We start from the raw sequence: 55,915 nt of genomic DNA on the forward strand, positions 1-55,915 counted from the left end.
GGAGCACGACGCGGGGAGCACGACGCGGGGAGCACGACGCGGGGAGCACGACGCGGGGAGCACGGCGCGCGGCGCGCGGGGCGGGAAGCACGGAGCTGCGCGGGGCGGGGAGCGCGGGCCAGGGAATATGGGGCGCGGAACTGCGCGGGGCGGGGAGCCGCATGGGGCAGGGAGCTGCGCGGGGTGCGTGTGCGGAAAGCGGTGGGGGGGTGCGGTGGGGAGGGGGCCGGGGGCCGGGGGTTAGGGATTGCTTTCGAAGCGGGAGAGGTAGCGTTCGACTACGGCGGTGGTTTCGGCGTGGCCGAGGGTTACGCCCAGGTTCTTTTCCAGGGCTGTCATGCGGGACAGGCTCGTCATGAGGACGCCCAGGAAAGCGGCGGGGAACTCCTCCAAGTCGATCCCGTAGCGTCCGGCGAGGCGCTCGAACGCCTCGTTCTGCATGGCCTGGAGCCGTTCGGCATAGCGGGCGATCTCGTCGCGCATCACCTTGCGGTGGTTGGCGAGAGCGCTGTACTCCATCGTGAGAGCGCCGATGGAGGGGTCGGTGCTGAACTCCCAGAGGGCCCGCAGCGGCTGCGGGGAGGCGAGCGCCTCGGCCTGGCGCTCGACGCCCTCCTCGGCGCGGCGCCGGAACGCGGCGAGGAACAGGTCGTCCATGGTGCGGAAGTAGTAGTGCACGAGCTGCGGTTTCAGGCCGGCACGGGCGGCGACCCGCCGGGACGTCACCGCGGCGTAGCCCTCTTCCAGCATGAGGGCCTCCGCCGCGTCCAGCAGGAGAGCCCGGTTCTTGGCGTCGGGTGCCCCCATCCTGCGCGGCGACGACATTCGGCCTTCCCTTCTGCGTCCGGGTTCGCGCGGGTTCGCCGCGCGCCTTCCGTGCGTTCGCCCGACATCGTAATCCCGGTCGTTCGTGGGGCGCGGGCGGCAAGGTTCCGTTCCGCTGGTTCAAGGGGTGGTCAAAACGGCGTACCGAAAGTGATCACGCCGCGTCGCCGCCGGGGGCACGGGTAGTTCACCGGCATACCGGGCGCGGGGGTCCGGATGTCTACCGTCGGGGGGCCAAGGTGAGATCAAGGGCATACCAGGGTGTCGCGGGCGCGCTGTCGCTCGCCGCCGTCCTCGCGCTCGGCGCGTGCGGGAGCGCCAAGGAGTCGGACAACGGCTCGGGGAGCGGGTCGAGCGGCGGGTCCGTCGATGAGGGCTTCAAGATCGGGCTGCTGCTGCCGGAGACCAAGACGACCCGGTACGAGAAGTTCGACCGGCCGTACATCACGCAGGAGATCGCCAAGCTCTGCCCGAAGTGCACGGTCGTGTACAACAACGCCAACCAGGACCCGAACCTGCAGCAGCAGCAGGTCGACTCGATGCTCACCAACGGCGTCAAGGTGCTGATCCTGGACGCGGTGGACGCCAAGGCGATCGCGGGGTCGGTGAGCAAGGCCAAGAACCAGGGCGTGAAGGTCCTCGCCTACGACCGGCTCGCGAGCGGCCCGATCGACGGCTACGTGTCGTTCGACAACCTCCAGGTCGGCAAGATGCAGGGGCAGGCGCTGCTGGACGCGATCAAGAAGGGCGGCGACCCCAAGCGCGGCCCGATCGTCATGATCAACGGTTCGCCGACCGACCCGAACGCCGCCGACTTCAAGAAGGGCGCGCACGAGGCCCTCGACGGCCAGGTCACCATCGGCAAGGAGTACGACACCCCGGACTGGTCGCCGGACCAGGCCAACACCGAGGCGGCCGGCGCGTTCACCGCGCTCGGCGCGAGCAAGGTCATCGGGGTGTACTCGGCCAACGACGGCATGGCGGCCGGTATCGCCAAGGCGATGCAGAACGCCGGCGTCAAGTCGGGCACGCCGCTGACCGGCCAGGACGCCGAGCTCACCGGCATCCAGCGGATCCTGCTGGGCACCCAGACGATGACCATCTACAAGCCGATCAAGCCGGAGGCGCAGAGCGCCGCGCAGATGGCGGTCGACCTCGGCACCGGCAAGACCCCGACCGGCAACCAGAAGGTCGGCGACAACGTCCCGGCGCAGATCATCACGCCGATCGTCGTCACCAAGGACAACATCAAGGACACCGTCGTCAAGGACGGCTTCTGGACCGTGCGGCAGATCTGCACCGGTTCGGCCGCCTCGGCGTGCGCGTCCGCGGGTCTGAGCTGAGGCCGCGGTGACCGGCGAACCCGTCCTGCGGCTGCGGGGCGTCTCCAAGCGGTTCGGCGCCGTCCAGGCGCTGAGCGACATCGACCTGGACGTGGCGGCCGGCGAGGTCGTCGCGCTCGTCGGCGACAACGGCGCCGGCAAGTCCACCCTGGTCAAGGTGATCGCGGGCGTGGGGCCGCCGGACACCGGCGAGATCCGCTGGGAGGGCCGGCCGGTCACCATCGGCAGCCCGGCCGCCGCGCAGTCGCTCGGCGTCGCGACCGTCTACCAGGACCTCGCGCTCTGCGACAACCTCGACGTCGTCGCCAACCTGTTCCTCGGCCGCGAGCTCCAGCGCGTCGGGGTGCTGGACGAGGTGGCGATGGAGCGCCGCTCGCGGGACCTGCTGGACACCCTGTCCATCAAGATCCCGAGCGTGCGGATCCCGGTCGCCTCGCTGTCGGGCGGCCAGCGGCAGACCGTCGCGATCTCCCGCTCGCTGCTCGGCGAACCCAAGATCGTCATTCTGGACGAGCCGACCGCCGCGCTCGGCGTCGAGCAGACCGCGCAGGTGCTCGACCTGGTCGAGCGGCTCCGGGACCGCAACCTAGGGGTGATCCTCATCAGCCACAACATGGTGGACGTCAAGGCCGTCGCCGACCGGGTGGCGGTGCTGCGGCTCGGCCGCAACAACGGGTTCTTCGACGCGCGGACGACCTCGCAGGAGCAGCTCGTCGCCGCGATCACCGGCGCGACCGACAACGCGGTGACCCGCCGCCAGGCCCGCGGCACCGGGGAGGCGGACCGATGAGCACGAGCGCGGGCGAGCCGCCCGAGCCGCAGGGCGCGAGCCCGGCCGGCTCGACGGGCCCGGCCGGTCCGACCGGTCCCGCCGGGCTCGCGAAGGAGGCGCAGGTCGACCCGCGCCTGCTGGTGCGCGAGCAGGGCCTGAAGGGCTACCTCACCCAGTTCAAGCAGCGGATCCGCGGCGGCGAGCTCGGCTCGCTGCCGGTGATCGTCGGTCTGATCGTCATCTGGCTGGTGTTCCAGAGCCTGAACAGCCAGTTCCTGTCGGCGCAGAACCTGTCCAACCTGAGCGTGGACATCGTCGCGACGGGCCTCATCTCCGTCGGCATCGTGTTCGTGCTGCTGCTCGGGGAGATCGACCTGGCGGCCGGCTCGGTCAGCGGGGTGAGCGCCGCCGTCGTCGCGGTGCTGAACGTCAACCACGGCTGGAACCCGGTCCTGGCGATCATCGTGGCGATCGCGGTCGGCGCGCTGCTCGGCCTGATCCACGGCCTGTTCTTCGCCAAGGTCGGCGTGCCGGCGTTCGTCGTCACGCTGGCCGGCCTGCTCGCCTGGAACGGCCTGCAGCTGCGCATCCTCGGCGCGAACGGCACGATCAACCTGGACAACAACGGGCTGGTCTCCAAGCTGACCAACACCTACTTCAGCCAGGTGATCGCCGCCTACGGGCTCGCGCTGATCGGCACCGTCGCGTTCTTCGCCATCTCCTACTTCGGCAACCAGCGCCGCAAGGCGGCGGGCGTCCCGTCGCGCACGATGGGCGACCTGCTGGTGCGGACGGCGGGCCTGGCGATCGTGGCGTTCGCCGTCGCCTACGTCCTCAACCAGTACAAGGGCCTGCCGCTGGCGCTGCTGATCTTCCTGATCGTGGTGGTGGCGACCGACTTCGTGCAGCGCCGCACCACCTACGGCCGCAAGGTGTTCGCGGTCGGCGGCAACATCGAGGCGGCCCGCCGCGCCGGCATCAACGTCGCGCTGATCCGCATCTCGGTCTTCGTGATCTCGGGCGCGTTCGCCGCGGCGGGCGGCCTGTTCGCCGCGTCCCGGATCTCCTCGGCCAGCCAGGCGACCGGCCAGAGCAACACCCTGCTGCTCGCCATCGCCGCCGCCGTCATCGGCGGCACCAGCCTGTTCGGCGGCCGCGGCAGCACCTACTCGGCGCTGCTCGGCATGCTGGTGATCCAGTCGATCACCTCGGGCATGGCGCTGCAGGGCGTCAGCAACTCCATCCAGTTCATGGTGACGGGCGCGGTGCTGCTCGCCGCCGTCGTCATCGACTCGCTGTCCCGCCGCACCCAGAAGGCCACCGGCCGCACCTAGCCCGGCGGCCGGTCCGGAGCCCCGCCCCTCACCGAGGGGCGGGGCTTCACTGCGTCAGGGCGGCCAGGGGGCCGGTGGGGAGGGCTATCCAGCCTTCGGTGAGGGCGGCGGGGTGCTGGGCGGAGGTGGGGGTGGTGGTCTGGTTCAGGGTGGCGGCGCGGGCGGTGAGGGCGGCGATGACGGCGTCGAAGGCGTCGTCGGAGGTGCGGCACAGGGGTTCGGCGGCGGCGAGGTCCAGCCAGGGGGCGGCGGCTTGCAGGGCGTCGACGAGGTCGGCGAGGCGCGCGGCGTTCGCGGCGCGTTTGTAGCCGCGGTGCGTCAGGTTCCAGCGGCGCAGGGACGCGGCCGGGTAGACCTCGACGACCGCGCCGGTGCCGTCGCGGCGCACGTCCGTGCCGCGACGGGACAGCTCGGCCAGCAGGGGGGCGCAGCGGAGCGCCGGGTGGGCGATGCGGTCGGCGGCGACGCTCAGCGGGACGAGCTTGGTCTGCTCGCGCACCACCAGGTCCGTCACGCGGTTCACCAGGGGACGCCGCCACTGCGGGTCGTCCTGTTGCGGGGGGACGTGGCCGGTGCGGTGGGCGGCGATGAAGTCGGCGAAGAGGTCCGGCCATCCGAAGGGGCAGTCGATGCCGGTCTTCGCCGCTTCCGGGACGGCGTCGAGGATGGCCGCGTCGTCCACCCCGACGACAACGCCCTCCACGCGGGCGCCGCCCGGCGTCCAGCGGACGCGGGCGAGCGCCGTCCGGGCCGCATCGGCGGCGAGGTCCACACCGACAGTCAGCATGCCACCACTCTAGGACGTCGCTAAGGGAGCGTTCTGAGCCGGAGGGCCGTTGCCGATGCGGCGTTGACCAGCAGGGCTGCGCGGACGGCCCAGGCGGCGGGGATCAGGTGCAGCAGCGCGGAAGAGGAGGTGCGCCCCCGAGTATGCGCCGCGTGGGTCAGGCGGCGGGCTTGCGGCCGACCGCGACGGCGCCGAGGCCGGCGATGTCGTCGCCCGGCTCCTCCTCGGCCGGCGCCTGGTCGGGGCGCCAGCGGAAGGGGTCGACGATGCCGGGGTCGAGGAGCTCGAAGTCGCCGAACAGGGCGCGGATCTCCTCCGGGCCGCGCAGCGTGCCGAGGCCCATCGCGCCCTGGTAGGCGGCGGCGACGTCCCGCAGCGCGGGCAGCACGTGGCTGATCGTCAGGAAGCTGCCGGGGGCGAGCCGCTCGCGGAGGCGGGCGAGGAGGTCGCCGGGCACCGGGTCGGGCAGGAAGTGGAACAGGGCGAGCGCGCTGACGGCGACGGGCCGGTCGAAGTCCAGCGTCCCGGCGGCCCTGTCCAGGATGCGGTCGATGTCGGCGACGTCGGAGTCGATGTAGGCGGTCGCGCCCTCCGGGCGGCTGGTCAGCAGCGCGCGGGCGTGGGTGAGGACGATCGGGTCGTTGTCGACGTACACCGCGCGCGACTCCGGTGCGATCCCCTGGGCGACCTCGTGCAGGTTCGGCGACGTCGGCAGGCCGGTGCCGAGGTCGAGGAACTGCCGGACGCCGTGCTCGCCCGCGAGGACGGCGACGGACCGGGCCAGGAACCGGCGGTTGGCGAGCGCCAGCGGCCGGAGCTGCGGGCAGATGGTGAGGATCCGCTTCCCGAACTCGCGGTCGGCGCGGTAATGGTCCTTGCCGCCGAGGTAGAAGTCGTACACCCGCGCGGGGTGCGGCTCGTCGGTGCGCAGGTTGACCGAGGGCGGGGTGTCGCTCATGGGGGCACGTCCTGGGGGAAGAACAAGGGCGGCGGGGTGACAGCAGCGTAACGGCGGCCGGACGCCCCGGACGGCGCCGCGGCTCGCCCCGCCCCGGCGGGAAGAGGCCCAGGGCCGTCCGAACCATGCAATCGGTCTCTGGGTGCTTTACGGAGAGCGGATTCATCGTTTGGAACGCACCCGAAACACCGCAACGAAAATGATCACCTGGGGGCGGGGTGCTCAGCGGCATCTGAGTATCCGCGCCCATCCCCGGGCGCGGCCGGGCCGCCACGCTGGAGGCATGCACATGACGATCTGGCGGGCGACGGCGCTCTCGTCCAAGGCGGCGCTCGCCGCGCTCCTCGCGCTCGCCCTGCTGTTCCCGCACTGGGACCGGTTCGCCGACAAGGCCATGGGCACCCGCGCGGTCGCCTACCCCGCGGCCGCCCTGCTGGTCGCGCTCGTCTGGGCGCTGCGCGGCCGCCGCGGCGCCTACCCGTGGGACGTCGACGCGCTGCTGACGGCGCCGTTCCTGATCGACGTCGCGGGCAACGCCGCCGACCTGTACGACGCGGTCGGCTGGTTCGACGACGCCTGCCACTTCGGCAACTGGGCGCTGCTGACGGCCGCCGCCGGCGTCGCGCTGCGCCGCTGGAGCGCGCTGCCGCCCTGGGCGCTCGCGCTGGCCTGCGCGGGCATCGGCGCGATCACCGCGATCCTGTGGGAGTTCGCGGAGTTCGCCCTGTTCATCCTGGACACTCCCGAAACCACGACGATCTACCGGGACACCGTCGGCGACCTGATGCTCGGCCTCACCGGCTCGACCGCCGCCGGTCTCGTCGTCGCTCTCCGTAACCGGACGCGCGGGAAGATCGAAAAATGCCGCCACCCGTCGCGGGATGTCGCTATCGTCCGTACCGCTCGGGTTTTTGACACCACCGGGGCGCCGTTTGTTAAGGGCCGGTAAAGCCGCAGGCCACGGTGAGCCGCCCCCCTCTTTGCTACGCAGAGTGACCACCGTCCGGCCGCGCGGTGCACGGAGAGGCGTCCGCGCCGATCGCAGGGGATGACATGGTGAGGAGCACGGTCAGCGCGTTGCACGAGACCGACGTCCGGCGGGTCGCCACGATGGCGCGGGTCGCGGCGGACGGCGAGCAGCGCCTCTACGGGCTGCGGTTCGACCACGTGGGCCTGCTGGTGTTCCCCGAGTCGGTGGACGCCGCGCTCGCCGGGCTCGCGGACGCGGGGCTGCGGGCCGTGCGGACGCTGCCGAGCGTGGTGGTCCGCGACCGGCTCGCCGAGCGGTACGGGCTGGACCGGCCCGCGGTGACGATCGCCCACCTGGACGCCGGGGAGGGCCGGACGCTGGAGCTGTTCCTCGCGACCGGCTGCCCCGAGGAGGTCGCCGAGGACGAGCGGGCCGCCGAGCGCGAGCGGCACCTGGCGTTCGAGGCGGCGCCCGGGTCGCTCGGCGTGCTGGCCGCGCTGCGGGCCGACGGCCTGGCCCCCGACGGCGGCGGGTTCAACCCGTCCGAGAGCGACGGGGGCCGCAGCGTCTTCTACTTCCGCCGCCCCGACGGCGGTCTCGCCGACCGCGTCGAGGTCGTCGTGCCGGGGCACCGGCGGGACGAGCTGGCCGGCCACCTGCACGCCGCCGACCCCCGCCGGGAGATGCTGGAGATGCTCACCGGCGCGTGGCGGACGCAGGCGCTGCGCGCCGCCGCCGAACTCGGCGTCGCCGACCGCCTCTTCGCCCGCGACCGCACGGTCGGCGAGCTCGCCGCCGCCACCGGATGCCCCGCCGACCGGCTGGAGCGGCTGCTCGGCTACCTGGCCCGGCTCGGCGTCGTGGCGCTGCAGGGCGCCGGGCGGGACGGGAAGGTCGCGCTGACGCCGCTCGGGACGACGCTGGCCGGGGAGTCGCCGCTCTCCCTCGCGGGCCTCGCCCGCCTGTACGGGGGGCTGTTCTACCGCAGCTTCGGCGAGCTGCCCGCGACGGTCGCGGGCGACGCCAGCGGGTTCGAGCTCGCCTACGGCCGGACGCCGTTCGCGCACCTGGAGGACCATCCGGCCGACGCGGCGGTCTTCCAGCAGGCGATGGCCGACCAGTGCCGGGAGGTGTTCGACGCGGCGGCGGACCGGCTCGACCTCGCCGGTGTCGGCACCGTCACCGACATCGGCGGCGGGACCGGCGCGCTGCTGTCGTGCGTGCTGGCCGCCGCGCCGCACGCGTCCGGCGTCCTGTTCGACACGCCCGCGACCGTCCGCGCCGCCCGCCCCCGCCTGGACGCCGAGCGGATCACCGCGGTCGGCGGCGACATGTTCGCCGCGGTGCCGGGCGGCGACCTGCTGGTGCTGTCGCGGATCCTGCACGACTGGGACGACGCGGCGTGCGCGCGCATCCTGGCGCGCTGCCGCGCCGCCGTCCGCCCCGGCGCGCGGCTGGTGCTGCTGGAGCGGGTGCTGCCCGACCCGCTCGCGGTCGCCTGGGACGTCCACATGATGGTCAACAACGACGGCGGCCGGGAGCGCACCCTGGAGGAGTACCGGGAGCTGCTGGCGGCGGCCGGGTTCGAGCTGCGCGGCTGGACGGGCCTGCCGCTGGAGGTGCGGATGCTGGAGGCGGTGGCGGTCCCGTGCGGAACGTGACCGCCGCCGGTCACGCGTCGCCGGTGCCGGGCCGGTGCCCGGACTTGGCCTGCTGGACGAGCTTGTAGACGCGGGCGCGCAGCTCGGCGAAGCGCGGGTCGGAGCGGGTGGCGAGCTGGTCGCGCTCGGCCGGCAGGTCCACCGCGACCTCCTCCAGCACGACCGTCGGGGAGTTCGACAGCACGATGACGCGCTGGCCGAGGTACACCGACTCGTCGATGTCGTGGGTGACGAACAGGACGGTCACGCCGAGCCGCTTCCAGAGGTCGCGGACGAGGTCCTCCAGGTCGGCGCGGGTCTGCGCGTCGACCGCGGCGAACGGCTCGTCCATCAGCAGCACGTGCGGCTCGTAGGCGACGGCGCGGGCGATCGCGACGCGCTGCTGCATGCCGCCCGACAGCTGCCAGGGGTGGGCGTGCCGCGCCTCGCCGAGCCCGACGGCGTCCAGCGCCTCGTCCACGAGCTCGCGGCGCCGCGCCTTCGGGACGCGGCGCTCCTTCAGCGGCAGCTCGACGTTCTGCCGCACCGTCATCCACGGGAACAGGCTGCGCCCGTACTCCTGGAACACCACGGCCATGCCGGGCGGCGGCCCGGTCACCCGGGCGCCCTCCAGGACGACCTCGCCGCCGGTGCAGCCGAGCAGCCCGGCCACGCACTTCAGCAGCGTCGTCTTGCCCGCGCCCGACGGGCCGACGATGCAGGCGAACTCGCCCGCCGCGACGCCGAAGGTGAGGTCGCGGACGGCCTCGACGCTGCGGCCCGCGCCCTCGTAGACCTTGCGCACGTGCCGGACGTCCAGCAGCGCGGTGCCGGCGGTGCCGGCCGGTGCAGCGGTCATCTCAACCCTCTCGCTCGGACCCGCGCAGGCCGGTGTACCAGCGCAGCGCCCAGGACTCGACCAGCTGGAACAGCAGCGACAGCACGACGCCGATGAGGCCGAGCAGGATGATGCCGGTCCACATCTGCGGGATCGCGAAGCCGCGCTGGAACTGCACGATGGTGAACCCGACGCCGTCGCCGGCGGCGAACATCTCGCTGATCACCATCAGGATGATCCCGATGGACAGCGCCTGCCGGGCGCCCGCGGCGATCTGCGGGCTCGCACCGCGCAGCACCAGGTGGACGTAGCGCGAGTGCGGCCGCATCCGGTAGCAGCGCGCGGTGTCGCCGAGCACCTCGTCGAGCGCCCGCACGCCCTCCACGGTGTTCAGCAGCACCGGCCAGACGCAGCCGGAGACGATCACCAGGATCTTCATGCCGGTGCCGATGCCGGCGAACAGCATGAGGATCGGGACGAGCACCGGCGGCGGGATCGCCCGGAAGAACTCCAGCACCGGTTCCAGCAGCGCGCGGAGCGTCCGCACCGACCCGATCGCGGTGCCGAGCCCGACGCCGATCACCAGCGCCAGCAGGTAGCCCGCCAGCAGGCGGCCGACGCTCGGCAGCACGTCGCGGGTGAACCGGCCGTGGAACCAGGTGTCGTCGAAGGCGCCGAGGATCTGGCTGAGCGGCGGCCAGAAGAAGTCGGTGCTGCCCGCGGTGAGCAGCCACCAGGCCGCGACGAGCAGCGCCGGCACCGCCAGCAGCAGCGCGGCGCGGCGGAGCAGGCCGAGGGCGCTCACGCGACCGCCTCCCGGCGGACCGACGGGTGCCAGCGCAGCACGCGCCGCTCTGTGGCGCGGGCCAGCAGGTTCACCGCCACGCCGATCAGGCCGACCACGATGACCAGGGCGTACATGGCGTCGACCGCGCCGGACGTCTGCGCCACCGCGATCCGCTCGCCGAGCCCCGGCGACCCGATCACCAGCTCGCCGGTGATCTCCAGGATGAGCGCGACGGCCGCGCCGAGGCGGAAGCCCGTCATGACGTAGGGCAGCGCGGTCGGCCAGATCACCGTGCGGACCCGCGTCAGCGTCCGGAACCGGTAGGAGCGCGCCGTCTCGCGGGCGACGGGGTCGACGTCGCGCACCCCGTACAGCACCTGCACGAGCACCTGCCAGAACGAGGCGTACACGACGAGCAGCAGCGTGGAGCGCGCCCCCGTCCCGTACAGCAGCACCGCCAGCGGGATCAGCGCGACCGACGGGATCGGCCGCAGGAACTCGATCGTGGACGCGAGCGCGGCGCGCAGCAGCGGGACGCCGCCGATCGCGATGCCGAGCACCACGCCCGCCGCCAGCGCGATCGCGAGGCCGGTCGCCCAGCCGCGCAGCGTGTCCAGCAGCGCCCGCCAGAACGCGCCGGTGCCCGCCTGGTCGGCCAGGGACGACACCATGGTGCTGAACGGCGGCAGGTAGCGCCGCTGCACCAGGCCGGCGCGCGGCGCGAGCTCGACGGCCGCCATCAGGCCGGCGAGGCCGAGCAGGCCGAGGCCCCAGGCGGACGAGGGGCGGTGGCGGCGCCGCCCCGCGCCGCGTCCGGAGGCGCCCGCCGCCGTCACGGCAGCAGCCCGCCGGTGTCGGGCACCGTCTTGATCAGCCCGTCCTGCTGGGCGAGCCTGGCGAGCGTGTCGACCGACGCGCGGTCCACGCTCGCCGGCCACTTCGGCAGGATCAGCGCGCTCGCCACCGCCGGGCTGATCTTGGTGTAGGCGGCCAGCACCTTGCGCGCCGCGTCGGGGTGGGCCGCGGCGTACCGCAGCGACTCCTGCAGCGCGGCGCTGAACTTCTTCACCAGCTCGGGCTTGGACGAGGCGGTCTTCTGCGAGGTGAAGTAGCCCGCGATGGTGAGGTTCGGCGCGGTGTCGACGTAGTTGGAGGCGACGAGGCGGTCGCCCGCCTTCAGCCCGGTGGTGAGGAACGGCTCCACCACCTGCACGGCGTCCACGTTGCCCTTGTCGAGGGCGGCGAGCATGTCGGGGAAGGCCAGCTCGGTGAACCTGACGTTCGCGGGGTCGCCGCCGGCCTTGCGGATGGACGCGCGGACCGTCGTGTCGTTGATGTTGTTGAGCGTGTTGACCGCGACGCGCTTGCCGGCCAGGTCCTTCGGCGTCCTGATCGGGCTGCCGGCCTTCACCAGCACGCCGCCGAAGTCCTTGCCGGCCTGCCCGGTGGAGGCGTTGCCCGGCCCGACCACCTTCAGCGGCAGGCCCTTGGACCTGGCGAGGATCAGCGAGGTGTAGTTGCTGAACCCGAAGTCGACCTGGCCGCTGACGACGGCGGGGACGATCGCCGCGCCGCCCTGCGCGGTCACGATCTGCAGCTTCAGGCCCTGCTCGGCGAAGAAGCCCTGCTGCTGCCCCAGGTAGATCGGCGCCACGTCCACGATCGGGATGACGCTGAGCTTCAGCGTGGCGGGTCCGCCGCCGGAGTCGGAGTCGTTCCCGCTCCCGCACGCGGAGAGCAGGAGAAGGCCGGCGGCGGCGAGGGCCGCCCGGAATCTGGTCACGGTGCTACTCCAGGACGTCGGTCGGAGGGGGTGAGAGGTTGACGTCGGCCTGTCCGCACTTCCACCGGCGCGGGACGTGCCGCTCGTCCGCGCCGGGTCCCCGGCGGCGGGCCGACCGTCCGGTGTCCCCCCGATGGCACCGCTGGCAGTGGGTTCGATGCTAGGAACGGCCCCATCGATTGTCAACAATTTGGTCGCCAAATTGGTCGGGCGGTTCCGCTCCCGCGCCGGCCTCGGCGAGCCGGGCGATGACGTCGTCCAGGTGCGCGCGCACCGCGGCCCGCGCGGCGGCCGGGTCGCGGGCGACGATCGCGTCAGCGCCAGTCCGGAACTGGTGGCGAACGAGCCGGGCGCGCAGCCGGGCGAGGACCGCGCGGACCGTGCGCCGCCCGGCAATCTCCTCGACGAGCGCGTGCAGCGCGGCGTTCAGCTCCGAGTAGGCGAGCCGCTCCCACGCCCCTCCCCTCCGCCCGCGCCGCGAGGGACTTCTACGGACGATTTTGTTGACAATGTGGTCGACCAAATGGCCGCCGGCAAGCCCGGCTCCGGGCATTGATCGCCCCACTGTGGGTAATCGATCTGTCACAGTCGTGAAGGGGGGCGCGATGCAGACGTTCCTGCCGTGCAAGGACTTCGCCGAGAGCGCGCGGGTGCTGGACCGGCTGCGGCTCGGCAAGCAGCGCGTGGAGACGCTCCAGGTGCTCCGGGGGCTGACCGTGCCCGGCTACGGATGGCGGCACCACCCCGCCGTCAGGATGTGGAAGGGCCACGAGGAGGCGCTCGTGCGCTACGGACTGGAGATCTGCCGCCAGTGGTGCGAACGCGGCCACACCGACACCTGCGCCGCGTCCCTGGAGTCACAAGCGGGCTTCCTGCGCGTCCGGACCCAGCACGAACTCGCCGCCGCAGGCGCCCTCCCGCCCTGGCTGGGAGACCCGGCGTTCCACCGGAGCCACCAGTCCTCGCTCGTCCGCAAGGACCCCGAGCACTACCGCCCGTTCTTCCCCGACGTCCCGGACGACCTCCCCTACGTCTGGCCCCTGCCCTGACCGCCGGGGGGACGCCTCAGAAGGTGCAGGCGGGGATGTCGGGGACCGTGCCGTCCTGCCAGGTGGAGGAGACCGACGCGGCGGGGAACCAGCCCCAGCCCTGGTTCTCGTAGCGCTCGTCGCCCTGCGTGTAGAGCCAGGTCGTGCCCCGCCCCTGCGGAGCGGGGTCGCCCTCCTCCTGGCACGCGAACCAGTTCCGCGACGACGTGATGTAGCCGGTGGTGGCACCGTCCGTGCGCTGCTCGTAGAGCGGGCCGCGCCGCTCGGTGTCGCACGTCCAGGTCGGGAACACGCGGCCTTCGGGGTCGGTCACCGTCCGGCCGCCTGGGGTGCAGCGCGCCACCGGGGTGCTCGCGGCCGTCGAGACGGTCACCGTGGGCGTCGCGACCGCCTGCCTCGGCGGCGTGCTCTGCAGGGACCACGCGACCAGCCCGCCGACGACCACCGCCGCGGCCATCGCACCGCCCGCCGCCGCCCAGACCGGCCACCTGCGGCGGCCGCCCGCCGGCGCCGTGGCCGCAGGCGCCGGGCCGGCGGGCGACTCCCAGCCGTCGGCGACGGCGGTCGGGGCGAGGGTCGGCGCCCGCTCGTCCTGGACGAGGCGGGTGACGGGCTCGGGCAGCCAGTCGCCGACGGCCCCGGCCATGCCTGCGAGGCCCAGGCGGTCCAGGATCGCCGGCGGCTCGGGCCGCGCGCCCGGGTCCTTGGCGAGGCAGTCCGCGACCAGCCCGCGCAGCCCGGCGGGCAGCCCCGCGAGGTCCGGTTCGGCGTGCACGACCCGGTAGAGCAGCGTCGCCGCGTTGCCCTCGCCGAAGGGGCGGACGCCGGCGGCGTGGCACAGCACCGCGCCGAGCGCGAACACGTCCGCGGGCGGCCCGGCAGCCTCCCCCGCCAGGTACTCGGGGGCCATGAAGCCGGGCGTGCCGATCGAGGACCCGTCGGCGGTGAGCGCGGTGCCCTCGGCGGCCCGCGCGATGCCGAAGTCGATGACGCGGGGCCCGTCGGCGGCCAGCAGGATGTTGGACGGCTTCAGGTCGCGGTGCACCAGCCCGGCCGCGTGGATCGCCTCCAGCGCCTCGGCGAGGCCGCCGCCGAGCACCCGCAGCGACCGTTCGGGCAGCGGGCCGAACGCGACGAGCACCGCCTCCAGCGACGGCCCCGGCACGTACGCGGTGACCAGCCAGGGCGGATCGGCGTCCACATCGGCGTCCACGACTTGCGCGGTGTGGAACCCGCCGACGCGGCGCGCGGCCTCCACCTCGTGCGCGAACCGCCGCCGGAACCCCGCGTCGGACGCCAGCCCGGCGCGGACGACCTTCACCGCGACGGGGCGGCCGCCCGGCGAGTACCCGAGGAACACCTCGCCCATCCCGCCGCCGCCGAGCCGGCCTGCCAGGCGGTAGCGGCCCGCCGACGGCGGGTCGCCCGGCCTCAACGGTTCCATGCGTTCCCCCGAACTCCGCCGTCACGGGCACCGGTGCACCGATCTTCCATGACTACCACGCGCGACCGGACGATCTCCATCCGGATGCGCGCGGCGGACCGTCCGCAACCGGACCGTCCGGGTTCAGCCGGCGGGGAGGACGCGGACGGGGCCGCGGGGGGCGTCGCCGCGGCGGCGCCACTCGCGGGGGTAGCCGACCGAGACCTCCTCGAAGCGCACCCCGTCCTTCCACATCGTGCGCGGGATGTGCAGGTGCCCGTAGACGACGGCGGCGGCGTTGTAGCGGGTGTGCCAGTCGGCGGTGCGCTCGCTGCCGCACCACTGCGCGAACTCGGGGTACCAGAGGACGCGCGTCGGGTCGCGGGTCAGCGGGAAGTGGTTGACCAGCACCGTGGCCGTGCCCGGGGCCAGCTCGCCGAGCCGCCGCTCCGTGTAGGAGATGCGCGCGTCGCACCAGGCGTCGCGCGTCGGGTAGGGGTCGGGGTGCAGCAGCGCCTCGTCGGTGCACACCACCCCCGCGGCGTATGCGATCTTGAGGGCTTCCTCCTTCGTGGCGGCGCCCTCGGGGCGGAAGGTGTAGTCGTACAGCACGAACAGCGGCGCGACCGTCACCGGCCCGGCCGTGCCGCCGCCGTCCCAGACGGGGTAGGGGTCCTCGGGGGTCAGGACGCCGAGCCCGCGGCACATCTCGACGAGCCGCCGGTAGCGCGCCTCGCCGCGCAGCTGGACGGGGTCGCTCTTCGGCGTCCACAGCTCGTGGTTGCCCGGCACCCACACCACCGTCGCGAACCGGCGGGCGAGCGCCGCGAGGGTCCGCTCGACGTCCTCGAAGCGCTCGGCCACGTCCCCGGCGACGATCAGCCAGTCGTCGTCCGCGCCGGGCCGGAGGCCCTCGGCGAACGCGCGGTTCTCCTTGTGCCCGACGTGCAGGTCGCTGATCGCGTAAAGGCCGCCCATGCCCCGATCTTAAAGAGCGGCCCAGGGCCCCGGTCAGCGCCCGGCGCGCGCCACCCGGCCCGTCACCACGTCGGCGAGGCGGCCGAGCGACTCCTCCAGCATCGCCTGCACCGCGTTGCGCTCCTTCCCCGACGGGTGCGCCTGCGGGTGGTCGCCGAGGAACGACAGGTGGACGGTGACGCTGCTGGCGCCGTCCGCGCGGTCGGCGACCTGGAGCCAGCCGGTGTAGTCGGGCGTGCGGCGCGTCCCCCACTCCAGGCGGAGCTGGTCCGGGACGACGCGCATCAGCACGCCCTCGGCGACGCCCGCCTCCTCTCCCTCGACCAGGTCCGAGGCGATCGCGTGAACGTGGATATCGGCCGGCAGCCAGCGGCCGAGCGCCGACGCGTCGGACGCGACGTCGAAGACGGTGCGGCTGTCGGCGGGCATGGCCCGCTCGCTCTCGTACTCCATGGCTCTCCCCCCGGGGCCGCCCCCGCGGCCCCCTCCGCCGGTATACCCGCAGGCCGGACGGGGTAGGCGTCCGGGGAGAGGAGACACCGGACAGCAGCGAGGAGACCGCCATGACCGACCGCAACGACCCCGAGACCGAGGCCCTGTGGGCCGAGTTCCACGAAGCGGTCAACATGAACTCCCAGGAGCTGCGGACCTGGCTGCTGACCGAGGCCGCCGGCCCGGACGGCATGCCCGCCGACCCCGACATGGGCCTGGACGAGCGCGGCCGCCGCATCGTCCGCCTGCTCCGCAAGCGCAAGGTCGACCTGACCGGCGACGACGTCGAGGTCATGCGCGAGGTCCGCGACGAGATCCGGGACCTGCTGTCCCGCCGCCCGGAGAACGGCGCGGCCGACGAGGAATGGCGCCACGCCCTCATGGACCTCGGCCACACCCCCTCCAGCCCGCCTAGACCCGCACGGGCAGGGCGGTGAGGCCGCGGACGATGGAGCCGGTCCGCTGGTAGTGGAGCTGCTCGGCCGGGACCGCCAGGGCCAGGTCCGGGAAGCGGTCCAGCAGGCCCCCGATCGCGATCTGCCCTTCCAGGCGGGCGAGCGGGGCGCCGAGGCAGAAGTGGATGCCGTGACCGAACCCCAGGTGCCGCCCGGAGGAGCGTGCGACGTCCAGGACGTCCGGTTCCGGATGGGCGGCCGGGTCGCGGCCGGCGGCGCCGAGCGAGACGTGCACCCAGGCGCCCTTGGGGACGGGCACGCCAGCGATCTCCATGTCCTCCAGCGCGATGCGCTGGGTGGCGCGCTCGACCGGCCCGTCGAACCGGATCAGCTCCTCGACCGCCGCGGGCAGCAGCTCGGGCCGCTCGCGCAGGGCGCGGAGCTGGTCCGGCGCGCCGAGCAGCGCCAGCACGCCGTTGCCGATGAGGTTCACGGTGGTGTCGTGGCCTGCGACGATCAGCAGCACGATGCCCGACAGGAGCTCGTCCCCGCTGAGCGCGTCGCCGTCGTCGTGCGCGGCGATCAGGGCGCTGACCAGGTCGTCGCGCGGCGCGGCCCGGCGCTCGGCCACGATCCCGGTCAGGTAGCCGAAGAACGCGCGGGCGACGTCCCGCCGGCGCGCGAGCGCGTCCGCGTCCAGGGGCGGCGCGGTGATGACGGCCGTCCAGGCGCGGAACCGGTCGCGGTCCTCGGCCGGCACGCCGAGCAGCTCGCAGATGACCTGCACGGGCAGCGGGACCGCGAACTCCTCGATGAGGTCGCCGCCGCCGCGCTCGGCGAGCCCGTCCAGCAGCCCGTCCGCGATCTCCTGGACGCGCGGCCGCAGCCCCTCGACCCGCCGCGGCGTGAACGCCCTGGCCATGAGGCGCCGCAGCCGGGTGTGGTCGGGCGGATCGGCGCCGAGCACGGTGCCGCCGAAGAACACCTCGGCGTCCACCGGCAGCGCGCTGTGCGCGGTGTCCTTGCTGAGCCGCGGATCGGTCAGCGCCGCCCGCCCGTGCTCGTGGTCCACGACCAGGAACCCGGCCGCGCCGGGCGGGAAGTCGACCGCGTGCACCGGCCCGAGCGCCCGCAACCGCGCGTACTCGCGGTAGGGATCCCGGTTGAACTGACGCGCCAAGAAGAACCCCGCCGGCAGCTGCTCCACGCCCCAGAGCCTAGAAAGCCCCCCACCACCCCGTCCAGATCGGGCGGTCAGTCGCCGTCGGGGCGGGCGGGGGTGGTGCCGGGGTCGAGTTCGACGCCGGCGATGGGGTTGCCGCTGCGGGTGCCGTCGCTGGGCTCGGCGTTGTCGTAGCCCTCGGCGGCGCTGCCCATGCCCGGGATGACGCGCTCGTGCGGCAGGTCCTCGTGGCCGGACTGCGCGCCGGGGCCGCGGTCGGCGGGCTCGTCGCCGGTGGGCTTCAGGTCGTCCTTCATGCTTCCTCCCGTGTCGGTGCTCTCGCCCGCCCCTGCCCGGCGCGGCCGGTCCCTAACGTCGCGGGGCGGGCGCGGCGGCGTCCGGCTCGACCAGGGCGCCGAGGCCGCCGGTGCGCTGGAGCTTGTGCCAGCGCAGCCGCATGCCGCCCACCGCGGTGATCATCGACTGGATGAGCACCGCGTACATGAGCTGCCGGTAGACGAACTGCTGCACCGGCAGGGCCCACAGGGCGCGGAGCGGCTCGCGGTCGAGGCGGAAGGCGTAGGCGGCGCCCGCGAGCTGCACGCCGAGGACGCCGAGCCAGACGCCCGCCGTCGTCACCGGGTCCAGGAACAGCAGGCCGTAGAGGAGCAGCACGTCCACCAGCGGCGCGAGCAGCGGCAGCAGCACCTGGAACAGCGCCAGGTGGGCGAGGCCGAGGCGGCCGAAACGCCCGGACGGGCCGCGCTCGACGACGGCGCGCCGGTGCTTCCACATCGACTGCATCGTCCCGTACGACCAGCGGTAGCGCTGCCGCCAGAGCTGCCCGAGGGTCGCGGGCGCCTCGGTCCAGGCGACCGCGTCGGGGCGGCAGACGACCCACCAGCCCGCGCGGACGAGCGCCATGGTGAGGTCGGTGTCCTCGGCGAGGGTGTCGTCGCTGACGCCGCCGACCTCGTGCAGGGCGCTCCGCCGGAACGCGCCGACGGCGCCCGGGACCGTCGGCATGCAGCGGGCCAGGTCGTAGACGCGCCGGTCGATGCTGAACCCGATGACGTACTCGATGTGCTGGAAGCGCGCCACGAGCCCCCTGCGGTTGGCGACCTTGGCGTTGCCGGCGACCGCCCCGACGTCGGGGTCGGCGAACGGCTGGACGAGGTCGCCGACGGTGTCGGGGGTGAAGACGGTGTCGCCGTCCATCATGACGACCAGCTCGGTGCGGGCGGCGGCGATGCCGGCGTTCAGCGCCGACGGCTTGCCGCCGTTCGACCTGCGGAGGACGCGGACCCCGGGCAGCCCGAGGCCCTCGGCGATGTCGGCGGTGCCGTCGGTGGACCCGTCGTCCACCACGATGATCTCGATGGGGTGGCGGCTGCGCTTCAGCGACCGGACGGTGTCGGCGATGCAGGCGCTCTCGTTGTAGGCGGGCACGATGACGGTCGCGGGCCCGGTGACCGGCGGCCCCCAAGAATGGCCGCGCCGGGACCGGACGTGGCGGCGCGCGACGGCGAGCATCAGCAGCAGCCGGGCGACCATGAGCGCGCCGACGACCAGGAGCAGCAGGGCGAGGCCGTCGGTGACGCCGGCCGCGACCGACACGGTGGTGAGCAGCAGCCCGCCGCGCCGCCGCTCGTCCGGCGCGGCCGCCGGGTTCACCGTCGGCTGCCGCATGGCCCCGGCGACGGTGCTGAACCGGTAGCCGCGCGCCTGCAAGCGCGGGATGAGCCGGTCCAGCGCCTCGACGGTCTGGGCGCGGTCACCGCCCGCGTCGTGGAACAGCAGCACCTGGCCCCGGCCGTCGCGCGGGGTGGCGTTCGCGACGATGCGGTCGACGCCGGGCCGCCGCCAGTCCTCGGAGTCGAGGGTGGTGAGCACCGTCGTGTAGCCGCCGGCGCCGAGGTCGCCGAGGACCCGCCACTCGCCGTCGTCGATGCCGGCGGTGGTGGAGGAGTAGGGCGGGCGGACGAGCGAGCTCGTCACGCCGAGGGCTCCCGCGACCGCGAGCTGGCTCTGCGACAGTTCGGCCCGCACCCGCCAGTCCGGCACGGCGGACAGGTCGGCGTGGGTGAAGGTGTGCAGGCCGATCTCGCCGCCCGCGGCGCGGATCTGCCGGGCGACGCCGGGGTGGCGGGCCACCGCGGACCCGACGACGAAGAACGTGGCGGGCACCCGGTGGCGGCGCAGCACCTCCAGGATCCGCGGCGTCCAGCGCGGATCGGGGCCGTCGTCGAACGTCAGCACGAGCGTGCGGTCGGGCACGCGGTACAGCTTCGGCGGGCCGTGCGCGGTGTCGACGATCGGGCCGCCGCCCGCGACGCCGGCGGGCACCGCGCGGTTGCCGCCGGGCGCCCCGGCCTTGCCGTCCGCGCCGAACCCGGCGGTCACGATCCCGTTGACCGCCAGCACGCAGCCGAACGCCAGCGCGACCAGCGCCATGATCACCCAGCGGACGCCGGGGGCGCCCGGACGCCGCCGCGCCATCAGCCGGCCGTTCCGGCGGCCGGTGCGGCCGGCGTCGCTGTCCCGCTGGCGGCGGGCGACGGGGCGGGCGTCGCGGTGCCCTGCCCGCCGCGCCCGTAGCGGCGGCGGACGGTCGGGGACGCCGAGGGCGACGCGGACGGCGCGGCGGGCGGCGGCGGGGTCGCCGCCGGGGGCGGCTTCGGCGCGGCCGAGGACGACGGCGCCGCGCGCCGCGCCGCCGGGGCGGCGGACGCGGTGGACGGCGCGGGCGCCCGCCCGGCCGGGGCGGGCGGCACGGCCCCGGCCGGCCGCGCGGGCGGCGGCGCGGCGGGACGCGACGGCGCGACCCGGTGGCCCTTCGGCCCCGCCTCGCCGACGGCGGCCTTCTCGGGGACGCCCGGCAGGGGCAGCAGCACGCGCGGCGAGACCGGCCCGCCCGCCAGGCTGACGCCGAGCATGGCGGCGTAGCCGCAGCACGCCAGGCCGAGGACCGCGCCCGCGAGGCGCAGGCGGCGCCGGCGCCGCCCGGTCGCGTCCACGAAGACCGGCGCCGGATCCGCCGTCGACGAGTCCAGCACCTCTGGCGAGTGGGTCACCGCACCGTCCCCCGTATTCCTGGAAATGCCATCGATCGGCGAAGTTAGCAATGAAGGGGGACGTTTCACAGGCGAAGGAGAAATTTACAGCGACCTTTCAGGAAGAGTCGCCCGGACATCATTGACCAGCGCCGTCGAATCGAAAGACCGGCCGGTATAAACGCAGGCCACGACCGCACGCGCAACCTTTCCCGCTGATCATTTTCGAGGATCGACCATCGCGGCCTTCATTCGCTTTTCCGAATTTTCCGGCAAGCCGCTCAATGGCCCCAAAAGGGGCGGACAGCTCGGCCCGGCCGCCCCTCAGCCCCTGTCCGGCAAGGGATCGCGCCCTCATCGCCCCCCGATCGTGATGTGGCCCACATCACGATCGGGCGGCCCGGCGGCGCGCGTCCCGGTCCCGCTCTCGAACTCCCTGGTCATCACCATCGGGCTAGATATTTCCGCCGGTTCGAGCGGTCTCCTGTAGCACCCGCTTGACAAGGTCGGGCGTGTTAAGAATCTTCTGAGCGCCGCGGTGCGGACGGCGTCCGGACCGTCCCCGGCGGCCGGATCGCGTGGAGAGGACCTCCCATGAGCACGTCGGAGAGCAGGACGGTCGAGCAGGTGGTCGACACCGCCCGCCACCCCCTTTCCGAGCCCGGCGGCCCTGCCTGGAACGACCTGGTCGCGCGGGTCCGCGGCGAGCTGGACGCGAGCGGCTGCTCGGTGCTCGCCGACTTCGTCCGGCCGGAGCTGCGCGAGGTGCTGCGCCGCGAGGGCGCGTCCGTCGAGCCGTCGGCGCACTTCGACGTGGAGACGGTGAACGCCTACAACACCGACGTGACGGCGCCGCTGCCCGCCGGGCACCCCGGCCGCATCACCTACGAGCGCGGCAACGCGTTCGTGCCCCGCGACCGGCTGCCCGCCGGCCTGATCGTCCAGCGGCTCTACGCCGACCCGCTGTTCCAGCGGTTCGTCGCCGCCTGCTTCGGGCTGCCGCGCGTGCACGAGCTCGCCGACCCGCTGGCCGGGCTCTGCCTGAACGTCGTCGCGCCCGGCATGGAGCACCCCTGGCACTTCGACACCAACGAGTTCACGGTGAGCATGCTGACGCAGCTCCCCGACGACGGCGGCGTCTTCGAGTACTGCCCGCAGATCCGCTCGGCGGAGTCGGAGAACTTCGACGACGTGCGCGCCGTCCTGGAGGGCCGCGGCGAGCACCTCGTCCGGCGGCTCACCCTGCGCCCCGGCGACCTCCAGCTGTTCAAGGGCCGCTACGCGCTGCACCGCGTCAGCGCCGTGCGCGGCGCGACCGCCCGGCACACCGCGATCTTCGCCTACAGCGAGCGGCCCGGCGTGGTCGGCAGCGTGCCGCGCACCCGCCAGCTGTTCGGCCGGGTGCTGCCCGAGCACCTGGCCGCCGCGGGCAACGCCGTGCGCGGCGACCTGCTCCTCGACTGACCGCCCGGCCCGCCCGGCCCGACCGAACGCCCACCCCCATGGTTCCCGGACCGCCGACGTTCCTGGACCGGCTCCCCCGCCCGGACGCCCGCGAGAGGAACCCGCCCGTGCCCTCGAAGACCCCCGGAAAGATCAGCCTCGACCACATCTACACGCAGCCCGACCCGCGCCCCTACTTCAGCACCCTGCGCGAGCTGGACTACCGCATCCCCCAGCTCGCCAAGCCGTACTTCACCCGGCTGATCCAGGAGCACCGCGACGCGACCCGCTCCGCCACCACCACCGTCCTGGACGTCGGCTGCTCCTACGGCATCAACGCGGCGCTGCTGAAATGCGACGCCACCATGGACGACCTGTACGAGCGCTACAGCGGGCCGGTCGCCGACGCGCAGAGCCGCGCCGAACTGCTCGCGGGCGACCGCGAACGCGTCCGCGCGGACGGGCGGCTGCGCGGTGTCCGCTTCATCGGGCTGGACAGCTCCTTCCAGGCGCTCTCCTATGGGCTCATGGCCGGTTACCTGGACGCGGGCGTGCACGCCGACCTGGAGCGCCGCGACCCGACCGAGCGCGAGCGCGCGCTGCTCGCCGAGGCCGACCTCGTCGTGTCCACCGGCTGCCTCGGCTACGTGACCGAGCGGACGGTGCAGCGCGTCGTGGACGCCCACGGCGGCGGCGCGGACCGGCCCTGGATGGCGCACTTCGTGCTGCGCATGTTCCCCTTCGACCCCGTCGCGGACGTCCTCGCCGCCGCCGGCTACGAGACCGTCCTGCTGGAGCGGGTCTTCCGGCAGCGGATGTTCGCCGGCGCCGAGGAGCAGGCGCAGGTGATCGAGACGCTGTCGGGCCTCGGCGTCGACCCGCGCGGCCTGGAGACCGACGGGTGGCTCTATGCCCGCCTCTACGTCTCGCGGCCGGGCGGCGCCGGGAAGCGTACGATCCTGGACCTCGCGGCGAACGCCCTCTCCCCCTCACCTTCACCCATCCGGAACGAGGACCGACCATGACCGACCCCGACGCGCCCGCCCCGACCTTCGGGAACGAGGGGCTGCTGCCCCGCGTGCCGCTGCCGGCGCTGGAGGACACCTGCGACCGGTTCCTCGCCTGGTGCGCGCCGCTGCTGACTCCCGAGGAGCTCGCCGCGACCGAGGCGGAGGTGAGCGCGTTCCGCGCGCCCGGCGGCCCCGGCCCGAAGCTGCACGCCGAGCTCGCCGCCTACGACGCCGCCGAGGGCGTGCACAGCTGGCTGGACACCTTCTGGCCCTACCGCTACCTCGGCCGCCGCGACCGCATCGCGCTGAACGCCAACTTCTTCTTCCTGTTCCAGGACGAGGGCCTCGGCCAGATCGAGCGGGCCGCGTCGCTCGTCGTGCGCGCCGTCGACTACAAGCTGCGCCTGGACGGCGAGCGGATCCCGCCGGTGGTGCTGCGCGGGCAGCCGCTCACGATGGAGCAGAACAAGTACCTGTTCTCGGCGACGCGCATTCCCGGCGCCGTCCAGGACACCGTCCGCGTCCCCTACACCGACGCCTGGCCGGGCCCGTCCACCGCGCGCCACATCATCGTGTTCTGGAAGGGCGCGCCCTACCGCGTCGAGGTGCTGGACGAGGCGCAGCGCCCTTACGGCGCGCGCGCGATCGCGACCGCGCTGGACGCCGTCGTCAAGAACGGGCCCGCCGAGCCCGACACCTCCGTCGGGCACCTGACGACCAAGGCCCGCGCCGAGTGGGCGGCGTCCCGCGCGACGCTGCGCGCCCTCGATCCGGCCAACGCCGCGGCGCTGGAGGAGATCGAGACGGCGCTGTTCTGCGTCTGCCTGGAGGACGCGGCGCCCGCCGGCGACCTGGACGCCGCCGACCGGCTGCTGCACGGCGACAGCGCGAACCGCTGGTTCGACAAGGCCGTCTCGCTGATCGTGTTCGCCGACGGGCAGGCCGGCATCAACGTCGAGCACTGCGGCCTGGACGGCACCACCATCCTCGCCTTCGTCGACGACCTGTTCGCGCAGGGCCCCCAGGGGGCCGCGGCGGGCGGCGCGGACGGGACGCCCGCCGTCGCGCCCGTGGCGTTCGTCCTGGACGGCGCGCTGCGCGTCGACGTCCGCGACGCCGGGCGCGCGTTCGCCGGCTACGCGGCGGCGACCGCGACGCGGACGGTGTCGTTCGAGGACTTCGGGACGGCCCGCGCCAAGGCCCTGAAGATCTCCCCGGACGCGTTCGTGCAGATGGCGTACCAGCTCGCGCACCAGCGGTCCAAGGGCCTGATCGGCGCCACCTACGAGTCGATCGCGACGCGCCAGTACCGGCACGGCCGCACCGAGGCGATGCGGGTCGTGACGCCCGAGGTGCTCGACTTCGTCACGGCGATGGAGTCGCCGTCGGCGGGCACGGCGGGCCGCCGCGCGGCGTTCCGCGCGGCCGCCGCCGCGCACGTCGCGCGCGCCAAGGACTGCCAGTCGGGGCGGGCGCCCGAGCAGCACCTCTGGGAGCTCCAGCTCATTGCCAGGCGGCGCGGCGACGACGACCCGGCGCTGTTCTCCTCCCCCGGCTGGCGGGTCATGCGCGACGACTACCTGAGCACCAGCTCGGCGCCGTCGGTCAACATCCGCTACTTCGGGTTCGGGTCGACGAGCGAGCAGTGCATCGGCGTCGCCTACGTGCTGCTGCCCGACCGCTTCAACCTCTACCTCAGCACGCCGCGCCCGGTCGCGGCCGCGATGGAGGACTTCGCGGCGCGGCTGCGGGAGGCGGTGACCGAGCTGCAGGACCTCCTCGCCTCCGAGTAGGCCCGAGGGGCCGCGGGCGCCGCCCGGCCCGTCAGCGCGTGTCGTTGCGCAGGTCCAGCCTGCGCATGACGCGGTCGACGAGGTCGGGCGGCATGCCCGGCTCCAGGCGGGCGTCCAGGGCCTCGCGGCGGCCGGCCGCGAGCACGTCCTGCTGGATCTCGCGGACCTGCTTCACCCGCTTCAGGGCGAGCCTGGCGTTGGCGACGGCGTCCTCGTCGGCGGCCTCGGGGTCGGCGGTGGCGAGCCGGTGCAGGAACCCGGCGCGGAGCCGCTCGTACAGGTCGTCGGGCAGGTCCCGCTCGCGCGCGATCTCCTTCAGGCGGGCGAGCTCGGCGCCCAGCACCCGCGCCCAGAGGCGCCGCTCCATCGCGCGCTCCTCGGCGGTGTCGGCGCTCACGCCCGTCCACCGGACGACGAGCGGCAGCGTCGGCCCCTGCACGAGCAGGGTGAACAGCACGACGCCGAACGCGGAGAACAGGATCTCCCCCCGGTAGGGGAACGCCTCCCCGGCGTCGGTGGTGAGCGGGATGGCGAGCGCCAGCGCGACCGTCGCGACCCCGCGCATCCCCGCCCACCAGGTGACCAGGGCCTCCCGCCAGTTGCGGGGCTCGTCGAGCGCGCCGCCCCGGTGCAGGACGTTGACGACCGCGCCGACGCCGAGCAGCCAGACCAGCCGGAGCAGCACCACCACCGCGATGATGACCGCCGCGTGCGGCACCAGGTGCGTCCAGCCCTGCCCGCTGGCGGCCGGGTCGGTGGTGCGCAGGACGGTGGCGAGCTCCAGCCCGATCAGCCCGAACGCGAAGCCGCCCACGAGCAGCTCGGTGATCTCCCAGAAGGACTCGCCGACCAGCCGGTAGGAGCTGTCGTCGGTCTTCGCCGCCGCGTCGGTCAGGTAGAGGGCGCAGACGAGGACGGCGAGGACGGCCGAGCCGCTCCACTCCTCGGCGACGCCGTAGGCGGCGAACGGCACGAGCAGGCTGAGCGCGACCTTCCAGACCGCCTCCTCCAGCCGCTCCATGATGCGGCTGGTCACCCAGCCGAGGACGGCGCCGACGGCGACCGCGACGACCGCCGACAGCACGAACTCCCCGAGCGCCTCCCACGCCGAGAAAGCGCCGGTCAGCACCGCGTGCGCGCCGACGCCGTACACCACGATCGCGGTGACGTCGTTGAACAGGCCCTCGCCCTCCAGCAGCGACACGAGGCGCCGCGGCAGGCCGAGCCTGCTCGCGATCGCCGTCGCCGCGATCGGGTCGGGCGGCGCGACCATCGCGCCGAGCACGACGGCGGCGCCGATCGGCGCGGCCGGGTGCTGCCAGTGGAACACCGCGGCGACGGCGGCGATGGTGAGCAGCACGAGCACGACGGCGCGCGCCGTGATCGCGACCCAGTCCGCGCGGAACGCCCGCCAGGACGTGCGCCGCGCCGCCGCGTACAGCAGCGGCGGCAGCACCAGCGGCAGGATCAGGTGCGGCTCGATCCGCACGTCCGGGATCGCCGGGATCAGCGCCAGCACGCACCCGAACACCGTCATCAGGACCGGCGACGACACCCCGATCCGGCGGCCGGCCGGCTCGGCGAGGACGGCGGCGAGCAGGACGACGAACACCAGCCCCAACTGATCCACGATGACCATGCTAGGTGCCGCCGATCAGCCTCTCACCTGCGGGTTCACCCTGCGGCGGCCGCCAGCGCGGCCGCGCGGCCCTCGAGGTGGCGGCGCTCGGGCAGGCTCGTGGTGAGGCGCGCGGCCGTCCGGTAGTCCGCCAGGGCGGCGGCGGTGTCGCCCGCCCGCTCGTGCAGGTGGGCGCGGACGGCGGCGAGCCGGTGGTGGCCGGCCGTCCGGTCGTCGGCGGCCAGCGGCTCCAGGTGGGCGAGGCCGGCGCGCGGGCCGTGCACCATCGCGACGGCGACGGCCTCGTTGAGCGTCACCATCGGGTTCGGCGCGAGCCGCGACAGCAGCCGGTAGAGGGCGAGGATCTGCGGCCAGTCGGTGCCGGCGGCGCTCGGCGCCTCGGCGTGCACGGCGGCGATCGCGGCCTGGAGCTGGTACGGGCCGGGCGGCGACCAGGTGAGGGCGTCGCTGATGAGCGCGGCGCCCTCGGCGATCGCGGCGGCGTCCCAGCGGGACCGGTCCTGGTCCTCCAGCGGGACGAGCGCCCCGCCGGGCCCGGTGCGGGCGGCGCGGCGGGCGTCGGTCAGCAGCATCAGCGCGAGCAGCCCGGCGGCCTCGCCGTCGCCGGGCAGCAGCGCATGCAGGGCGCGGGCCAGGCGGATCGCCTCGGCGGCGAGGTCGGCGCGCTGCAGGTCGGCGCCGCCGGACGCGGTGTAGCCCTCGTTGAAGACCAGGTAGAGGGCGTGCAGGACGGCGCCGAGGCGGCCGGCGCGCTCGCCGGGCGGCGGCAGCTCGAACCGCGCCCCCGCCGCCTTGATCTTGGCTTTGGCGCGGCTGATGCGCTGGCCCATCGTCGTCTCGGGCACCAGGAACGCCCGCGCGATCTCGCCGGTGGTGAGGCCGCCGACCGCCCGCAGCGTCAGCGCGACCTGCGAGGACGGCGTCAGCGCCGGATGGCAGCAGAGGAACAGCAGCGCCAGCGTGTCGTCCCGGCCCGCGACCTCGCCCGGCTCCACCCGTTCCTTGAGCGCCACGGCGGCCTCCCGGCCGCGGCGGGCGCTCTCGCTGCGCCACAGGTCGGTGAGGCGGCGTGCCGCGACGGTGGTGAGCCACGCCTGCGGGTCGTCCGGGACGCCCTCGTGCGGCCACTGCACGGCGGCGGCGAGCAGCGCCTCCTGGACGGCGTCCTCGCAGGCGTCGAACTGCCCGTGCCGCCGCACCAGGGTGCCGAGCACCCGCGGCGCGAGGTCGCGCAGCAGGTGCTCGGCGGGCCCGGCGGTGCTCACATGTCCGCCGCGGCGTCGTGCATGACGGCGCGCACCTCCATGGCGCCGCCGTACTTCACGTCCGGCCAGCGCGAGGCGATCTCCACGGCGCGCTCCTCGGTCTCGCAGTCGACCATGACGGTGCCGGCGAACACCTCGCGCGACTCCAGGAACGGCCCGTCGGTGACGGCCGGGACGCCGTCGCGCGCCCGGATCGTCCGGGTGGCGTCCGGCCCGGCGAGCGCCTGGCCGCCGACGAGCTCGCCGCGCTCGGTGAGCTCCTTCATGATGGCGTCGACCTCGCCGAACAGGCCGGTGCGCTCGTCCTCGGTCAGCTCCTCCAGGAAACCGGGCCGGTTGTAGATCAGCAGCATGTACTTCATCGTCGGTGCTCCTTCGTCGGCGGGCGTCCGGTGACGCTCTCACACGTTGGTCGGAGCCCTCGACGCCGCCTCGACATCCGGCACCGGATTTCTTTCGCCTAGAACGGCCGCGGGCCGTCCTCGCAGGTCGTGCCCTTCGGCAGGTGCCCGGTGAGCAGGTAGTGGTCGACCTTGCCGCGGCCGCACGGCGTCTGGATGCCGTGCCCGAAGCCCTCGATGGTGATCAGGCGGGTCTCGCCGAGGCGGCGCGCCATGGTCCGCGCCCACGCCAGCGGCGTCGCGTGGTCCCAGCGCTCGTTCAGCAGCAGGATCGGGCGGCGGCCGGCGCCCCAGCCGCCGGCGTGGCGGGCGCCGTAGGCGGTCCAGGACGCGCACATCGACCGGTCCAGCACCGAGCCCGTCCCGAACGTCGTCGCCTGCCGGTCGGCGGCGCGGGCGGCGCGCACCCAGGCGGACCGGTCGTGCGTCATGCGCCCGGCGTCCGAGCAGAGCGTGGCGTCGCGGACGTTGCCGGAGTTGGTCTCCTCGCCCGTCCCCCGGACGATCGGCCGCTGGGGCTTGGCGGCCTGCTCCAGCAGCGTCGGCGACTCGGCCGAACGGCGCCGGAGCAGCTCGTTGTAGGCGGCCTGGAGCTGCTCGGCGGCCGGCCGGGACGCCTGCGGCACCCCCACCGCCATCTGGTGGGCGAGGCGGTTCAGGCCGGTGAACATCCGCGAGTCGTGCGCGGCGAGGCTGCGCTTCCGCACCACCGCCAGCAGCTCGGCGTACTTGGCGGTCGCGCGCGGTGCGAACGCGCAGTTCTTCGGCGCGGCGTCGCAGGCGCGCAGCGTCGCGGCGAACGTCCGTTCCAGCTCGCGGGCGTCGTCCTTGGTGAACACGAAGGTCGGCTTGGACCACGTCACCGAGTCCACGACGCCGTGCAGCACGAGCGCCCGGTAGCGGCCGGGGTACAGGTTGGCGTAGACGGCGCCGATCACCGTCCCGTAGGAGATCCCCACGTAGCCGAGCCGCTTGTCGCGGACCGCCTGCCGCAGCCGGTCGAGGTCGCGCACGTTGTCGACGGTCGTCACATACGGCGTGAGCGGCCGCTTCGCGCAGCGCCGGGCGATGTCGGCGGAGGCGTTCAGCCGGTGCCGCATCTCGCGCTCGGTGAGGACGGCGTCGGGCGGCGACGCCTTCTCGTACTGCGCGTCCGTCGTGCAGCGCAGCGCCTTCCGGCTCGGGATCACCCCGCGCGGCGCCCAGGTGACGAGGTCGTAGGAGCGGCGGACGGACGCCCCGACGTACTCCTTCCAGAGCGACGCGGCGTCCAGCCCGCTGCCGCCCGGTCCGCCGGGGTTGAAGAACACCGACCCCTTGGACCTCCCCTTGGCGGGCAGCCGCGCCAGCGCCAGGCTGAGCGTCCCACCGCCCGGCCGCGCGTAGTCGCGCGGCACCGGGTACATCGCGCACTGCCACCCGGCCGGCATGCCCCACGTCGCCGGGCAGTCGTGCCACGCGGGCCGCGGCACCTCCCCGTCCCCGCCGGCGGGCGCCCGCACGGGCGACGCGGCGGCTGGCACGGCCGCGAGCGGCACGGCGGCCGCCACCAGGACCGCGAGCACCCGCGGCCGACTCTTGATCATCACCCTCGGTGTATGGCCCTCCGGCGCCCCTCCCCAACGACCCTTTCCGGACCTTTACCACCCTCTGCCCACTTCCAGGACGAAAGCCCGGACGGGGGGTCAGGGGACCGTCCAGGACAGGGCGGGCGTGGACTGGAGCCAGGAGAGGAGGCACATGCCGGCCAGGAAGAGCAGGCTCCAGGCGATGACGCGTCTGCAGGGCGCCGAACAGCGAGTTCGACGAGGTGTCCGAGCCGGTGACGGCGGTGCCGAGCCAGCCGAGGACCGGCGAGAGCAGCGCGAACGCGGCGCCCGCGCCGGCCGTCCAGGTGCCGAGAGTGATCGTCTGCCCGGAGGCGTTCATCACGAAGGCCAGGGCGAGGACGGCCATGACGGTGAGGATCGCCCACTTGAGCTGGGCGAGGGTGGTGCCGTAGGCGCGCAGCGCGCGGCCCGCGCCGATGCGGAGGGCGAGCAGGGTGAGCAGGCCCGCGACGAGCATCTGCGTGCCGGGGGTGGTCAGGTAGTTGAAGGTGAAGGTGACGAGGCCGAGCTTCTTGCCCGACGGCCCCTCCAGGTGCAGGCCGGGCCAGTCGAAGGTGCGGATGGCCTCGTTCAGCCACGCCTTGACGCGGTCGATCTGGCAGACCACGAACACCGCGATGATGATCGCGTAGGGGGTGTAGGCGCGGGCGGTCTCACCGCGGGAGTCGGGCCGGCGGACGCGCTCGGCGAAGCCGGGGCCGGCTCGCCGGCGGCGCCGCCCGCGACGGGGCCCGCCCCTACGGCCGCCGCCCCCCGTTCTGGCGCCACCTGCCCGCCCCCGGCGGCGGTCAGAGGTTGGTGAGGACGGCGGCCGGGGTGAGGGGGAGGTCCCTCAGGCGGAGGCCGGTGGCGTGGTGCAGGGCGTTGGCGACGGCGGCCGCCGCGCCGACGATGCCGATCTCGCCGATGCCCTTGGTGCCCATGGGGTTCAGGTGCGGGTCGCTCTCCTCGATCCAGACGGCGTCGATGTCGCGGACGTCGGCGCAGGCCGGCACGTGGTACTGGGCGAGGTCGTGGTTGACGTAGTCGCCGAACCGCTCGTCCATCGTGCTCTCCTCCATGAGCGCCATGCCGAGCCCCATCGTCATGCCTCCGATGAACTGCGAGCGGGCCCGCTGCGGGTCGACGATGCGGCCGGCGGCGAACACCCCGAGCATGCGCGGGACGCGGATCTCGCCGGTGTCCACGTCGACCTCGACCTCGGCGAACTGGGCGCCGAAGGCGTGCCGGGCGTAGTCGCCGCGCGCCTTCACCTCCTCGGTGGTGTCGGCGGACGCCTCGACGGGCGGGGACGCGCCGCCGTCCAGGTCCGCGCGCAGCGCCTCGCAGGCCCGCGTCACCGCGAAGCCCCAGCTCGCGGTGCCCATCGAGCCGCCCGCCAGGGGCGCCTTCGGCAGCGCGCTGTCGCCGATTTCGACGGTGACGCGCGACGCGTCGGTCTTGAGCGCTTCCGCGGCGATGGCGGTGAGCGCGGTGCGGGCGCCGGTGCCGATATCGGCGGCGGCGATCCGCACGGTGAAAGTGCCGTCGGGTGCGGCGGCGGCGGTCGCCTTGCTCGGCGACAGGTTGGCGGGGTAGGTCGCGGACGCGACGCCCGTCCCGTACATCTTGCGGCCGCGGCGGCGCACGGACGGCGCGGGGTCGCGGTCGTCCCAGCCGAACAGTTCGGCGCCGCGCCGCAGGCACGCCACCAGGTTGCGGGAGCTGAACGGCAGGCCGCTCTCGGGCTCGGTGTCGGGCTCGTTGCGGACGCGCAGCTCGATCGGGTCGACGCCGGCGGCGAAGGCCAGCTCGTCCATCGCGCACTCCAGCGCGAACATGCCGGGCGTCTCGCCGGGCGCCCGCATCCACGACGGCGTCGGCACGTCCAGGCGGGCCAGCCGGTGCGCGGTGCGGCGGTGCGGCGCCCGGTACATCATCCGGGTCGGGGTGGCGGCCTGCTCGGCGAACTCGCGGACGGTCGAGGTCTGCTCCACGACCTCGTGGACGATCGTGGTGAGCGTCCCGTCGGCGTCGGCGCCGAGCCGGACGCGCTGGATCGTGGGCGTCCGGTAGCCGGTGGTGGCGAACATCTGCTGGCGGGTGAAGGCGAACTTCACCGGCCGCCCGGTGACGCGCGCCGCCATCGCCGCGAGCACCACGTTCGGGCGCGGCGTGCCCTTGGACCCGAAGCCGCCGCCGACGTGCGGCGCCACCACGCGCACCTGCGCGGGCTCCAGGTCGAACAGCTCGGCGAGCGTGGCGGCGACGGTGGACGCGCCCTGGTTGGAGTCGTGGAGGGTGAGGCCGCCGTCGCGCCACTCGGCGATCGTCGCGTGCGGCTCCATCGGGTTGTTGTGCTCGGCGGGCGTCGTGTAGGTGGCGTCGATCCGCACGGCGGACGCGCCGAACGCCTCGTCCGGGTCCCCCTGCCCGGTGTCGGCGGGGAAGGACGGGTTGACCTCCTCGGGCTTGTAGAGCCCGGGGTCGCCGGGGCTGAGGCGGACCTTCGGCGGCCGGTCGTCGTAGTCGACGCGCAGCAGCCGGGCGGCCTCGCGGGCGGTGTCGAGGGTCTCGGCGACGACGGCCGCGACGACCTGCCCCCGGTAGGCGACCTCGTCGGACTGGAACAGCGCCAGCTCGCCGTCCTCGACGGGCTTGAGCGCGGGCGCGTTGCGGTGCGACAGCACCGCGATCACGCCGGGCAGCGCGAGGACCTCCTCGTCGTGCACGGCGGTGACGCGGCCCGGCCCGGCCGCGGCCTGCACCGCGAAGGCGTACGCGGCGCCCGCCACGGGGTACTCGTAGGCGTACCGGGCGGTACCGGTGACCTTCTCGCGTCCCTCGACCCTCACGGCCGTCCCCCTTCGCCCGATGCCAGATCCGACAGCGTCCGGCAGACCAGGTTCGCCGTCAGCGGCACCTTGTAGCCGTTGTCGCGGAGCGGTTCGGCGTTCTCCATCTCGGCGAGCGCGGCCCGCCGGAAGCTCTCCTCGGTCGCCGGCATCCCGGTCAGCAGCCGCTCGGCGCGGTAGGCGCGCCACGGGCGGTGCGCGACGCCGCCGAGCGCGATCCGGCAGCCGCGGACGGCGCCGTCCGCGACGTCCAGCGCGACCGCCGCCGACACCAGCGCGAACGCGTACGACGCGCGCTCGCGGACCTTGCGGTAGGCCGACGGCATGCCGGGCGGCGGCACCTCCACGGCGGTGATCAGGTCGCCGGGCGCGAGGGTGGTGTCGCGGGAGGCGTCGTCGTGCGGCAGCCGGTACAGCTCGGCGAGCGGCAGCGGATCCCTGCCGTGCAGGTGCACGCTCGCGTCCAGCGCGGTGAGCGCGACGGCCATGTCGGACGGGTGCGTCGCCACGCAGGTGAGCGTGTGCCCGAGGATCGCGTGGTTGTGGTTCTCGCCGTCGCGGGCCGCGCAGCCGCTGCCCGGCTCGCGCTTGTTGCAGGGCTTGGTGACGTCCTGGAAGTAAGGGCAGCGGGTGCGCTGCAGCAGGTTCCCGCCGGTCGTCGCCTGGTTGCGGATCTGCCCGGACGCCCCGGCGAGCACGGCCTGCGAGAGGACGGGCAGCTCGGCGCGGACGGTCCGGTCGGCGGCCAGGTCGCTGTTGCGGACGCCCGCGCCGATCACGATCGCGCCGTCGTCGCGGCGCTCGATCCGGTCGTGCGCGAGGCCCGACACGTCGATCAGCCGGTCCGGGACGGCGACGCCGAGGCGCATGAGGTCGACGAGGTTGGTGCCGCCGCCGAGGTAGGCGGCGTCACCGGTGTGGGCGGCGCGGGCGGCGCCCGCGGTCGTGGCCCGCTCGTAGGCGAAGGGCCTCACCGGGCCGCCTCCCCCGCCGCGGCCCGCACCGCGGCGACGATGTTGACGTAGGCGCCGCAGCGGCACAGGTTGCCGCTCATCCGCTCGCGGATCTCGGCGTCGTCGAGCTCGGGCGGGCCGTCGCCCGGCGGGGTGACGGCGGACGGCCGGCCGCGGGCGGCCTCGTCGAGCATCCCGGTCGCCGAGCAGAGCTGGCCGGGCGTGCAGTAGCCGCACTGGAAGGCGTCCTCGTCCAGGAACGCCTGCTGGAGGGGGCTCAGCCGGTCGCCGCCCGCGAGGCCCTCGACGGTGACGACCTCGGCGCCGTCCTGCGCGACGGCGAGGGCGAGGCAGGCGTTGGCGCGGCGGCCGTCCAGCAGGACGGTGCAGGCGCCGCACTGCCCGTGGTCGCAGCCCTTCTTCGCGCCGGTGAGGCCGAGTTCCTCGCGGAGCAGGTCGAGCAGGGAGACGCGCGTGTCCACGCGCAGCCGCCGCGCCGCCCCGTTCACCGTCACCGTGATCTCGGCGTGCACCACGCCGTCCCCGCTGTCCATGATCGGGGTACTACCCCGGTTTCGGCGGCTGAGACCGCCGGGTCCGGCCGGGCCGCTATGCGGCCGGACCCGGCGGTCCCTCAAGGGGGCTCCCGGCGCGTCCCCCGCCGGGCGTCCGGGAGCGCCTCCAGGATGCGGCCCGCGCGCCCCGCCCCGGATACCCGAATCCGGGTAATCCGCGGGCGGTTCAGGGCTCCCCGCCCGCGCAGAGCCCGAGCCGCCGCGCCCAGAGGCGCGCCGCCGTCTGCGGCTTCAGCTCCATGCCGTCGAGCGGGTCGCCGGGCAGCCGCAGCAGCCACCGGCCGACGTCGCGGAGCGCGTCGGGCGGATGCTCGCCGACCTTGTCGGCGGGAACGGCGGCGCCGCTCGTCCGGCGGCGGCAGCCGCCGCCCGCGGCGAGCGCCTCCAGCACCTGCCGGTGCGGCGCGGCGTGCGAGAACAGCAGCACCCGCCAGCCGAGGTCGAGCGGGCGGCGGACGGCGGGCGGCCCCATCAGGCCGCCGTGTTCGAGGCGGATGTCGCAGATGGCGACGCAGCCCTCCGCCGGGGCGGCCGGGACGTCCTCCACGGCCCGGCGCGGCGGCAGCACCTCCCAGCCGCGCGGGCCGAGCAGGCCCGCCGGGCGATGCGTCCACCTCGCAGGCGCCCCCGGCCGGGCCGGGCTCAGCGGGGGACGACGATCCGGCCGTCGCGGGCGAGGTCGGCGAGGTCGGCCAGCACCGCGTACAGGCCGCGGCCGAGGGTGAAGGCGATGTCGCGGGCGTTGCGGCGGCCGTCCACCCGGTCGAGGATCTGCCGCCGGACGGGCCCGACCGGCCCCGGCGGCGCGTCGTCGGCGCGGCGCGGCCGGGTGGTGAGGCCGAGCCCCGCGCCCGCCCAGCGCTCGGCCGTGGCCAGCCGCCGCGCGACGTCGCGGAGCAGCGGGCCGGCCTCGACGCCCGGCTCGGCGGGCAGCAGCGGCGGGGTCCGGGCGCCCGCGGGCTCGGCGGCGCACGAGCGCACCCCGCAGAGCGCGATCGCGAAGACCGCGTCGGCGAGGGCGGTGCGGGTCAGCACCTCGACGCCGGTCGCGCCGAGCAGGCCGCGCCGCACGAGCTCGGCGGCGAGCCGCCCGTCCGGGGCGGCCGCGGCGTACGCCTCGCTCCACTCCTGCTCGGGGATGCGGCCCGAGCGCAGGATCAGCGACTCGGGGCCGGGCGCGGCGGGCGAGGACGCGGCGACCACCCGGCCCTCCGCCAGCGTGATCGTCCCGCTCTGCGGACCCTCCAGCACCAGGGTGCCGGTGAAGCCCTCGGCGGCGCGGCGCGCGAGGGCGCGGGTCAGCAGGTCGGGGCGGTCCGGGCCGGCGTCCGGGTCCGGGGCCGGGGGCGCCGGGTCCAGCGGGCCGTCCGGCGCGACCTCGGCGCGGCGCCGGGGCAGCAGGCCGCGGAAGGAGCCGTCCAGGGGGTGCGGTGCGGTCACGTCGTCCACGTCATCGTCCAGCGGGTGCCATCGATCATCGGAGGGAGCGCCATCATGCCAGGTCGTACGGACGTAAAGGGACGTCGCGGGCGGCCGCGGCGCCTTGACCGGCGGCCCGGACACCGGGCGGCATCCGAGTCAGTCGTTAGCGACGTTACACTTTGTGGGAAAAGGATCCATAATGTGCGGTCCGCACACTCGTGTCGGAGGTCACTCCAGGGGCCGGGGCGCCGCGCCGCCCGCCCCCTCCCGCGCCTGCCCGGCCCCTCGCACCCCCTAGGAGCACGCATGGACATCGAGACCGCGCTCAAAGAGGCCATGGCCATCGACGGCGCCGTCGGCGTCGCGCTCGTCGACTACGAGAGCGGCATGTGCCTCGGGACCTCGGGCGGCGGCCACGGTCTCGACCTGGAGGTCGCCGCGGCCGGCAACACCGAGGTCGTGCGGGCCAAGATGCGCACCCTGGAGTCGCTGGCGATCGACGACGAGATCGAGGACATCCTCATCACGCTGAACCGCCAGTACCACATCATCCGGCTGCTCACCCGCGGCGGCAGCCAGCTGTTCCTCTACCTCGCCCTGGACCGGGAGCGCTCGAACCTCGCCCTCGCCCGGCACACGCTGCGGCGCATCGACGGCGAACTCGGCATCTGAACGGCCGGCGCCGCGCCGCGGCGCCGACATCGGGGAGGGGAACGGCAGTGGTGGACGACGGGGTCAAGGGGTCGGTGCTCGGCGAGCTGCACGCCCTGCGCGACCAGGTCACCGGGGTGACCGACTCGGCGGTGGCCTCCGCCGACGGCCTGCTCATCGCGGCCGACACCGGCGACGTCCGGCCGGACGTGCTGGCGGCGATGGCGGCCGCCGCGCTCGGGCTCGGCAAGAGCACCGCCGACGAGGTCGGCATGGGCGAGCTGCGCGAGGTGGTGACCCGCTGCCAGAGCGGCCACATCGCCATCTACGCGATCGACCGCACCTGCCTGCTCGTCGTGCTCGGCGACGAGGGGCTCGACATCGCCCGGCTGCACCTGCAGTCGCGGCCCGCGGTGACGCGGCTCGCCGGCCTGCTGGCGGCCTGACGCCGGGACCGCCGCACGCGAGCGGCGGCCCGGCGGCCCGTCAGCGGCGGCGCGGGCGGAGGCGCTCCAGGCGCCACCAGGTGAGGATCACGAACAGCAGGCCGAGGCCGCACTCGATGCCGATGTTCATCAGCCAGTTGGCCTGGGTGTGCTTCCACAGCGGGTCGGGCGGCCCGGCGCCCTGCTGGATGACGCCGAGGTCGATGGTGGACGCGGCCGCGCCGAGCCCCCACCGCGACGGGGAGATCCAGGCGAGCTGCTCCAGCCCGGCCTTGCCGTTCAGCGCGATCAGCGCGCCGCAGAGCACCAGCTGCCCCATGCTCGACACGATCAGCAGCGGCAGCGTCTTCTCCGAGCTGTTCACCGACGCCGACATGAGCAGGCCGAGCGCCAGCGACACCCAGCCGAGCACCGCCATCGCGATCATGATCTCCGGCAGCACCGGCAGGAACAGCCCGCTGTCGGGGGTCTTGGCGCCGATGAGGCCGATGCCGACCAGCACGACCGCCTGGATGCCGGTGATGACCCCGAGCACGATCAGCTTCGACATCAGGTAGACGGCGGCGGACAGGCCCGCCGCCCGTTCTCGCTGGTAGATCGTGCGTTCCTTGACCAGCTCGCGGATCGCGTTGCCGGCCCCGACGAAACAGGCCGCGAACACCAGCACCATCATCTTGGACGGCGCGTCGACGTTCGTGCCCGGCGGCCCGACCAGCCCCTTGCCCGCCGGGATCGCCAGGATCAGCCCGCCGAGGAGCAGCGGCATGATGCCGATCAGCGCCAGGTAGGAGCGGTCCGAGGCGATGACCGCCAGGTAGCGGCGGCAGAGCGTCGACAGCTGGCCGAACTTGGACTGCTGCGGCGGCGGCGGCGACGGGCGCGCGGCGTCGTTCTGGCCGCCGCCGCCGCCGGTGAGGCCCGACGCGACGTAGCGCTGGTAGCGCGCCGAGGCGCGGAACTCGCCCGACCAGTCGCGGGCGGGCTCGCGCTCGAACGCTTGGAACACCTCGGCCCAGGTGCGCTTGCCGAAGTGCTCCAGCCCCTCGGCGGGCGGGCCGTAGTAGGCCAGCTTGCCGCCCGGGACGAGCACCAGCAGCCGGTCGCAGGTGTCGAGGTTGGCGACGCTGTGAGTCACGACGATGACGGTGCGGCCGTCGTGCGCGAGGCCCGACAGCATCTCCATGACGGTCTTGTCCAGGCCCGGGTCCAGGCCGGACGTCGGCTCGTCCAGGAACAGCAGCGACGGCTTGGTGAGCAGCTCCAGCGCCACGCTGACGCGCTTGCGCTGCCCGCCCGACAGCTTGTCGATGCGGGTCTTGGCGTGCGCGGTGAGGCCGAGCTCGCCGATCACCTCGTCCACCCGCCGCTCGCGCTCCTCGCGCTTGGTGTCGCCGGGGAACCGCAGCTCGGCGGCGAACGCCAGCGCCTGCCGGGTGGCGAGCTGGGTGTGCAGGATGTCGTCCTGCGGGACCAGGCCGATGCGGTGCCGCAGCTCGTCGTAGTCGCGGTACAGGTCGCGGCCGTCGTAGTGGACGCTGCCCTCGGTCGCCGGGCGCATGCCGGTGACCGCGCCGAGCAGCGTGGACTTGCCGGCGCCGGACGGGCCGATCACCGCGACCAGCGACCGCTCGGGGATCGGGAACCCGACCCCGTCCATGATCACCTTGCCGTCGCCGGTGCGCACCACCAGGTCCTGCACCTGCACCGACACGTCGCCGGTGTCGATGAACTCGCGCAGCTCCGAGCCGACGAGCTGGAACGTGGCGTGCCCGACGCCGAGCAGGTCGTTCTCGGTGAACGGCGAGGACTGCACCCGCACGCCGTTGACGTAGGTGCCGTTGTGGCTGCCGAGGTCGCGGATCTCGTGCCGGCCCGGGCCGAGCGTGCGCAGCTCGGCGTGGTGCCGCGACACGACCAGGTCGGCGACCACGACGTCGTTGTCGGCGCCGCGGCCGATGCGCAGGGTGCGCGGCGCGACCCGGATGATCTGGCTCGGCCGCCGGTCCACCCACTGCCGCGGCGGGCCCTGCTGGGGCGGCGGCGGGCCGTAGGACGGCGGCGGCTGCTGTTGCCGGGGCTGCGGACGCTGCGGCTGCTGCTGCGGGCGCGGCGGCTGCCCGACGATGCACCGCAGCTCGGTGCCGTCGGTGGCGTTGCCGAGCCGGAACGTCTGCTCGCCGCTGATGGCGAGCCGGGTGATCCGCCGGCCGTCGAGGAAGGTGCCGTTGCTGCTGGCGTCCTCGATCGTCCAGTGGTCGCGCTCCGCGCGGATGAGGGCGTGCCGCCAGGACACGCGCGCCTCGTTGATCACGATGTCGGAACCGGGATCCCGGCCGACCTGGTAGACGCCGCCCGGCCGCAGGCGGTGCTCGCCCGCCCGCGTGCGGACGACGAGCACCGGAGCGGCGAGGGGTTCGGCGGAAGGACCGGCCGTCATGCCCCGGAGTTTAAGTCTTTCCCGTCCATTCGTGGGAGGTCATTGACATATCGACTTTCACGGATTTGAGTGTTTCCATGCCGACGCGACCGGTCCGGTGACCGCCACGCGCGAGGAGCGGCTGCCCGCCCGCCGGGCGCGCCGGTGGCCGTACATCCTCGTCATCGTCCTCGCCGTCCTGCTCGGCCTCCTCGTGGTGGGCGACCGCGGCGCGAAAGCGTACGCCGAGAGCACCATGGCGGACGAGATCCAGAAGGAGGGATTTCCGGCCAAGCCGGAAGTCCAGATCAAGGGCTTCCCTTTCCTGACGCAGGCGCTCTCCCGGCACTTCGGCGACGTGCGGTTGAAGGCCAAGGACATCAAGACCGGTCCGCTGTCCATCACCAGCCTCGACGTGCGCGCGCGCGACGTGCGGGTGAACTCCGACTTCGCCAGCGGCACCCTCGGCTCGGTGGACGGCACCGCCTTCGTCAGCTTCGGCGCGCTCGCCGGCGCGAGCGACACCCCGGGCCTGCAGCTCACCGCCGACGGCCCGACCAAGGTCCGCGCCAAGATGAACCTCGGCATCACCGACGCCACGGCGGTCGCCTCGGTGACCAAGGAGGGGAACAACATCCACGTCAAGGCCGAGTCGGTGGAGGACCTGCCGCTGGAGGAGCTCGGTGAGCCGCTGGACTTCACCGTCCCGGTCAGCGGGCTGCCGCTGGGGATGCAGTTCCAGAGCCTGAACGTCACCTCCAAAGGCGTGACGCTGCGCATCACCGGTTCCAAGGTGGCCTTCAGCGACCAGTGAGACGGCGCTCAGGCGCGCAGTGCGGCGCGGACGTCCATGAGCGCGAAGCCGAGCAGGTTCAGGCCGCGCCACGTCGCGGCCCGCGCGGCCCGCTCGTCGTCGGCGGCGAGCCCGATGCCCCAGATGCGGTCGACGGGGCTCGCCTCCACCAGCACGCGGCCGGCCGAGCCGAGCAGGAACCCTCCGATGTCGGGGTGCTGCCCGAACTTGGCGAGATTGCCGCGCGCGACGATGGCGCTGCGGTGCTCCCTCCAGGCCGCCTCGTCGAAGCCGCGCACCCGGCCGCCGAGCTCCTTCGCCTCGCGCGGATGGCCCGCCGCCAGGACGCGCTCCTCCATCTCCGCGTCGCCGAACAGGCGGGCCTTGCCGGCCATCATGTAGTGCTCGGCGGTGGCGTAGGCGACGCCGTCCACGGTGAACGGATGCCCCTGCCACCACTGGCTGAGGCAGGACGCGGTCGGCGCGCCGTCGCGAGACGGCCGGTGCCCCCAGAAGAAGAGGAACTCCACGCCCTCCCCGGCCTCCTGGGCCTTCACCACACCGTCGACGTCCCTCGGCTCGCTCATGGGGAGCGATCATGCCAGCGGCGCGGCGTCGCGGACCAGCGCTTATCCGCCGCCTTGACCTGGAGCGCGCTCCAGGAACTTCACTGATCGTCATGGAGTACACGCAGCTCGGACGCACCGGCCTGAAGGTCGGGCGCATCGTCCTCGGCACCATGAACTTCGGCTCGCTGACCGACGAGGCCGGCAGCCACGCCCTGCTGGACGCCGCGCTCGACGCCGGGATCAACCTCGTCGACACCGCGAACATCTACGGCGACGACGGGCGGCGCGGCCTCACCGAGGAGCTCCTCGGGTCCTGGTTCGCGCGCGGCGGCGGCCGCCGCGACCGCACCGTCCTCGCGACCAAGGGCTACCTGCCGATGACCGACGGCGAGCCGTGGCCGAACCACGACCGGCTGTCGGCGGCGGCGATCCGCCGGGCCGTGGACGCCAGCCTGCGGCGGCTGCGCACCGACCGCATCGACCTCTACCAGTTCCACCACATCGACCGGGCGACGCCGGTCGAGGAGATCTGGCAGGCGATGGACGTCCTGATCGCCCAGGGCAAGGTGCTGTACGTCGGCTCGTCCAACTTCCCCGGCTGGGGCATCGCGCGCGCCAACGAGCGGCGCCGCGGGCGCCTCGGCCTGGTCAGCGAGCAGTGCTTCTACAACCTGCTGGAGCGGCGCGCCGAGATGGACGTCATCCCGGCCGCGCGCGAGTACGGCCTCGGCGTCATCCCGTGGTCGCCGCTGAACCAGGGGCTGCTCGGCGGCGCGCTCCGCAAGGAGCGCGAGGGCGCGGGCGAGCGCACGAAGATCGGCCGGTCGGCGCGCGGCCTCGCCGACCCGGCGGTGCGGGCGAAGGTGCAGGCGTACGAGGACGCGGTCGCCGCGCACGGCCTGGAACCGGGCGAGGTCGCCCTCGCCTGGCTGCTCACCCGGCCCGGCGTCACCGGCCCGATCGTCGGCCCGCGCACCCCCGGGCACCTGGAGTCCGCGCTCCGGGCCGTCGACCTGGACCTGCCCGCCGAACTGCTGGCCACCCTGGACGACATCTTCCCCGGCCCCGCCCCCTCCCCCGAGTCCTTCGCCTGGTAGCCGCGCCGGCCGCTCCTATTCCTCGCCGAGGACCATCCACTTTCCCGGGTCGGCGAGCGGTACGAACCCGACCTTGCGGTAGACGTCGTGGGCGTCAGCGGTGGCGAGCAGGATCCGCCGCAGCCCGAACCCCGCGAGATGGTCGCGGACGGCCGCGGCGAACGCCGTCCCGAGCCCCTGGCCGCGCAGCGCCGGATCGATGAACACGTCGCACAGCCACGCGAACGTGACCCCGTCGGTGACGACGCGGGCGTATCCGGCCTGCGCGCCCGAGGCGGTGTCGTAGAGCCCGAAGTTGAGCGACCCCGCGATGGCCCGCTCCTGCTTCTCGCGCGGACGACCCTTCGCCCAGTACGCCCCTTCCGACAACCACCCGTGCACGCGCTCGACGTCCAGCCGTGCCGGGTCGGTATCGACCTCGTATCCCTCGGGCAGCACGCTCGCCCTCCCTCTCTCGGCTCGGACAGCGGCTTTCGATGGGGTCGAGCATGCCGTAGGGGGCGAGGGCGGGCTTCTGGTTTTCGTTCGCGCTGTAATTACCGAGAGTGACTATCGGAAGTGACCGCTGGGTGGAGACAGGTGGCAGAAGGGTGAGACCTTCGTCACCTTGGGGGCCGAGGAGAGGGCGGGCCGAGCGATGTATTCCCTGGTAAATCGGTAGGTTTTGTTGAATTTAGGGAGTCGGTGGATCCCGTCGCACGTCAGAAGGCTGATCCACCCCCTAGGCAGGGGTCGGGCGGTCCTGCATGATGGGCGCATGGACGCAGCGATCGACCTCGTGGCACGGCGCCACATCGATCTGCTCCGCGTGTGCAGCGCCCGCTGTTGAGCCCTCCCAACGCCGCACCGTGCCCGGCCCGCCCGGCCCGTCCGTCACTCCGCGCGACGATGCGCGTCCGCCTTCACGGCTTCCTTTTCCCCTGACTCCGCCCCCCAGCGCCCGGCCCCGGCTTGCCCCCGCCCGCCCCGGAGGTGTTCCCCCACCATGTCCGTCGACGTCCTCGATCCACCCGCCGGTGCGCCGGCGTCCGCCGCGGGGCCGCCGGTCCCGGCGGCCCGGCGCCGCGCCGCCGCCCGGTCCCGCTCGCTCGCGCGCACCGCGCGCCGCCTCAGCGGCCTGGTGATCGTCCTGGCGGCCTGGCAGGCCGGCGCGTCGGCCGGGCTGCTCGGCTCGACGACGCCCTCGCCCGCGCAGGTCGTCGCGGCGGCCGGGCGGCTGGTGGAGTCCGGCGAGCTGGCCGCCAACCTCGGCGTCTCGCTGCTGCGGGTGCTGAAGGGCCTGGCGATCGGCCTGTCCGCCGGGCTGGTGCTCGGCCTCGCCGCCGGGCTCGCGCGGCTCGGCGAGGACCTGGTGGACGCGCCCGTGCAGGCGGTGCGGATGCTGCCGCACCTCGCGCTCGTGCCGCTGTTCATCATCTGGTTCGGCATCGGCGAGACCTCCAAGGTGTCGCTCATCGCCGTCGGCGTGGTGTTCCCGCTCTACATCAACGTCTTCCACGGCATCCGCGGCGTGGACGAGCGGCTCGTCGAGTCGGCGCGGTCCTGCGGCGTCGGCCGGTTCGGCCTCATCACCAAGGTGGTGCTGCCGGGCGCGCTGCCGCAGATCCTCGTCGGCCTGCGGCAGGCGCTCGGCGTCGCCTGGCTCAGCCTCGTCGTCGCCGAGCAGTCGGCGACGAGCGCGGGCATCGGCTACCTGATCAACCAGGCGACGCAGTTCATGCGGACCGACGAGGTGTTCGTCGTCCTCGTCGTCTACGCGCTGCTCGGCCTGGCCACCGACCTGCTGGTGCGCGCCGTGGAGCGGCGGGCGCTGGCCTGGCGGCGGGGGCTGGTCGCGCGATGACCGTCACCCTGCACGAGGGCGTGCGCGTCCGCGGCCTCTCCCGGTCCTTCGGGGACCGGACGGTGCTGGACCGCGTCGACCTCGACATCGCGCCCGGCGAGTTCGTCGCGCTGCTCGGCGCGAGCGGCTCGGGCAAGAGCACGCTGCTGCGCGCGCTCGGCGGCCTCGACCCGCAGGCGGGCGGCGACCTCGGCCTGCCCGACCGCAAGGCCGTCGTCTACCAGGAGCACCGCCTGCTGCCCTGGGCGCGGGTGTGGAAGAACGTCGTCCTCGGGGTGAAGGGCCCGGATCTGAAGGCCCGCGCCGTCGCCGCCCTCACCGAGGTCGGGCTGAAGGACCGCGCGGAGGCGTGGCCGCTCACCCTGTCGGGCGGCGAGTCGCAGCGCGTCGCCCTCGCCCGCGCCCTGGTGCGCACCCCGCAGCTGCTGCTGCTGGACGAGCCGTTCGGCGCGCTCGACGCGCTCACCCGGATGAAGGCGCAGGAGCTCGTCGCCGACCTGTGGGCCGAGCACCGGCCCGCCGTCCTGCTCGTCACCCACGACGTCGAGGAGGCCCTCCTGCTCGCCGACCGGGCGCTGCTGCTCGCGGACGGCCGCCTCGCCGAGGAGATCACCGTCGACCTGCCGCGCCCCCGCGCCCTGGACCACCCCGACTTCGTCGCGCTGCGGCGCCGGCTGCTGAGCGGCCTCGGCGTCGAGAAGGAGAACCGATGAGCGAACTGGACCTGACCGCCGACGTCGTCGTCGCGGGGGGCGGCCCGGCCGCCGCGTGGGCGGCGGTGAAGGCCGCCGAGGCCGGCGCCGACGTCCTGGTGGTCGACAAGGGCCACCTCGGGACGTCCGGCGCGACCGCCGCCGCCGGCACCGGCGTCTGGTACGTCGCGCCGGACGCGGACGCGCGGGCCGCCGCCAAGGCGAGCCGCGAGACGCTCGGCGGCCACCTCGCCGACCACGCCTGGATGGACCGCGTCCTCGACCAGACCTACGCCAACATGAACGAGCTCGCCGAGGTCGGCCGCTACCCGTTCCCCGTCGGGGCGGACGGGGCGCAGATCCGCCGCGGGCTGCAGGGGCCGGAGTACATGCGGCGGATGCGGACGCGGGTGAAGCGCGCGGGCGCGCGCATCCTCGACCACAGCCCCGTCACCGAGCTGCTGGTGGACGCCGAGGGCGCCGTCGCGGGGCTCGCCGGGTACCGGCGGCAGCACGACCAGTCCTACCGGGTGCGCGCGGGGGCCGTCGTGCTGGCGACGGGCGGCTGCGCGTTCCTCAGCAAGGCGCTCGGCTGCAACGTCAACACCGGCGACGGGGCGCTGTTCGCGGCTGAGGCGGGCGCGGACCTGTCCGGCATGGAGTTCTCCAACGCCTACGCGATCGCGCCGGAGTTCACCTCCGTCACCAAGACGGCGTTCTACTCGTTCGCGACGTTCTACCGGGGCGACGGCAGCGTCCTGGAGGGCGCGGGCAGCCAGCGCGGCCGGTCGGTGATCGCGCGGACGCTGCTGAGCGAGAAGGTCTACGCCCGCCTCGACCAGGCGACGCCCGAGGACATGCTCGCGATGCGGCTCGCCCAGCCCAACTTCTTCCTGCCCTTCGACCGGCAGGGCATCGACCCGTTCCGCGACCTGTTCGCGGTGACGATGCTCGCCGAGGGCACCGTCCGCGGCACCGGCGGCATCCGCCTCACCGGCTTCGACTGCGCCACGTCCGTCCCCGGCCTGTACGCGGCGGGCGACGCGGCGACGCGCGAACCCATCTGCGGCGGCTTCACCGGCGGCGGCAGCCACAACTCCGCCTGGGCCATGTCGTCGGGCACCTGGGCAGGGCAGGGCGCCGCGCGCCACGCACGCTCCCTCGGCTCGCGCGCGCTTGCCCGCACCACGCACGGCCTCGGCGGCGCCGGACTGCGCCCGGCCGGGACGCCCGGCGACCCGTCGGCCTTCAACGACGTCATCAAGGCCGTGCAGAACGAGGTCATCCCCTACGACAAGAACCTCCTGCGGCACGGCGACCGCCTCGCCCCCGCGCTGTCCGTCCTGGACGAGGTGTGGCGCGACGTGCGCGCGTCGCTGCACGGCGAGAACGGCGATGTCGTGCGCGCGCGCTCGGCGGCGGCCATGACGGCGCACGCCCGCTGGATGTACAACGCCGCGCTCGCCCGCACCGAGACGCGCGGCATGCACAAGCGCCAGGACTTCCCCGACCTCGACCCCGCCCAGCACCACCGGCTCCTCACCGGCGGCCTGGACGAGGTGTGGACGGCGCCCGAGCCGGCCGCCCGCGGCGGCCTCGCGGCGGTGGCGTCGTGATCGAGATCGTCTCCCGGGACCGCTGCATCGCCTGCGACAAGTGCATCGAGGTCTGCCCGACCGACGTGTTCGAGCGCGGCCCCGACGGCGTCCCCGTCCTCGCCCGGCAGGGCGACTGCCAGACCTGCTTCATGTGCGAGGCGTACTGCCCCGCCGACGCGCTGTTCGTCGCCCCGCAGTCGCACCGGCTGCCCGCCGGCTCGGAGCTGCTGGACGAGGCCCGCCTCGCCGAGCAGGGCCGCCTCGGCAGCTACCGCGCGCAGATCGGCTGGGGCAAGGGCCGCACGCCCGGCGCCGCCCGCGCCATCGGCCCGGCCCTGCCCGGCGCCGGACCGCGCGCCCCCCTCACCTCCTGACCGCCCCTCCTCCCCGACGTTCCACCCCCCGAAAGGCACGCCCGTGACATCCCGGTTCCTCAAAGCCGCCCTCGCCGTCCTGCTGCCCGTCACCGGCGCGGCCGCGTGCGGCACCTCCGACGCGGCCGACGCCCTCACCCTGCGGATCGGCGTGATCAGCGCGGGCAAGGTCGTCAAGCTGGGCGGCGCCGCCGGCTACCTCGACAGCAAGGGCGAGCTGCTGCCCGAGCTGAAGGGCCTCGGCATCACCAAGATCAAGGTGGCGACGTTCCAGAACGGGCCCGACCTGAACCAGGCCCTCGCCGGCGGCTCCCTCGACCTCGGCGTCTACGGCGACACCCCCGCCCTCGTCGGCCGCGGCACGAAGCTGCCGACCCGCCTGATCTCGCAGCCGGGCGTCGGGCTGGACGCCGCCGTCGTCACCAAGAAGGGCGGCGTGTCCTCGCTGAAGGAGCTGGAGGGCAAGAAGATCGGCGTGCAGGTCGGCTCCTACATCCACCGCTACCTGCTCGGCGCCCTCCAGCAGGCCGGCGTGCACGCCACCCTCGTCAACATGTACACGCCCGCCATCGTCGCGGCCCTGGAGAAGGGCGCCATCGACGCCGGCGGCCTCGTCTCGGCCAACGTCGAGATCGAGCGCCGCAAGGGCCTGCCGGTGATCGACACGGCGTCCCGCGACCACCCCGACCTGCTCGGCACCACCGCCACCGTCGTCACCCAGAAGTTCCTGGACGCCCACCCCGGCATCGTCAAGAGCTGGCAGAACGTCGAGCGGACGGGCGCGCGGGCCGCCAAGGCCGACTGGACCGGCTACACCGGCTACCTCGCCTCCATCGGCGGCTACCCCGCCGACATCACCGCCAAGACGACGCTGCGCAGCCAGGTCGCCGACCAGCCCTTCACCCCTCAAGGCCTGAAGCTGCTGGAGGGCACCAAGGCGTTCCTCGTCCAGCAGAAGCTCATCCCGGCCGACTACCCGCTGGACTCCTGGATCGCGCCGGGGGCGCGCGGGTGACGGCGACCGACCTGACCACCGACGTCCTGGTCCTCGGCGGCGGCCCCGCCGGGACCTGGGCGGCGGTGGCCGCCGCCGCGGCCGGCGCCCGCGTCGTCCTCGCCGACAAGGGCTACTGCGGGACGAGCGGCTCGGCCGCCGCGGGCGGCAACAACCTCTGGTACGTCCCGCCCGACCCCGCCGCCCGCGAGGCGGCGGTGACCGCGCGCCTGCGGAGCAGCCTCGGCCTCGCCGACACCGGCTGGATGGCGCGCGTCCTGGCGGAGACCCACCTGCGCGTCGGCGACCTCGCCGCCTGGGGCTACCCCTTCCCCCGCGACGACGCGGGCGCCGAGCGGCGCGGCAGCCTCCAGGGACCGGAGTACATGCGGCGGATGCGCCGCCGCGTGCACCGCGGCGGCGTCACGATCCTGGACCACGCGCCCGCGCTGCGGCTGCTGCGCGGCGCGGACGGCGCCGCGGTGGGCGCCGCCGGCCTGCACCGGCAGGACGGCGGGCGGCCCTGGACGGTCCGCGCGGGCGCCGTCGTCCTCGCCACCGGCGGCTGCGCGTTCCTGTCCGGCGCGTTCGGCCTGAACGTCGACACCGGCGACGGGCACCTGATGGCCGCCGAGCTCGGCGCCGACCTGTCGGGCATGGAGTTCTCCGCCGCCTACGCCCTCTCGCCCGCCCACGGCGCGCACACCAAGGGCCTGATGATGATGTTCGCGACCTACTCGCTGGACGACGGCACCGTCCTCGACCTGCCGGACCCCCTCGCCGGCCGCGACCGCGTCGCGGCGCTGCTCGCCGAGGGCCGCACGGTGCACGCGCGGCTCGACCGGGCGCCCGCGCACCTGCGGCAGGCCATGCGGCAGGCCCAGCCCAACTACTTCCTGCCGCTGGACAAGGCCGGCATCGACCCCTTCCGCGACCGCTACCCCGTCCGCATGGTGCTGGAGGGCACCGTCCGCGGCACCGGCGGCCTCCGCATCGCCGGCGCGGACTGCGCCACGTCCGTCCCCGGGCTGTTCGCCGCGGGCGACGTCGCCACCCGCGAGCTCGTCAGCGGCGCGGTCAGCGGCGGCGGCGCCTACAACGGCGCCTGGGCGATCTCCTCGGGCACCTGGGCGGGCCGCGGCGCCGCGGCCTTCGCCCGCGCCGGCGTCCAGGACGGCGCCCCGCCCGCCGGCGCCGCCGGCCTCGCGGCGGGCCGCACCCGGCCCGCCGACGTCGTCGAGGGCGTCCAGCGCGAGACCCTGCCCCTGGACCGCAACTACTTCCGCACCCCCGCCGGCCTCCGCCGCTCCCTCGCGGCCCTCGACGACCTCTGGCGCGCGACCCGCGAGGGCCTCGCCGCCCCCACCCACCGCGACCGCCTGCGCGCCCGCGAAGCGGCCGCCCTCGTCGCCCACGCCCGCTGGATGTACACCGCCGCCCTCGCCCGCCCCGAGACCCGCGGCCTCCACCGCCTGACCGGCCACCCCACCGACCCCGCCCTCCGGCACCGCATCCGCGTCGGCGGCCTCGACGACCTCTGGACGTCCCCCGAGCCCTCCGCCCGCGAGACCAGCACGGTCGCCGGAACGACCGCAACGTCCCGGGCGGCCGCGGCGGTCGTAGGGCTTGGCACGACCGCCGCGGCGCCCGATGGGACAGCGGTGCCGGGCGCGTCCGCGGCGGCGGAGGCGGGACGGTGATCGAGGTCGTTCGCGCCGGGGCCTGCGTGGCGTGCGACATCTGCATCAAGGTGTGCCCGACCGACGTGTTCGAGCGGGGCGCGGACGGCGTCCCCGTCATCGCGCGGCAGCCGGACTGCCAGACCTGCTTCATGTGCGAGGCCAACTGCCCGACCGACGCGCTGTACGTCGCGCCGCTCTCCGGCCCGGCGCCCGCCGGGTCGCCGCAGGCCGACCAGGCCGCGCTGGAGGAGGCGGGCGCGTTCGGCGCCTACCGGGAGCTGATCGGCTGGGGCGGGGGCCGCACGCCGGGCAGCCGCCTGGACCGCAACCACGTGTTCACCGCGATGCTGGAGCGCGGCGGCCCCTGATCCGGCAGTTTCGATCTTGCTGCGCGGCGGCGTCCGGCGACCCGGTACGTTTCTCCCGAGCAGGTGGATCGAAGGTGGGGGCTGGTGAGAGCGGTCATCGACGGGCCCGGCTGGGCGGTACGCGGGCCGGGGCGGACAGCGGCGGACCGTCCCCCGGACGTCGGGCGGGCCCTGGCCGGCGAGGCCGGCCGCCTCGCCCCCGGCGTCACCGCCGCCACGCCCCTGCTGCGCCCCTACGCCCTGTACGCGGCGCTCGCCGCGCACGCCGGGCGGGCGGGGCTGGACGCGGCGGCGTCGCGGCGGCTCGCCCGCCGCGCCGAGGCGATCATGCTGGCGGTCTCGCTGCTGCACGACGACGGCGCCGCCCCCGGCGCGGCGCTGGTCGAGCCCTGGCTCGGCGACGACCTCGACGTGGCCGGCGCGGCGGGCGCGGCGCTGCCGGGCTGGGACGCCTACGCCTGGCCGAGCGCCGTCCTCGGCACGATCGCGTTCCGCGACGGCGCCCTGCGGCCGGGGCGGCACACCTGCCCGCCGTCGGTGCGCGCCCTGTTCGCGCCGCTGATCGAGGCCGCCGCGGAGGACCGCCTCGGCTGGGAGCGGCTCGACGCGCTGCGCGCCGTCGCGCCGGGCTCCGCCGAGGCGCCCGAGGCGTCCTGGCTGAGCGGCGTGTTCACCGCCGTCCGCGCCGGGCGCCACGACCCGGCCGAGTGGACGCCCGAGGACCTGCGGCGCCGCGGCACGCTGCGCGTCCTCGCCCGCGCCGCGGCGCTGCACGGCGACCCGTCCGCGAGCTGGGACGACGTGACGGCCTCGGCGGTCGCCTTCGGCGGCCAGGCCGCGACCGACCCGGTGCTCGCCGCGCTCCCCGAGACCCTCGGCTGGCGCGGCGTGCTGCTGCGCGCCCACTCGGTGCGGGCCTGGCAGCGGATCTGGGCGGAGTCCCGCGAGGCCCCGGACGCGCTGCCCGACGCCCTGCCCGCCGTCGGCACCCGCGCGTTCCTGAACGACCTGCCGCCGACGACGCGCGGCGGCCACCCGTCGCCGATCGAGCGGATCGTCCTCGCCGGCGGCGACGACGCCCTCACCCACTTCGGGCTGCTGCTGATCGGCGGGCGCCGCGCCGGGGAGCTGGACGGCGCCGCCCGCGCGGCCTTCGTCGGGCCGCCGACCGAGATCCTCAACCCGGTCTGGGTGGCGCTCCGCACCGAGGAGCACCTCGACCGCCCCGTCCGCGACCTGGCCGTCCGCCTCCAAGCCGACCTGGCCGGCCAGGCCCGGCGCGAGCGCCTGGACGCCCGTCCCCCGGCCGCCGGCGGGACCGGCCTCGCCGCGCTGGCGTCGCTCGGCGCACGGCTCGGCCTGCTCACCCCGGGCGCGTCCGTGACACCGCTCGGCTCGACGCTCTTGGGAGTGGACGCGTGACCCTCGCCTCGCCTCTGACGCTGCTGGAGGAGTGGACGCGCCGCACAGGCGGCGCCCGGCTGCGCGACCTGCTGCTCCTCGGCCACGACGTGGACCTGGCGTTCCTGGAGCGGACCGCCGTCCCGGCCGCCCGCGCCCTCGGCGCGCGCGTCACCGTGATCGGCGACGCGGCGGGCGCCTCCTCCGAGGCCGTGGACGTGCGCCTCGCGGGCCGCGACTACCTGCACGCCCTGGCCGCGGTGCCCGGCCTGTTCCACGCGCGCCTCGCCCTGCTCGTCGGCGACGGCGAGGCCGTCGCCGCCCTCGGCTCCGGCGACCCGACGCCCGCGGGCTGGAACGGCGCCGACGAGCTCTGGACCGTCCTGCGCGGCGGCGCCGCCCTCGGCGACATCGGCATGTGGCTGCTCCAGCTCACCGAGACGATCGCCCTCCCCGGCCACGCCGCGACCGTCCTGGAAGACATCGCCGCCTCCCTCCCCACCGCCGACCCGGACGGCGGGGACGGCCATGTCGCCGTTCGGGTGCTGCACAACCTGGACGAGGGGCTGCTGGCGCGGCTTCCCGCCGGGCCGGTGGACGAGCTGGTGCTGTACGCGCCGGTGCTCGACCCGTCCGGGGAGACCCTGGACGGGGTGTTGGACCGCTTCTCGCCCGCGCGGACGGTGCTCGGGCTGCAGCCGGAGCTCGGTGCCTACGAGGGCGACGCGATCGTGCTGGCCGCGGGCGACCGGCCGCTGGAGGTCCGGCTGCTGCCGGAGGAGCGGCCGCGGCACGGGCGGCTGCTGGAGTGGGCGGTGGACGGGCGCCGCCACGCGCTGGTCGGCGGGTCGGAGCTGACCGCCGCCGCGCTGACCTCGACGGCGGCCGAGGGGAACTGCGAGCTCGTCGTGCTGGCGCCCGTGAACGCGTCGCTGCTGCCAGCGGGAACCTCCTTTCCCCTGGCCGAGCTGGAGGGCCGCCGCCGGGAGCGCCCGGCGGCACGGCCGGCCCGCTCGGCGATCGGGGCGCTGGTCACCGAGAGTGGCCTGCGTGTCACGCTAGCGGCCGCCTACGACACTTCGGTGCCCGTGCGCGTCTCCCCCGACGGCGCGCCCGCCTCCTGGACCGCGCTCGGCACCGTCACGGCGCGCGAGCGCGTGAAGGTCTTCGACGCCGACGTCAGGCCGGGTTCCGCCGTGCAGACCGGCGCCGACTCCGCGCCGGTGTTCGCCGCCGCCACCTCCACGGGCGCCTTCGAGACCGGCTACGACGAGGCGGCGATCCTCGCCGACCCCTTCGTCGCCGCCCGCTTCCGCGGTGACTACCTGGACGATCCCGGCGGCTGCGCGGAGCGCCTCGCCAACGCGGCGCCCGAGCCGCATTGGGGGCTCGCGCCCGCGCCCGGCACGGTCGAGATCCCCGACCCGGACGCCTGGCGCGCCTGGGTCCCCGAGGCCGCCGCGACGCCGCTGCTCGGCCGCCTGCTGGTCCTGTTGCTCGGCCATGGCGTCTGGGCGCCGGACGACCCGTCCTGGCGGCCCGAGCTCGCCCGCGTCATCGCCGCGCTGGCCGGCGACCCGGCGCAGCACGTCCTCACCGCCGTCTGCGTCGGCCTGCTGCGCGGCGGCGGCCCGGCCGACGACGCCCTGGCCGAACGCGCCTGGGACCTGGCGCGCGGCGCGGTCGCCGCCGCCGATCCCGACGGGGCCGGGGACCTGCTCATCGCGTCCGCCGCACCGCGGGCGCGCGTGCTGACCCGCGCCGCGCTCGGCGAGCTGCACGACGAGGCGGGGGTGTCCGACCCGCTCGTGAGCGCGACCGCCGAACTCGCCGGAACCGGCTGGGACCTGGAGCTGGACGACGGCCTCTACACCGTCTCGGGCACCTTCACCAACCCCGTGCCCGTCGCCGCTCGCGTCGCGACGATGCTCGGCGAGGAGCAGGACACCGTCCTCGTGCGCGCCGTCGGCACCGACCGGCGGTGGGCCTTCATCGCCTGGCGGCGCCCCGACCTGCTGCTGGCCAGCCACCCCGCGGGCAGCGCCTGGCGCCTCTACCGGCTGAGCGGCGGCGCCACCCCGGAATCGCGCCTCGCGGGAGGCGACGGGCTGAACCGCATCGGCCTCGTCGGCAACCCCGTCCGCCTCGGCCAGGCCCCGCCGCCCGCGGCCCAGCGCCTCCTCACCGAGGCCGGCACCGACCACCTCACCCTCCTCCGCCGCCTCACTTCGGACGACCGAAGGTAAGGCGCCGCCCCGCTCCCCGCGACCACCCGGTCATCACATGTTGAGATGCGGCGTGTTGGGCACTTTCGATCTTCGAAGTGCCCAACACGCCGCATCTCAACGTGCAGCGACCGGGTGGTCATTGCCGGCGGCGCGGGGATGAATGGATCAAATCACCCATAGATGAATGGTTTTGACATGGCGGTCAAATACGAATAGGTACGGCGGCGGGGGCGGGTTTTTAGGGGAATTGACATGCCCGGCCATTCGGTGTGTTGCATGCTCGGGTACGTGCCCGTTTGTTTTGCGGCTCATCGTGCGCGAGGCGCCCGCCGCCGCTGCGCGGGGCGGTGGCGCCCTCCGGTCCGGACTCGTCCTGCCCGCACTTCCCCGAGGACCTGAACTATGTCAGCACACGCATTCGAGGTGGATCGTTCACCGCTGGAGCGGGCGCTCGTCGTCTGGCTCGCGGCGGTGACCGTGCTCGGCGCGGCCTGGCTGTGGGCGCTGTTCGCCGCCGACCAGGACGACAAGGCCATGGTCGCCTGGGGCGGCGGCGGAGCCAGCCTGCTGGTCGCGCTCGCGCTCGCGGTCGCCGCCTACTACGCGGCGGCGGCGCGGAGCGCCCGCGAGCGGGCCGCGGCCCTCGCCGGCGAGGGCGCCCGGCTGGAGCGGCAGATCGTCGACCTGCTGGAGAACACGCTGCCGACGGCCGTGCGCCGCGTCCGCGAGGGCGCGTCGCCCGACGGCGCGCTCACGGATCTGGCGCGGCCCGGCAACCCGGCGTTGCAGCGGATGCTGCACACCGTCACGCACGAGATCGCCGCCGCCGAGCGCGCCGCCGCGACCGCCAAGGCGCTCACCGCGGCGCTGGAGGACGAGCTGCGGCTCATCGTCGAGGAGACGCTGCCGGCGGCGATCCAGCGGATCCGCACCAAGCGCGTCAACGCCGACCGCATCCTGTTCGAGGCGCCGAAGCCCGCGAACGCGCTGGCCGCGCAGCTCCTGCACGACGCGGTGCACGGCGTCTCGATGACCGAGCGGATCAACGCCTCGACGCTGTCGGCCTGCGCGAGCGCGGGCGCCCGGCTCCAGGCGATGGCGACCAGCATGCTGGCCGAGCTGCGCGAGCTGGAGTTCCGCTACGACGAGCAGCCGGTCTTCCACGACCTGCTCGCGCTCGACCACCGGGTCTCGCAGATGGGGCGCTTCGCCGACGGCGTCGCGCTCCTGTCGGGCGGCCGGTCCGGGCGGCGCTGGACCAAGCCGATCCGGATGGAGAGCATCCTGCGCGGCGCGCTCGGGCGCATCAACGACTACACCCGCGTCCAGCTGCACAACACCTGCGGCGCGGCCGTCGCCGGGCACGCCGCCGAGGGCGTCATGCACGCGCTCGCCGAGCTGATGGACAACGCCGCCAACTTCTCCGCCCGCAACACCGACGTGCACGTCTACGTCGAGGAGGAGGACGCGGGCGTCGTCGTGGTGCTGGAGGACAGCGGCCTCGGGATGCGCAGCCGCGAGCGCGACCGCGCGCAGCGGGCGGTGTCGCAGCCCATCTCGCTGGACAACCTGCCGAGCGCGCGGATCGGCCTCACCGTCGTCGGCAAGCTCGCGGCCAAGCACGGGCTGCGGGTCAACTACCGGCCGTCGGCGCGCGGCGGCATCGGCGTCGTCGTGATGATCCCCCGCACCCTCATCACGCAGCCGCGGGAGGACTTCCTGTTCAGCGGCACGCGCTCGCCGCTGAGCACCCCGCCGCGCGCCAACCCGCTGCCGCAGGCCGTCCCGGCCACCGCCCCGATCGCGGCTCCGGTCCCGGTCCCCGGCGCCCCGGCGGACGCGGTCCCGGCCGGCGGCAGCGACGGCGGCGGCGGCGAGGACGACGGGGGGTTCGTGCTGCCGCAGCGCAAGGCCGGCGAGACGCTCGCCAACTCGCCCTACCCGGTCTCGGGTCCCAACTTCGAGCCGGTGCACGAGGCCCCGCCCCCGCGCGGGGACGGCGCCGCCCGTTTCGCCGCGTTCCGGCAGGCCGGCCGCGACCGCGACGCCAAGTGACGTCCACCTACAGGCAGGAGGCAGGGGCACGCGCGGCCCCGCGAACCCATGAGCTCCCACGATCGCGATCTCGGCTGGATGCTGGAGAACATGCTGACCAAGGCGCCCGGCGGCCGGCACGCCCTGGTGCTGTCCAAGGACGGCCTGAAGGTCTGCTACACCCCCGGCCTCAGCGTCGACGCCGCCGACCAGCTGTCGGCGATCGCCGCGGGCATCCAGAGCCTCGCGCTGAGCGCGTCCGGCGAGTTCGGCGAGGGCCTCGGCGCCGGGCAGTCGATGGTGGAGTTCCGCGGCGGCGTGCTGCTGATCGTGCCGGCCGGGGAGGGCGCCCACCTGGCGGTGGTCACCACCGAGGACGCCGAGGTCGGCCTCGTCGCGCACTTCATGAACGAGCTGGTCGACCAGATCGGCGACCACCTCACCGCGCCGCCGCGCCGCCCGCAGGCCGCCCCGCAGCCGCCGGACGGGGCCCGGCCCCCGTCCGGCACGTCGTGAACACCCGGCAGGTCGGCGGCGAGGACCCCGACCGGCTGTACATCGTCACCGGCGGCCGCCTCGTCGCCCGCGCCGCCGCCCACCAGGACGCGCTGCGCCGGGACGGGGCGCCGAACCCGCGCGACGCGGTGCTCGACCTGGTGACGCTGGTAGTCGGGGTCGGCGTGCCGCCGCCGGGGCTGCCCACCGAGCACGCCGCGATCCTGCGGCTCTGCTCGGACGGGCCGCTGTCGCTGGCCGAGCTGTCGTCGTACCTGGCACTGCCGGTGACGGTGGTGAAGCTGCTGCTGCGCGATCTGCTGGCGGTCGGCCGGATCGCCGTCCGGCCGCCCGTCTCGGCGCCCGCCCCGGACCGGCTGCCCGACCTGGAAACCCTGAAGCAGGTGCTCGTTGGACTCCAGAACCTCTGACCCGTCCGCCCCCACGGTGGTGCAGCGCGCCGCCGCCGTCCGGAGCGGGCCGCCGCTCCGCGCCACCGTCGGCGACGCCCTGAAGATCGTGATCGTGGGCGGGTTCGGCGCCGGCAAGACGACCCTGGTCGGCGCGGTGAGCGAGATCCCGCCGCTGTCCACCGAGGAGATCATGACGACGGCGGGCGTCGGCATCGACGACCCGGCCGCGGTCGCCGACAAGAACACCACGACCGTCGCGTTCGACTTCGGCCGCATCACCCTGAACG

General features: G+C 74.7%; 54 protein-coding genes and 1 pseudogene (1 of these 55 cut by a window edge). 27 read left to right on the forward strand and 28 right to left on the reverse strand.

Annotated elements, in window-relative coordinates; translation table 11 throughout:
• Positions 1 to 240: 240 nt before the first annotated feature.
• Positions 241 to 807 (reverse strand): TetR/AcrR family transcriptional regulator, encoded by a 567-nt coding sequence (locus K1Y72_RS29715; RefSeq protein ID WP_220169821.1) that lies wholly within the window; start codon positions 805 to 807, stop codon positions 241 to 243.
• Between the two features lie 257 nt (positions 808 to 1,064).
• Here K1Y72_RS29715 and K1Y72_RS29720 point away from each other — a divergent pair, with 257 nt between their 5' ends.
• The 3 genes from K1Y72_RS29720 to K1Y72_RS29730 are packed head-to-tail and all read left to right on the forward strand — an operon-like array spanning position 1,065 to position 4,274.
• A complete protein-coding gene (locus K1Y72_RS29720) occupies positions 1,065 to 2,168 on the forward strand; it encodes a sugar ABC transporter substrate-binding protein (protein ID WP_220169822.1) in 1,104 nt (367 codons plus the stop codon).
• A gap of 7 nt (positions 2,169 to 2,175) precedes the next feature.
• Positions 2,176 to 2,958 carry an ATP-binding cassette domain-containing protein gene (locus K1Y72_RS29725; protein ID WP_220169823.1) on the forward strand — a complete coding sequence of 261 codons (783 nt, stop codon included), beginning with the start codon at positions 2,176 to 2,178 and terminating at the stop codon, positions 2,956 to 2,958.
• Positions 2,955 to 4,274, forward strand: a complete 1,320-nt coding sequence (locus K1Y72_RS29730; RefSeq protein WP_220169824.1) for a sugar ABC transporter permease — start codon at positions 2,955 to 2,957, stop codon at positions 4,272 to 4,274. Before K1Y72_RS29725 ends, K1Y72_RS29730 begins: the two co-directional genes overlap by 4 nt.
• 46 nt (positions 4,275 to 4,320) lie before the next feature.
• Here K1Y72_RS29730 and K1Y72_RS29735 read toward each other — a convergent pair whose 3' ends face one another.
• Both K1Y72_RS29735 and K1Y72_RS29740 read right to left on the reverse strand, forming a co-directional pair.
• A complete protein-coding gene (locus tag K1Y72_RS29735) occupies positions 4,321 to 5,061 on the reverse strand; it encodes a DUF429 domain-containing protein (RefSeq protein ID WP_220169825.1) in 741 nt (246 codons plus the stop codon).
• 157 nt (positions 5,062 to 5,218) lie between these two features.
• Positions 5,219 to 6,019: an SAM-dependent methyltransferase gene (locus K1Y72_RS29740; protein WP_220169826.1), complete on the reverse strand. Its 801-nt coding sequence runs from the start codon at positions 6,017 to 6,019 to the stop codon at positions 5,219 to 5,221.
• A 283-nt stretch (positions 6,020 to 6,302) separates the two neighbouring features.
• Between K1Y72_RS29740 and K1Y72_RS29745 the strand changes: the two genes are divergently transcribed.
• Together K1Y72_RS29745 and K1Y72_RS29750 are read left to right on the forward strand one after the other, a co-directional pair.
• Complete coding sequence (locus K1Y72_RS29745; protein WP_220169827.1) at positions 6,303 to 6,968, forward strand: DUF2238 domain-containing protein; 666 nt, start codon at positions 6,303 to 6,305, stop codon at positions 6,966 to 6,968.
• Positions 6,969 to 7,072: 104 nt separating this feature from the next.
• A complete protein-coding gene (locus tag K1Y72_RS29750) occupies positions 7,073 to 8,650 on the forward strand; it encodes a methyltransferase (protein WP_220169828.1) in 1,578 nt (525 codons plus the stop codon).
• A 10-nt stretch (positions 8,651 to 8,660) separates the two neighbouring features.
• On the opposite strand, the gene K1Y72_RS29755 is transcribed toward K1Y72_RS29750, so the two are convergent.
• From K1Y72_RS29755 to K1Y72_RS29775, 5 genes are all read right to left on the reverse strand, one after another.
• Complete coding sequence (locus K1Y72_RS29755) at positions 8,661 to 9,488, reverse strand: ABC transporter ATP-binding protein (RefSeq protein WP_258574123.1); 828 nt, start codon at positions 9,486 to 9,488, stop codon at positions 8,661 to 8,663.
• A gap of 1 nt (position 9,489) precedes the next feature.
• On the reverse strand, positions 9,490 to 10,272 hold the full coding sequence (locus K1Y72_RS29760; RefSeq protein ID WP_220169829.1) for an ABC transporter permease: 783 nt from the start codon (positions 10,270 to 10,272) through the stop codon (positions 9,490 to 9,492).
• Complete coding sequence (locus K1Y72_RS29765; protein ID WP_308287280.1) at positions 10,269 to 11,090, reverse strand: ABC transporter permease; 822 nt, start codon at positions 11,088 to 11,090, stop codon at positions 10,269 to 10,271. The genes K1Y72_RS29760 and K1Y72_RS29765 overlap by 4 nt, the downstream gene beginning before the upstream one ends.
• A complete protein-coding gene (locus K1Y72_RS29770; RefSeq protein WP_220169830.1) occupies positions 11,087 to 12,037 on the reverse strand; it encodes an ABC transporter substrate-binding protein in 951 nt (316 codons plus the stop codon). The genes K1Y72_RS29765 and K1Y72_RS29770 overlap by 4 nt, the downstream gene beginning before the upstream one ends.
• A 160-nt stretch (positions 12,038 to 12,197) precedes the next feature.
• The gene (locus tag K1Y72_RS29775) at positions 12,198 to 12,590 is read right to left on the reverse strand and encodes a hypothetical protein (protein WP_220169831.1); all 393 of its coding nucleotides are present in this window, start codon (positions 12,588 to 12,590) and stop codon (positions 12,198 to 12,200) included.
• Positions 12,591 to 12,642: 52 nt separating this feature from the next.
• Between K1Y72_RS29775 and K1Y72_RS29780 the strand changes: the two genes are divergently transcribed.
• Positions 12,643 to 13,086, forward strand: a complete 444-nt coding sequence (locus K1Y72_RS29780; protein ID WP_220169832.1) for an MSMEG_6728 family protein — start codon at positions 12,643 to 12,645, stop codon at positions 13,084 to 13,086.
• 16 nt (positions 13,087 to 13,102) lie between these two features.
• Here the strand turns inward: K1Y72_RS29780 and K1Y72_RS29785 are convergent, their stop codons facing one another.
• From K1Y72_RS29785 to K1Y72_RS29795, 3 genes are all read right to left on the reverse strand, one after another.
• Positions 13,103 to 14,530: a serine/threonine-protein kinase gene (locus tag K1Y72_RS29785; protein WP_220169833.1), complete on the reverse strand. Its 1,428-nt coding sequence runs from the start codon at positions 14,528 to 14,530 to the stop codon at positions 13,103 to 13,105.
• A gap of 123 nt (positions 14,531 to 14,653) precedes the next feature.
• The gene (locus tag K1Y72_RS29790) at positions 14,654 to 15,487 is read right to left on the reverse strand and encodes a metallophosphoesterase family protein (protein WP_220169834.1); all 834 of its coding nucleotides are present in this window, start codon (positions 15,485 to 15,487) and stop codon (positions 14,654 to 14,656) included.
• Positions 15,488 to 15,520: 33 nt separating this feature from the next.
• Complete coding sequence (locus K1Y72_RS29795) at positions 15,521 to 15,940, reverse strand: SRPBCC family protein (RefSeq protein ID WP_220169835.1); 420 nt, start codon at positions 15,938 to 15,940, stop codon at positions 15,521 to 15,523.
• A 110-nt stretch (positions 15,941 to 16,050) separates the two neighbouring features.
• Between K1Y72_RS29795 and K1Y72_RS29800 the strand changes: the two genes are divergently transcribed.
• Positions 16,051 to 16,416, forward strand: coding sequence for a DUF3140 domain-containing protein (locus K1Y72_RS29800; protein ID WP_220169836.1), 366 nt, complete (start codon positions 16,051 to 16,053; stop codon positions 16,414 to 16,416).
• On the opposite strand, the gene K1Y72_RS29805 is transcribed toward K1Y72_RS29800, so the two are convergent.
• From K1Y72_RS29805 to K1Y72_RS29820, 4 genes are read right to left on the reverse strand one after another with little or no spacing between them, the layout of a single operon-like run.
• On the reverse strand, positions 16,391 to 17,581 hold the full coding sequence (locus K1Y72_RS29805; protein WP_220169837.1) for a cytochrome P450 family protein: 1,191 nt from the start codon (positions 17,579 to 17,581) through the stop codon (positions 16,391 to 16,393). The two genes, K1Y72_RS29800 and K1Y72_RS29805, sit on opposite strands and share 26 nt — an antisense overlap.
• Before the next feature lie 47 nt (positions 17,582 to 17,628).
• Positions 17,629 to 17,853, reverse strand: a complete 225-nt coding sequence (locus tag K1Y72_RS29810) for a hypothetical protein (protein ID WP_220169838.1) — start codon at positions 17,851 to 17,853, stop codon at positions 17,629 to 17,631.
• Positions 17,854 to 17,905: 52 nt separating this feature from the next.
• Positions 17,906 to 20,035, reverse strand: a complete 2,130-nt coding sequence (locus tag K1Y72_RS29815; RefSeq protein ID WP_220169839.1) for a bifunctional polysaccharide deacetylase/glycosyltransferase family 2 protein — start codon at positions 20,033 to 20,035, stop codon at positions 17,906 to 17,908.
• Entirely contained in the window at positions 20,035 to 20,610 is a 576-nt protein-coding gene (locus K1Y72_RS29820; RefSeq protein ID WP_220169840.1) for a hypothetical protein, read from the reverse strand. Before K1Y72_RS29820 ends, K1Y72_RS29815 begins: the two co-directional genes overlap by 1 nt.
• Positions 20,611 to 21,183: 573 nt before the next feature.
• On the opposite strand from K1Y72_RS29820, the gene K1Y72_RS29825 reads away from it, so the two are divergent.
• From K1Y72_RS29825 to K1Y72_RS29835, 3 genes are all read left to right on the forward strand, one after another.
• The gene (locus K1Y72_RS29825) at positions 21,184 to 22,053 is read left to right on the forward strand and encodes a HalD/BesD family halogenase (RefSeq protein ID WP_220169841.1); all 870 of its coding nucleotides are present in this window, start codon (positions 21,184 to 21,186) and stop codon (positions 22,051 to 22,053) included.
• Positions 22,054 to 22,160: 107 nt separating this feature from the next.
• The gene (locus K1Y72_RS29830) at positions 22,161 to 23,057 is read left to right on the forward strand and encodes a class I SAM-dependent methyltransferase (RefSeq protein ID WP_220169842.1); all 897 of its coding nucleotides are present in this window, start codon (positions 22,161 to 22,163) and stop codon (positions 23,055 to 23,057) included.
• On the forward strand, positions 23,054 to 24,835 hold the full coding sequence (locus K1Y72_RS29835; protein WP_220169843.1) for a choline/carnitine O-acyltransferase: 1,782 nt from the start codon (positions 23,054 to 23,056) through the stop codon (positions 24,833 to 24,835). Before K1Y72_RS29830 ends, K1Y72_RS29835 begins: the two co-directional genes overlap by 4 nt.
• A gap of 31 nt (positions 24,836 to 24,866) precedes the next feature.
• On the opposite strand, the gene K1Y72_RS29840 is transcribed toward K1Y72_RS29835, so the two are convergent.
• The 10 genes and pseudogenes from K1Y72_RS29840 to K1Y72_RS29885 form a co-directional block, all read right to left on the reverse strand.
• Positions 24,867 to 26,465, reverse strand: coding sequence for a Na+/H+ antiporter (locus K1Y72_RS29840; protein WP_220169844.1), 1,599 nt, complete (start codon positions 26,463 to 26,465; stop codon positions 24,867 to 24,869).
• A gap of 44 nt (positions 26,466 to 26,509) precedes the next feature.
• Positions 26,510 to 27,739, reverse strand: coding sequence for an RNA polymerase sigma factor (locus tag K1Y72_RS29845; RefSeq protein WP_220169845.1), 1,230 nt, complete (start codon positions 27,737 to 27,739; stop codon positions 26,510 to 26,512).
• Entirely contained in the window at positions 27,736 to 28,101 is a 366-nt protein-coding gene (locus K1Y72_RS29850) for a YciI family protein (protein WP_220169846.1), read from the reverse strand. The genes K1Y72_RS29845 and K1Y72_RS29850 overlap by 4 nt, the downstream gene beginning before the upstream one ends.
• A 98-nt stretch (positions 28,102 to 28,199) precedes the next feature.
• Positions 28,200 to 29,726 (reverse strand): alpha/beta fold hydrolase, encoded by a 1,527-nt coding sequence (locus tag K1Y72_RS29855; RefSeq protein WP_220169847.1) that lies wholly within the window; start codon positions 29,724 to 29,726, stop codon positions 28,200 to 28,202.
• Between the two features lie 199 nt (positions 29,727 to 29,925).
• Positions 29,926 to 30,402 (reverse strand): annotated as a pseudogene (locus K1Y72_RS37660) (L-lactate permease); the annotation flags it as partial.
• 136 nt (positions 30,403 to 30,538) lie between these two features.
• Positions 30,539 to 32,584 (reverse strand): xanthine dehydrogenase family protein molybdopterin-binding subunit, encoded by a 2,046-nt coding sequence (locus tag K1Y72_RS29865; RefSeq protein WP_220169848.1) that lies wholly within the window; start codon positions 32,582 to 32,584, stop codon positions 30,539 to 30,541.
• A complete protein-coding gene (locus tag K1Y72_RS29870; protein ID WP_220169849.1) occupies positions 32,581 to 33,558 on the reverse strand; it encodes an FAD binding domain-containing protein in 978 nt (325 codons plus the stop codon). Before K1Y72_RS29870 ends, K1Y72_RS29865 begins: the two co-directional genes overlap by 4 nt.
• Positions 33,555 to 34,091, reverse strand: a complete 537-nt coding sequence (locus tag K1Y72_RS29875) for a (2Fe-2S)-binding protein (protein WP_220169850.1) — start codon at positions 34,089 to 34,091, stop codon at positions 33,555 to 33,557. The genes K1Y72_RS29870 and K1Y72_RS29875 overlap by 4 nt, the downstream gene beginning before the upstream one ends.
• 187 nt (positions 34,092 to 34,278) lie before the next feature.
• Entirely contained in the window at positions 34,279 to 34,680 is a 402-nt protein-coding gene (locus K1Y72_RS29880) for a hypothetical protein (RefSeq protein WP_220169851.1), read from the reverse strand.
• A gap of 74 nt (positions 34,681 to 34,754) precedes the next feature.
• The gene (locus tag K1Y72_RS29885; RefSeq protein WP_220169852.1) at positions 34,755 to 35,561 is read right to left on the reverse strand and encodes a hypothetical protein; all 807 of its coding nucleotides are present in this window, start codon (positions 35,559 to 35,561) and stop codon (positions 34,755 to 34,757) included.
• Positions 35,562 to 35,840: 279 nt separating this feature from the next.
• On the opposite strand from K1Y72_RS29885, the gene K1Y72_RS29890 reads away from it, so the two are divergent.
• Together K1Y72_RS29890 and K1Y72_RS29895 are read left to right on the forward strand one after the other, a co-directional pair.
• Positions 35,841 to 36,206 carry a hypothetical protein gene (locus tag K1Y72_RS29890; protein ID WP_220169853.1) on the forward strand — a complete coding sequence of 122 codons (366 nt, stop codon included), beginning with the start codon at positions 35,841 to 35,843 and terminating at the stop codon, positions 36,204 to 36,206.
• 47 nt (positions 36,207 to 36,253) lie between these two features.
• Positions 36,254 to 36,631, forward strand: coding sequence for a roadblock/LC7 domain-containing protein (locus tag K1Y72_RS29895; RefSeq protein ID WP_308287282.1), 378 nt, complete (start codon positions 36,254 to 36,256; stop codon positions 36,629 to 36,631).
• Between the two features lie 40 nt (positions 36,632 to 36,671).
• On the opposite strand, the gene K1Y72_RS29900 is transcribed toward K1Y72_RS29895, so the two are convergent.
• Complete coding sequence (locus K1Y72_RS29900; RefSeq protein WP_220169854.1) at positions 36,672 to 39,068, reverse strand: FHA domain-containing protein; 2,397 nt, start codon at positions 39,066 to 39,068, stop codon at positions 36,672 to 36,674.
• 97 nt (positions 39,069 to 39,165) lie between these two features.
• On the opposite strand from K1Y72_RS29900, the gene K1Y72_RS29905 reads away from it, so the two are divergent.
• Complete coding sequence (locus K1Y72_RS29905) at positions 39,166 to 39,861, forward strand: LmeA family phospholipid-binding protein (protein ID WP_220169855.1); 696 nt, start codon at positions 39,166 to 39,168, stop codon at positions 39,859 to 39,861.
• Between the two features lie 8 nt (positions 39,862 to 39,869).
• Here K1Y72_RS29905 and ybiA read toward each other — a convergent pair whose 3' ends face one another.
• Positions 39,870 to 40,427, reverse strand: coding sequence for a riboflavin biosynthesis intermediates N-glycosidase (gene ybiA, locus K1Y72_RS29910; protein ID WP_220169856.1), 558 nt, complete (start codon positions 40,425 to 40,427; stop codon positions 39,870 to 39,872).
• A 92-nt stretch (positions 40,428 to 40,519) separates the two neighbouring features.
• Between ybiA and K1Y72_RS29915 the strand changes: the two genes are divergently transcribed.
• Positions 40,520 to 41,506 (forward strand): aldo/keto reductase, encoded by a 987-nt coding sequence (locus tag K1Y72_RS29915; RefSeq protein ID WP_220169857.1) that lies wholly within the window; start codon positions 40,520 to 40,522, stop codon positions 41,504 to 41,506.
• A gap of 15 nt (positions 41,507 to 41,521) precedes the next feature.
• Here K1Y72_RS29915 and K1Y72_RS29920 read toward each other — a convergent pair whose 3' ends face one another.
• On the reverse strand, positions 41,522 to 41,944 hold the full coding sequence (locus K1Y72_RS29920) for a GNAT family N-acetyltransferase (RefSeq protein ID WP_220169858.1): 423 nt from the start codon (positions 41,942 to 41,944) through the stop codon (positions 41,522 to 41,524).
• A gap of 547 nt (positions 41,945 to 42,491) precedes the next feature.
• Here K1Y72_RS29920 and K1Y72_RS29925 point away from each other — a divergent pair.
• From K1Y72_RS29925 to K1Y72_RS29985, 13 genes are all read left to right on the forward strand, one after another.
• Entirely contained in the window at positions 42,492 to 43,349 is an 858-nt protein-coding gene (locus K1Y72_RS29925; protein WP_220169859.1) for an ABC transporter permease, read from the forward strand.
• Positions 43,346 to 44,062: an ABC transporter ATP-binding protein gene (locus tag K1Y72_RS29930; RefSeq protein ID WP_220169860.1), complete on the forward strand. Its 717-nt coding sequence runs from the start codon at positions 43,346 to 43,348 to the stop codon at positions 44,060 to 44,062. Before K1Y72_RS29925 ends, K1Y72_RS29930 begins: the two co-directional genes overlap by 4 nt.
• Positions 44,059 to 45,657: an FAD-dependent oxidoreductase gene (locus tag K1Y72_RS29935; protein WP_220169861.1), complete on the forward strand. Its 1,599-nt coding sequence runs from the start codon at positions 44,059 to 44,061 to the stop codon at positions 45,655 to 45,657. Before K1Y72_RS29930 ends, K1Y72_RS29935 begins: the two co-directional genes overlap by 4 nt.
• Positions 45,654 to 46,013: a 4Fe-4S dicluster domain-containing protein gene (locus K1Y72_RS29940; protein ID WP_220169862.1), complete on the forward strand. Its 360-nt coding sequence runs from the start codon at positions 45,654 to 45,656 to the stop codon at positions 46,011 to 46,013. Before K1Y72_RS29935 ends, K1Y72_RS29940 begins: the two co-directional genes overlap by 4 nt.
• Before the next feature lie 43 nt (positions 46,014 to 46,056).
• A complete protein-coding gene (locus tag K1Y72_RS29945; protein WP_220169863.1) occupies positions 46,057 to 47,028 on the forward strand; it encodes an ABC transporter substrate-binding protein in 972 nt (323 codons plus the stop codon).
• Positions 47,025 to 48,707, forward strand: a complete 1,683-nt coding sequence (locus K1Y72_RS29950; protein ID WP_308287283.1) for an FAD-binding protein — start codon at positions 47,025 to 47,027, stop codon at positions 48,705 to 48,707. Before K1Y72_RS29945 ends, K1Y72_RS29950 begins: the two co-directional genes overlap by 4 nt.
• Positions 48,704 to 49,057 (forward strand): 4Fe-4S dicluster domain-containing protein, encoded by a 354-nt coding sequence (locus K1Y72_RS29955; protein WP_220169864.1) that lies wholly within the window; start codon positions 48,704 to 48,706, stop codon positions 49,055 to 49,057. The genes K1Y72_RS29950 and K1Y72_RS29955 overlap by 4 nt, the downstream gene beginning before the upstream one ends.
• A gap of 84 nt (positions 49,058 to 49,141) precedes the next feature.
• Positions 49,142 to 50,479, forward strand: a complete 1,338-nt coding sequence (locus K1Y72_RS29960) for a hypothetical protein (protein ID WP_220169865.1) — start codon at positions 49,142 to 49,144, stop codon at positions 50,477 to 50,479.
• Entirely contained in the window at positions 50,476 to 52,704 is a 2,229-nt protein-coding gene (locus tag K1Y72_RS29965; RefSeq protein WP_220169866.1) for a hypothetical protein, read from the forward strand. Before K1Y72_RS29960 ends, K1Y72_RS29965 begins: the two co-directional genes overlap by 4 nt.
• 384 nt (positions 52,705 to 53,088) lie before the next feature.
• Positions 53,089 to 54,741, forward strand: a complete 1,653-nt coding sequence (locus tag K1Y72_RS29970) for an ATP-binding protein (RefSeq protein WP_220169867.1) — start codon at positions 53,089 to 53,091, stop codon at positions 54,739 to 54,741.
• Positions 54,742 to 54,789: 48 nt separating this feature from the next.
• A complete protein-coding gene (locus K1Y72_RS29975; protein WP_220169868.1) occupies positions 54,790 to 55,236 on the forward strand; it encodes a roadblock/LC7 domain-containing protein in 447 nt (148 codons plus the stop codon).
• Positions 55,233 to 55,646: a DUF742 domain-containing protein gene (locus K1Y72_RS29980; RefSeq protein ID WP_220169869.1), complete on the forward strand. Its 414-nt coding sequence runs from the start codon at positions 55,233 to 55,235 to the stop codon at positions 55,644 to 55,646. The genes K1Y72_RS29975 and K1Y72_RS29980 overlap by 4 nt, the downstream gene beginning before the upstream one ends.
• Positions 55,627 to 55,915, forward strand: the 5' end (the start) of a protein-coding gene (locus K1Y72_RS29985; RefSeq protein WP_372453039.1) for a GTP-binding protein. It continues 353 nt past the right edge of the window; only the first 289 of its 642 coding nucleotides appear in the window; it begins with the start codon at positions 55,627 to 55,629; its stop codon lies beyond the right edge, outside the window. The genes K1Y72_RS29980 and K1Y72_RS29985 overlap by 20 nt, the downstream gene beginning before the upstream one ends.

The organism is Actinomadura parmotrematis (assembly GCF_019458805.1).
GTDB classification, from domain to species: Bacteria; Actinomycetota; Actinomycetes; order Streptosporangiales; family Streptosporangiaceae; genus Spirillospora; species Spirillospora parmotrematis.

What these genes read in the sequence shown, in the direction of transcription:
- K1Y72_RS29740 (WP_220169826.1), bottom strand. Translation starts at nt 6,019, where the DNA reads ATGAGCGACACCCCGCCCTCGGTCAACCTGCGCACCGACGAGCCGCAC.
- K1Y72_RS29875 (WP_220169850.1), bottom strand. Translation starts at nt 34,091, where the DNA reads ATGGACAGCGGGGACGGCGTGGTGCACGCCGAGATCACGGTGACGGTG.
- K1Y72_RS29780 (WP_220169832.1), top strand. Translation starts at nt 12,643, where the DNA reads ATGCAGACGTTCCTGCCGTGCAAGGACTTCGCCGAGAGCGCGCGGGTG.
- K1Y72_RS29795 (WP_220169835.1), bottom strand. Translation starts at nt 15,940, where the DNA reads ATGGAGTACGAGAGCGAGCGGGCCATGCCCGCCGACAGCCGCACCGTC.
- K1Y72_RS29925 (WP_220169859.1), top strand. Translation starts at nt 42,492, where the DNA reads ATGTCCGTCGACGTCCTCGATCCACCCGCCGGTGCGCCGGCGTCCGCC.
- K1Y72_RS29810 (WP_220169838.1), bottom strand. Translation starts at nt 17,853, where the DNA reads ATGAAGGACGACCTGAAGCCCACCGGCGACGAGCCCGCCGACCGCGGC.
- K1Y72_RS29930 (WP_220169860.1), top strand. Translation starts at nt 43,346, where the DNA reads ATGACCGTCACCCTGCACGAGGGCGTGCGCGTCCGCGGCCTCTCCCGG.
- K1Y72_RS29775 (WP_220169831.1), bottom strand. Translation starts at nt 12,590, where the DNA reads ATGCCCGGAGCCGGGCTTGCCGGCGGCCATTTGGTCGACCACATTGTC.
- K1Y72_RS29790 (WP_220169834.1), bottom strand. Translation starts at nt 15,487, where the DNA reads ATGGGCGGCCTTTACGCGATCAGCGACCTGCACGTCGGGCACAAGGAG.
- K1Y72_RS29855 (WP_220169847.1), bottom strand. Translation starts at nt 29,726, where the DNA reads ATGATCAAGAGTCGGCCGCGGGTGCTCGCGGTCCTGGTGGCGGCCGCC.
- K1Y72_RS29815 (WP_220169839.1), bottom strand. Translation starts at nt 20,035, where the DNA reads ATGGCGCGGCGGCGTCCGGGCGCCCCCGGCGTCCGCTGGGTGATCATG.
- K1Y72_RS29970 (WP_220169867.1), top strand. Translation starts at nt 53,089, where the DNA reads ATGTCAGCACACGCATTCGAGGTGGATCGTTCACCGCTGGAGCGGGCG.
- K1Y72_RS29800 (WP_220169836.1), top strand. Translation starts at nt 16,051, where the DNA reads ATGACCGACCGCAACGACCCCGAGACCGAGGCCCTGTGGGCCGAGTTC.
- ybiA (WP_220169856.1), bottom strand. Translation starts at nt 40,427, where the DNA reads ATGAGCGAGCCGAGGGACGTCGACGGTGTGGTGAAGGCCCAGGAGGCC.
- K1Y72_RS29730 (WP_220169824.1), top strand. Translation starts at nt 2,955, where the DNA reads ATGAGCACGAGCGCGGGCGAGCCGCCCGAGCCGCAGGGCGCGAGCCCG.
- K1Y72_RS29890 (WP_220169853.1), top strand. Translation starts at nt 35,841, where the DNA reads ATGGACATCGAGACCGCGCTCAAAGAGGCCATGGCCATCGACGGCGCC.
- K1Y72_RS29755 (WP_258574123.1), bottom strand. Translation starts at nt 9,488, where the DNA reads ATGACCGCTGCACCGGCCGGCACCGCCGGCACCGCGCTGCTGGACGTC.
- K1Y72_RS29915 (WP_220169857.1), top strand. Translation starts at nt 40,520, where the DNA reads ATGGAGTACACGCAGCTCGGACGCACCGGCCTGAAGGTCGGGCGCATC.
- K1Y72_RS29750 (WP_220169828.1), top strand. Translation starts at nt 7,073, where the DNA reads ATGGTGAGGAGCACGGTCAGCGCGTTGCACGAGACCGACGTCCGGCGG.
- K1Y72_RS29935 (WP_220169861.1), top strand. Translation starts at nt 44,059, where the DNA reads ATGAGCGAACTGGACCTGACCGCCGACGTCGTCGTCGCGGGGGGCGGC.
- K1Y72_RS29745 (WP_220169827.1), top strand. Translation starts at nt 6,303, where the DNA reads ATGCACATGACGATCTGGCGGGCGACGGCGCTCTCGTCCAAGGCGGCG.
- K1Y72_RS29975 (WP_220169868.1), top strand. Translation starts at nt 54,790, where the DNA reads ATGAGCTCCCACGATCGCGATCTCGGCTGGATGCTGGAGAACATGCTG.
- K1Y72_RS29850 (WP_220169846.1), bottom strand. Translation starts at nt 28,101, where the DNA reads ATGAAGTACATGCTGCTGATCTACAACCGGCCCGGTTTCCTGGAGGAG.
- K1Y72_RS29785 (WP_220169833.1), bottom strand. Translation starts at nt 14,530, where the DNA reads ATGGAACCGTTGAGGCCGGGCGACCCGCCGTCGGCGGGCCGCTACCGC.
- K1Y72_RS29825 (WP_220169841.1), top strand. Translation starts at nt 21,184, where the DNA reads ATGAGCACGTCGGAGAGCAGGACGGTCGAGCAGGTGGTCGACACCGCC.
- K1Y72_RS29835 (WP_220169843.1), top strand. Translation starts at nt 23,054, where the DNA reads ATGACCGACCCCGACGCGCCCGCCCCGACCTTCGGGAACGAGGGGCTG.
- K1Y72_RS29900 (WP_220169854.1), bottom strand. Translation starts at nt 39,068, where the DNA reads ATGACGGCCGGTCCTTCCGCCGAACCCCTCGCCGCTCCGGTGCTCGTC.
- K1Y72_RS29715 (WP_220169821.1), bottom strand. Translation starts at nt 807, where the DNA reads ATGGGGGCACCCGACGCCAAGAACCGGGCTCTCCTGCTGGACGCGGCG.
- K1Y72_RS29735 (WP_220169825.1), bottom strand. Translation starts at nt 5,061, where the DNA reads ATGCTGACTGTCGGTGTGGACCTCGCCGCCGATGCGGCCCGGACGGCG.